The 57,671-nt window shown below is 65.3% G+C and carries 51 protein-coding genes (2 of these 51 cut by a window edge); 22 read left to right on the top strand and 29 right to left on the bottom strand.

Annotation, left to right across the window (positions count from 1 at the left end; translation table 11 throughout):
- A protein-coding gene (locus tag NQJ30_RS01825; RefSeq protein ID WP_255768027.1) for a sensor histidine kinase crosses the window boundary here: on the bottom strand, positions 1-1,461 show its 5' portion. 207 nt of this gene lie to the left of the window's left edge; 1,461 of the gene's 1,668 nt are visible here — the first part of the coding sequence; the start codon lies at positions 1,459-1,461; its stop codon lies beyond the left edge, outside the window.
- Between the two features lie 254 nt (positions 1,462-1,715).
- On the opposite strand from NQJ30_RS01825, the gene NQJ30_RS01820 reads away from it, so the two are divergent.
- Positions 1,716-2,561: a response regulator transcription factor gene (locus tag NQJ30_RS01820; protein WP_255768026.1), complete on the top strand. Its 846-nt coding sequence runs from the start codon at positions 1,716-1,718 to the stop codon at positions 2,559-2,561.
- A gap of 6 nt (positions 2,562-2,567) precedes the next feature.
- Here the strand turns inward: NQJ30_RS01820 and NQJ30_RS01815 are convergent, their stop codons facing one another.
- The 18 genes from NQJ30_RS01815 to NQJ30_RS01730 form a co-directional block, all read right to left on the bottom strand.
- On the bottom strand, positions 2,568-3,035 hold the full coding sequence (locus tag NQJ30_RS01815) for an Hpt domain-containing protein (protein WP_255768025.1): 468 nt from the start codon (positions 3,033-3,035) through the stop codon (positions 2,568-2,570).
- 95 nt (positions 3,036-3,130) lie between these two features.
- Positions 3,131-4,015, bottom strand: coding sequence for a type II secretion system F family protein (locus NQJ30_RS01810; protein WP_255768024.1), 885 nt, complete (start codon positions 4,013-4,015; stop codon positions 3,131-3,133).
- 6 nt (positions 4,016-4,021) lie between these two features.
- Complete coding sequence (locus tag NQJ30_RS01805; RefSeq protein ID WP_255768023.1) at positions 4,022-4,957, bottom strand: type II secretion system F family protein; 936 nt, start codon at positions 4,955-4,957, stop codon at positions 4,022-4,024.
- Entirely contained in the window at positions 4,954-6,222 is a 1,269-nt protein-coding gene (locus tag NQJ30_RS01800; protein ID WP_304663753.1) for a CpaF family protein, read from the bottom strand. Before NQJ30_RS01800 ends, NQJ30_RS01805 begins: the two co-directional genes overlap by 4 nt.
- Before the next feature lie 248 nt (positions 6,223-6,470).
- On the bottom strand, positions 6,471-7,664 hold the full coding sequence (locus NQJ30_RS01795; protein WP_255768021.1) for an AAA family ATPase: 1,194 nt from the start codon (positions 7,662-7,664) through the stop codon (positions 6,471-6,473).
- A complete protein-coding gene (gene cpaB / locus NQJ30_RS01790; RefSeq protein WP_255768020.1) occupies positions 7,661-8,413 on the bottom strand; it encodes a Flp pilus assembly protein CpaB in 753 nt (250 codons plus the stop codon). Before cpaB (NQJ30_RS01790) ends, NQJ30_RS01795 begins: the two co-directional genes overlap by 4 nt.
- Positions 8,414-8,433: 20 nt before the next feature.
- Positions 8,434-9,387 carry a pilus assembly protein TadG-related protein gene (locus NQJ30_RS01785; RefSeq protein ID WP_255768019.1) on the bottom strand — a complete coding sequence of 318 codons (954 nt, stop codon included), beginning with the start codon at positions 9,385-9,387 and terminating at the stop codon, positions 8,434-8,436.
- On the bottom strand, positions 9,375-9,779 hold the full coding sequence (locus NQJ30_RS01780; RefSeq protein WP_255768018.1) for a TadE/TadG family type IV pilus assembly protein: 405 nt from the start codon (positions 9,777-9,779) through the stop codon (positions 9,375-9,377). The genes NQJ30_RS01785 and NQJ30_RS01780 overlap by 13 nt, the downstream gene beginning before the upstream one ends.
- 91 nt (positions 9,780-9,870) lie before the next feature.
- Positions 9,871-10,077, bottom strand: a complete 207-nt coding sequence (locus NQJ30_RS01775; RefSeq protein WP_255768017.1) for a Flp family type IVb pilin — start codon at positions 10,075-10,077, stop codon at positions 9,871-9,873.
- Between the two features lie 268 nt (positions 10,078-10,345).
- Positions 10,346-11,230 (bottom strand): type II secretion system F family protein, encoded by an 885-nt coding sequence (locus tag NQJ30_RS01770; protein ID WP_255768016.1) that lies wholly within the window; start codon positions 11,228-11,230, stop codon positions 10,346-10,348.
- A gap of 11 nt (positions 11,231-11,241) precedes the next feature.
- The gene (locus NQJ30_RS01765; RefSeq protein ID WP_255768015.1) at positions 11,242-12,189 is read right to left on the bottom strand and encodes a type II secretion system F family protein; all 948 of its coding nucleotides are present in this window, start codon (positions 12,187-12,189) and stop codon (positions 11,242-11,244) included.
- Positions 12,186-13,622, bottom strand: a complete 1,437-nt coding sequence (locus NQJ30_RS01760) for a CpaF family protein (RefSeq protein ID WP_255768014.1) — start codon at positions 13,620-13,622, stop codon at positions 12,186-12,188. Before NQJ30_RS01760 ends, NQJ30_RS01765 begins: the two co-directional genes overlap by 4 nt.
- On the bottom strand, positions 13,619-14,815 hold the full coding sequence (locus tag NQJ30_RS01755; RefSeq protein WP_255768013.1) for an AAA family ATPase: 1,197 nt from the start codon (positions 14,813-14,815) through the stop codon (positions 13,619-13,621). The genes NQJ30_RS01760 and NQJ30_RS01755 overlap by 4 nt, the downstream gene beginning before the upstream one ends.
- On the bottom strand, positions 14,812-15,573 hold the full coding sequence (cpaB, locus tag NQJ30_RS01750) for a Flp pilus assembly protein CpaB (RefSeq protein ID WP_255768012.1): 762 nt from the start codon (positions 15,571-15,573) through the stop codon (positions 14,812-14,814). The genes NQJ30_RS01755 and cpaB (NQJ30_RS01750) overlap by 4 nt, the downstream gene beginning before the upstream one ends.
- Before the next feature lie 50 nt (positions 15,574-15,623).
- Positions 15,624-16,649 (bottom strand): pilus assembly protein TadG-related protein, encoded by a 1,026-nt coding sequence (locus NQJ30_RS01745; RefSeq protein ID WP_255768011.1) that lies wholly within the window; start codon positions 16,647-16,649, stop codon positions 15,624-15,626.
- Positions 16,650-16,696: 47 nt separating this feature from the next.
- Entirely contained in the window at positions 16,697-17,122 is a 426-nt protein-coding gene (locus NQJ30_RS01740; RefSeq protein ID WP_255768010.1) for a TadE family protein, read from the bottom strand.
- Positions 17,123-17,379: 257 nt separating this feature from the next.
- A complete protein-coding gene (locus tag NQJ30_RS01735; RefSeq protein WP_255768009.1) occupies positions 17,380-17,583 on the bottom strand; it encodes a Flp family type IVb pilin in 204 nt (67 codons plus the stop codon).
- A gap of 269 nt (positions 17,584-17,852) precedes the next feature.
- A complete protein-coding gene (locus NQJ30_RS01730) occupies positions 17,853-18,476 on the bottom strand; it encodes a prepilin peptidase (protein ID WP_308215141.1) in 624 nt (207 codons plus the stop codon).
- Between the two features lie 339 nt (positions 18,477-18,815).
- On the opposite strand from NQJ30_RS01730, the gene rplM reads away from it, so the two are divergent.
- The 3 genes from rplM (at position 18,816) to glmM (ending at position 21,306) form a co-directional block, all read left to right on the top strand.
- Positions 18,816-19,259, top strand: coding sequence for a 50S ribosomal protein L13 (rplM, locus tag NQJ30_RS01725; protein WP_015937805.1), 444 nt, complete (start codon positions 18,816-18,818; stop codon positions 19,257-19,259).
- A gap of 38 nt (positions 19,260-19,297) precedes the next feature.
- Positions 19,298-19,804 carry a 30S ribosomal protein S9 gene (rpsI, locus tag NQJ30_RS01720; protein ID WP_255768007.1) on the top strand — a complete coding sequence of 169 codons (507 nt, stop codon included), beginning with the start codon at positions 19,298-19,300 and terminating at the stop codon, positions 19,802-19,804.
- 140 nt (positions 19,805-19,944) lie between these two features.
- Complete coding sequence (gene glmM, locus NQJ30_RS01715; RefSeq protein WP_255768006.1) at positions 19,945-21,306, top strand: phosphoglucosamine mutase; 1,362 nt, start codon at positions 19,945-19,947, stop codon at positions 21,304-21,306.
- Between the two features lie 66 nt (positions 21,307-21,372).
- Here glmM and mscL read toward each other — a convergent pair whose 3' ends face one another.
- The 4 genes from mscL to coaA all read right to left on the bottom strand — a co-directional run bounded on the left by mscL (position 21,373) and on the right by coaA (position 25,250).
- A complete protein-coding gene (gene mscL, locus NQJ30_RS01710) occupies positions 21,373-21,762 on the bottom strand; it encodes a large conductance mechanosensitive channel protein MscL (RefSeq protein ID WP_255768005.1) in 390 nt (129 codons plus the stop codon).
- Between the two features lie 127 nt (positions 21,763-21,889).
- The gene (locus tag NQJ30_RS01705) at positions 21,890-23,194 is read right to left on the bottom strand and encodes a glycosyltransferase family 87 protein (RefSeq protein ID WP_255768004.1); all 1,305 of its coding nucleotides are present in this window, start codon (positions 23,192-23,194) and stop codon (positions 21,890-21,892) included.
- 212 nt (positions 23,195-23,406) lie between these two features.
- Positions 23,407-24,279, bottom strand: coding sequence for a M15 family metallopeptidase (locus NQJ30_RS01700; RefSeq protein WP_255768003.1), 873 nt, complete (start codon positions 24,277-24,279; stop codon positions 23,407-23,409).
- Positions 24,280-24,284: 5 nt separating this feature from the next.
- Positions 24,285-25,250 carry a type I pantothenate kinase gene (gene coaA / locus NQJ30_RS01695; RefSeq protein WP_255768002.1) on the bottom strand — a complete coding sequence of 322 codons (966 nt, stop codon included), beginning with the start codon at positions 25,248-25,250 and terminating at the stop codon, positions 24,285-24,287.
- 88 nt (positions 25,251-25,338) lie between these two features.
- Here coaA and glmS point away from each other — a divergent pair, with 88 nt between their 5' ends.
- The 9 genes from glmS (at position 25,339) to NQJ30_RS01650 (ending at position 41,050) form a co-directional block, all read left to right on the top strand.
- On the top strand, positions 25,339-27,231 hold the full coding sequence (gene glmS, locus NQJ30_RS01690; protein ID WP_255768001.1) for a glutamine--fructose-6-phosphate transaminase (isomerizing): 1,893 nt from the start codon (positions 25,339-25,341) through the stop codon (positions 27,229-27,231).
- Between the two features lie 117 nt (positions 27,232-27,348).
- On the top strand, positions 27,349-27,696 hold the full coding sequence (locus NQJ30_RS01685; protein ID WP_255768000.1) for a holo-ACP synthase: 348 nt from the start codon (positions 27,349-27,351) through the stop codon (positions 27,694-27,696).
- Between the two features lie 36 nt (positions 27,697-27,732).
- Positions 27,733-29,283, top strand: a complete 1,551-nt coding sequence (locus tag NQJ30_RS01680; protein WP_255767999.1) for an NAD(P)H-hydrate epimerase — start codon at positions 27,733-27,735, stop codon at positions 29,281-29,283.
- A gap of 61 nt (positions 29,284-29,344) precedes the next feature.
- Positions 29,345-32,206, top strand: a complete 2,862-nt coding sequence (locus tag NQJ30_RS01675) for a hypothetical protein (RefSeq protein ID WP_255767998.1) — start codon at positions 29,345-29,347, stop codon at positions 32,204-32,206.
- Between the two features lie 157 nt (positions 32,207-32,363).
- Positions 32,364-34,622 carry a glycogen debranching protein GlgX gene (glgX, locus tag NQJ30_RS01670; RefSeq protein ID WP_255767997.1) on the top strand — a complete coding sequence of 753 codons (2,259 nt, stop codon included), beginning with the start codon at positions 32,364-32,366 and terminating at the stop codon, positions 34,620-34,622.
- On the top strand, positions 34,619-36,937 hold the full coding sequence (treY, locus tag NQJ30_RS01665) for a malto-oligosyltrehalose synthase (RefSeq protein WP_255767996.1): 2,319 nt from the start codon (positions 34,619-34,621) through the stop codon (positions 36,935-36,937). Before glgX ends, treY begins: the two co-directional genes overlap by 4 nt.
- Positions 36,934-38,709, top strand: coding sequence for a malto-oligosyltrehalose trehalohydrolase (gene treZ / locus NQJ30_RS01660; protein ID WP_255767995.1), 1,776 nt, complete (start codon positions 36,934-36,936; stop codon positions 38,707-38,709). The genes treY and treZ overlap by 4 nt, the downstream gene beginning before the upstream one ends.
- A gap of 49 nt (positions 38,710-38,758) precedes the next feature.
- Entirely contained in the window at positions 38,759-39,796 is a 1,038-nt protein-coding gene (gene mgrA / locus NQJ30_RS01655; protein ID WP_255767994.1) for an L-glyceraldehyde 3-phosphate reductase, read from the top strand.
- A gap of 168 nt (positions 39,797-39,964) precedes the next feature.
- Entirely contained in the window at positions 39,965-41,050 is a 1,086-nt protein-coding gene (locus NQJ30_RS01650) for an inositol-3-phosphate synthase (protein WP_255767993.1), read from the top strand.
- 84 nt (positions 41,051-41,134) lie between these two features.
- On the opposite strand, the gene NQJ30_RS01645 is transcribed toward NQJ30_RS01650, so the two are convergent.
- From NQJ30_RS01645 to NQJ30_RS01630, 4 genes are all read right to left on the bottom strand, one after another.
- The gene (locus tag NQJ30_RS01645; protein WP_255767992.1) at positions 41,135-42,052 is read right to left on the bottom strand and encodes a DUF559 domain-containing protein; all 918 of its coding nucleotides are present in this window, start codon (positions 42,050-42,052) and stop codon (positions 41,135-41,137) included.
- A 129-nt stretch (positions 42,053-42,181) separates the two neighbouring features.
- Positions 42,182-43,864 carry a formate--tetrahydrofolate ligase gene (locus NQJ30_RS01640; protein WP_255767991.1) on the bottom strand — a complete coding sequence of 561 codons (1,683 nt, stop codon included), beginning with the start codon at positions 43,862-43,864 and terminating at the stop codon, positions 42,182-42,184.
- Positions 43,865-43,884: 20 nt separating this feature from the next.
- Positions 43,885-45,150, bottom strand: coding sequence for a D-inositol-3-phosphate glycosyltransferase (gene mshA / locus NQJ30_RS01635; RefSeq protein WP_255767990.1), 1,266 nt, complete (start codon positions 45,148-45,150; stop codon positions 43,885-43,887).
- A 61-nt stretch (positions 45,151-45,211) separates the two neighbouring features.
- A complete protein-coding gene (locus NQJ30_RS01630; RefSeq protein WP_255767989.1) occupies positions 45,212-46,714 on the bottom strand; it encodes a family 4 glycosyl hydrolase in 1,503 nt (500 codons plus the stop codon).
- A gap of 69 nt (positions 46,715-46,783) precedes the next feature.
- On the opposite strand from NQJ30_RS01630, the gene NQJ30_RS01625 reads away from it, so the two are divergent.
- The 6 genes from NQJ30_RS01625 to NQJ30_RS01600 all read left to right on the top strand — a co-directional run bounded on the left by NQJ30_RS01625 (position 46,784) and on the right by NQJ30_RS01600 (position 52,245).
- Entirely contained in the window at positions 46,784-47,875 is a 1,092-nt protein-coding gene (locus NQJ30_RS01625; protein ID WP_255767988.1) for a carbohydrate kinase family protein, read from the top strand.
- A gap of 99 nt (positions 47,876-47,974) precedes the next feature.
- Entirely contained in the window at positions 47,975-49,213 is a 1,239-nt protein-coding gene (gene alr / locus NQJ30_RS01620) for an alanine racemase (protein ID WP_255767987.1), read from the top strand.
- Positions 49,210-49,812: a tRNA (adenosine(37)-N6)-threonylcarbamoyltransferase complex ATPase subunit type 1 TsaE gene (tsaE, locus tag NQJ30_RS01615; protein WP_255767986.1), complete on the top strand. Its 603-nt coding sequence runs from the start codon at positions 49,210-49,212 to the stop codon at positions 49,810-49,812. The genes alr and tsaE overlap by 4 nt, the downstream gene beginning before the upstream one ends.
- Positions 49,812-50,483: a tRNA (adenosine(37)-N6)-threonylcarbamoyltransferase complex dimerization subunit type 1 TsaB gene (gene tsaB / locus NQJ30_RS01610; RefSeq protein WP_255767985.1), complete on the top strand. Its 672-nt coding sequence runs from the start codon at positions 49,812-49,814 to the stop codon at positions 50,481-50,483. The genes tsaE and tsaB overlap by 1 nt, the downstream gene beginning before the upstream one ends.
- A 98-nt stretch (positions 50,484-50,581) precedes the next feature.
- Positions 50,582-51,088 (top strand): ribosomal protein S18-alanine N-acetyltransferase, encoded by a 507-nt coding sequence (gene rimI, locus NQJ30_RS01605; protein WP_255768194.1) that lies wholly within the window; start codon positions 50,582-50,584, stop codon positions 51,086-51,088.
- The gene (locus tag NQJ30_RS01600; RefSeq protein WP_255767984.1) at positions 51,085-52,245 is read left to right on the top strand and encodes a tRNA (adenosine(37)-N6)-threonylcarbamoyltransferase complex transferase subunit TsaD; all 1,161 of its coding nucleotides are present in this window, start codon (positions 51,085-51,087) and stop codon (positions 52,243-52,245) included. The genes rimI and NQJ30_RS01600 overlap by 4 nt, the downstream gene beginning before the upstream one ends.
- A 206-nt stretch (positions 52,246-52,451) precedes the next feature.
- Here the strand turns inward: NQJ30_RS01600 and NQJ30_RS01595 are convergent, their stop codons facing one another.
- Entirely contained in the window at positions 52,452-53,603 is a 1,152-nt protein-coding gene (locus NQJ30_RS01595) for a glutamate--cysteine ligase (RefSeq protein WP_255767983.1), read from the bottom strand.
- 397 nt (positions 53,604-54,000) lie between these two features.
- Between NQJ30_RS01595 and NQJ30_RS01590 the strand changes: the two genes are divergently transcribed.
- Positions 54,001-55,446 (top strand): glycoside hydrolase family 3 N-terminal domain-containing protein, encoded by a 1,446-nt coding sequence (locus tag NQJ30_RS01590; protein WP_255768193.1) that lies wholly within the window; start codon positions 54,001-54,003, stop codon positions 55,444-55,446.
- Positions 55,447-55,558: 112 nt separating this feature from the next.
- The gene (locus NQJ30_RS01585; RefSeq protein ID WP_255768192.1) at positions 55,559-56,356 is read left to right on the top strand and encodes a shikimate 5-dehydrogenase; all 798 of its coding nucleotides are present in this window, start codon (positions 55,559-55,561) and stop codon (positions 56,354-56,356) included.
- On the opposite strand, the gene NQJ30_RS01580 is transcribed toward NQJ30_RS01585, so the two are convergent.
- On the bottom strand, positions 56,340-57,584 hold the full coding sequence (locus NQJ30_RS01580) for a class I SAM-dependent methyltransferase (RefSeq protein WP_255767982.1): 1,245 nt from the start codon (positions 57,582-57,584) through the stop codon (positions 56,340-56,342). The genes NQJ30_RS01585 and NQJ30_RS01580 overlap by 17 nt on opposite strands.
- 55 nt (positions 57,585-57,639) lie before the next feature.
- Between NQJ30_RS01580 and NQJ30_RS01575 the strand changes: the two genes are divergently transcribed.
- A protein-coding gene (locus NQJ30_RS01575; RefSeq protein WP_255767981.1) for a hypothetical protein crosses the window boundary here: on the top strand, positions 57,640-57,671 show its beginning. The gene runs 349 nt beyond the window's last position; 32 of the gene's 381 nt are visible here — the first part of the coding sequence; the start codon lies at positions 57,640-57,642; its stop codon lies off the right edge, out of view.

Below are 57,671 nucleotides of genomic sequence, written 5' to 3'. Positions count from 1 at the left end.
ACGCATCCCCATTCCGGTATCGCGGACGCGCAGTTGAACCCAGTTCCCGCTGGTACCCGCGCTGATGTCCACCACGCCGCCGTCGGGGGAGTACTTGATGGCATTCGACACGAGGTTGTCCAGCGCCTGCCCGATCCGTAGCGGATCTGCGTAAGCCCACAGGGGTGAAGGGATGTCGGCCGCGAGCCGCACCCCGGAACGGTCTGCTTCGGCCCGTGCAGAGTTCAGGGTGCTTTCCACCAGGCTGGCGAGGTCGGTGCGTTTCGGGTGGACTTTCAGGGCCGCCGACGCCGTGGCTGACAGGTCGGCCAGCAGTGCCAGCAGGCGTTCCGAATTGCGCTGCACCACGGTGAGCCGCTGGGTGGCATCGGGAGGCAGCCCGGCGGTGTCTTCCAGGACGAGGTCCACGTTTCCGAGGATCGCGTTCAGCGGTGTCCTGAACTCGTGCGAGACCGTGGAGATCAGCTCTTCGGTTGCGGCCAGTGTCTCCACCCAGCCGGTAACGTCGTTGTACACCACCACGGCGCCGGTGAGTTGCCCGTCCTCGCCCACCAGCGGCCGGGCGGCGGTGGAGTAGGCCCGCTGAGCCGGCTCCTCGCCAGCCCACACCAGATAGTCAGCGAAGGATTCTCCGGCAATGGCCCGGTTGATGGGGCGTTTGTCGGGCGGCAGCATGGTCTGCCTGTCCTGCCCGAAGATGAGCTGGTGCCCCTGGCCCGGCATCTCATCCACCACGCCCGTGGCCTGCCGGAAAGTGCGCTGCCGGTTGTTCGTGACCAGGTACCGGCCGGAGCGGTCGACGGCGGCAATCGCCACGTCGGTGGCGTCCAGGATGGTGATCAGGAGTTTTTCGCGGTCCCGGCTTTCGGCGAGCAGCTCCCGCAGCTCCTCACCCAGGGCCTGCAGTTCCCGTTGTTGGACGCGCATGTTGGCGCTGGCGAAGCGGATGGCGAGGAAGACGGCAAGCATCATGAGCGGAAAGAGCACCAGCGTAGTGAGGTCCGCGGCAGTGAGGTGGGGAAAGTGGACGGCTGAGGCGGGGACCATGATCAGCAGCGGTCCGACCGTACTGAGGACAACGTTGGCGCGGACCAGGATTCCTGAAGCGGCGAGCCAAATGACGGGAAAGACAACCAGGATTGCCAGGCCCGGAAGCAGCGGGGCGGCACCGTTTCGCAGGAGGCCGATGGCCAGCAGGTCCAGCACCGGGATGACGAGGTAGGCACTGCTGCGCAACCGCTCCCAGGGCGTGACGAAACACGCCACGAAGAGGAGGAGGTGAAGCATGATTCCGGCCAGATAGACAGGACTTGAGAGCAGGGACGGCCACGTCAGCGGTGTCATCAATCCCAGGATGCTGACAACGAGGGACAACGGAAGCTGGCACAGAGCCACCTGTGAACGTGGTCCCAGCTTCCGGAAATAGGTCGCGGCTCCCCGCAGCGAGGGGCGTACAGCCATAGGGTCTCCCAGTCTTTGGCGGCCCCCAACCGTTCCCAATGATTTCCGCAGCAGCCGGACCGTTGTCAGGCGTTGCTGAACAAACCTTCTAAATCCTATTGTTCATGTGCTGTCATGGTAATTGACTCTCGAAAAGTAAAGGCATCCATAGGTGTCATCTGCAGTTAATACTTGTAGCGTATAGAGAGTTGGAGTGGATAAGGGATTGGCGCTGGGCTGATGGGGGCCTTTTCCACCTGGCATCAGGGATTGCAATGGAAGAGCTTGGGGTAGCAGTAGTAATTGAAGACGACGCGGATATCCGCAATCTCCTGGAGGGAGTGCTGCGTCAGGCCGGATTCGAGGTCCATACGGCCGCCGACGGACGGGACGGCGTGGAGGTGGTCCGGAACAACGGGGCCCACGTGGTCACGCTGGACATCGGCCTTCCGGATATCGACGGGTTTGAGGTGCTTCGGCGGATCAGGAATTTCAGTGACGCCTATGTGGTGATGCTGACCGGCAGGACGGAGGAGCCGGACCTGCTCTCGGCGCTGAACGCCGGTGCGGACGACTACATTGCGAAGCCGTTCCGGCCGCGCGAACTGCGTGCCAGGGTGGCAGCAATGATGCGCCGTCCCCGCCACGAGATCAACCGGCCGCAGCAGGCTCCGCGGTCCTGGGCGGCGGCTCCGGCGGCACCCGCATCATTCGGGCAGTCCCTGGGCCACGCACCGTCCGGAGCTGCGGCACCGGTTCACGCCGGAGTCCTGCAGCACAACGGCCTGGTCCTGAACTACCGGACACGCACCGTGGCCGTTGACGAGGCGCCCCTGGGGCTCACCCGCAGCGAGTTTGACCTGTTGCATACCCTGCTTCGGGGCGAAGGAGCCGTGTGCACGCGGTCCGATCTGGTCCGTGCGGTGCGCGGAGACCTGTACGAGCCCGATGCGTACATCAGCGAGGCTGACGAGCGGGCCGTGGAAGTCCATATCGGGAATCTTCGGCGCAAGCTCAAGGAAGATCCGAACGCACCGCGCTGGCTGCAGACCGTCCGGGGGGTGGGCTACCGGCTGGCCCCGCAGCGGACGGATGCGCCGGCCTGGCCGGGGCAGGGCTGACCCCGGCTAGTTCTTCAGGATGTAGGTGGCCTGGAGCTCTGCGACGGTGCCGACTCCGTGCTCGGCCACACCTGCCAGCAGGTCCTGTCCCCGGGCGAAGTCGTCCGTGCGGATGGCGTCCTCCAGGGCTTGGGCCAGCCCGGCCAGCCGCACCCCGCCCACCATGGCGGAGGCGATCCGCAGGCTGATGACGGCGTCCAGGGCGGCCTTGCGGTCGTGGGACTGGACGGCTGCGGCAAGGCGGCTGAAACGCTGGTCCCACATGCCGGCATAGTCGCGGGCGAAGCCGCGGGCGAGTTCCGGGCCGTCCAGTTCGGCTTCCAGCTCGGCCAGAACTTCGGGTTCAACCCAGCGGGGAGGGTCCGCACCCGCCGTCGGAATGCCTTGCGCGCCACCATTCACGTCCGCGGCGGGTCCCGCAGCCGGCGGTCCGGCGGGAACACCCCCGCCGGAGGCAAATGATGGACTATCCATGCTGCAAGGCTACTTCCTGCAAATAGATGAGGGCACATCCTCAATGGATCCTGTGGAAACCTTGAGTCATCCTTGCCCTGCTTGATCCGCCGCCGTTACTGGCCGCTGAACGTGACAACCGTGTTGATAACGGCCGGGCCCAAAATGGCAATGAAAAGCACGGGGAAGATAAAGAACAAAAGAGGGAAAAGGATCATCACGGGCAGTTTCATGGCCTTTTCCTCGGCCCGCTGCCGGCGTTTCACCCGCATGACCTTGGCCTGGATCCGCAGCACACGGCTGATGGCGATGCCGTAAGTGTCTGCCTGCACCACGGCCTGGACGAAGCTCCGCAGTTCGGGGATGTTGGTCCGCTCGGCAAGGGCCTGATAGGACTCGCGGCGGCTGCGGCCCACCTGCATGTCCTGCAGGGTGCGGACCAGCTCTTCGGCGAGCGGTCCCTTGCCGTTTTCGCCGGCGCGGGCCATGGCCCCTTCGAAGCCGAGACCGGCCTCCACGGAGATCAGCATCTGGTCCAGGGTGTTGGCCAGTTCGAGCTGCATGGCCTTCTGCCGCTCCATGCCCTTGCTGTACAGGAGGAGGTCGGGGATGAAGTAGCCGAGGAAGAGGAGGAAGAGGCCCGCCAACTTCATGATGGGAGTGCCGCCGACGGCGGTCATATAGAGCCCGAGCGACGCCCCGGCCAGTCCGAGGGCGAGCTTAGAGCCCATCACTTTTCCGAGCGGCATGGACGGCGGCCGGCCTGCCAGGGCAAGCAGCCGATCGAGGAACGCGACGTAGGATGGCGGGGTCAGGCGGCGTCCGACAGACTCCAGCAGGCTCGGTCTGGGCGGAGCCGCCTCGCCGTTGAGAGCGGCCCCGCGGCTAAGGAGTTCGGCCGCTGCTACGCGGCCCTTCTGGTCGGCGGTGAGGAGTGACCAGGTCAACGCTCCCACGGGAACGCAGACCAGGACCATTGCGAGTAAGATCACGGGGTTCATCAGGCCTCAGAACTTGAGATCGATGATCTTGCGCATCCACAGCGCGCCGATGGTCATCATGACAAATGATGCGCCGATCATGCCCCAGCCCAGCGGATGGCTGAACATGGGATTCATGTAGTTCGGGCTGATCGCGAGCAGCATGCCCACGATACCGAAGGGCATTGCAATGAGGATGTAGGCGGAGAACTTGCCTTCAGCCGCAAGTGCCTTGATGTGGCCCTTGATCTCGCCGCGCTCGCGGATGGTCTCGTTTACCTGGTCCAGGACCTCAGCCAGGTTTCCGCCGACTTCCCGGTTGATCTGGATTGCTTGGGAAACCCACACGAAGTCTTCATTCTTCATCCGGAGGGCTGTGTCATTGAGGGCGGCCAGGAGATCACGTCCAAGACTAGTCTCTGTGATTACCCGCCGCATTTCCTCTGAGGTGGGCTTCTGCGACTCGGCCGCGGCCGCGTCAATCGCGCGCAGAATACTGTGGCCGGCACGCAGGCCTCCAGAGAGAAGCTGCAGAGTATCGCCAAGCTGGGTATCAAATTTGGTGCGGCGTTTTCCGGCGAGATACCTGAGGACCAGGTGACCCACAAAGGTCGAAAAGATTGCAAGGAGTAGCCCCATCAAAGGCCCGATGGCGACCATGCCTACTAGGAATCCCACGCATGCTCCGGCGGCAACCAAGATAAAGAACTCCGCCTGGCTCAGCCGGAGGCCGGCGTTCTCAAGCTGCACACGCGAAAAGAGCCGGACATTGCGACCCGAAAGCAACCGTTCGAACGACACGACAGCGGACGCTGCGAGGCGGGTCAGGGTCGTGGGCGGGTTCGCTTCGAACGGGCGGCGCCGGTCCATCGGCACCTCGGGTGTGCCGGGGGCCAGCACTGCGATACCCAACAGGCCGACGGCTGCCAGTAGGACTACGATCCCAATTGAAAGCCCTGTCATTTGATCACCGGTGACAACGAGCCGGCAAAGACGGCCGGTGAGACGTGGATGCCCAGGTCCTCGAAGCGGTCGATGAACCGTGGCCGGATGCCGGTGGCCACGGGCTTGCCGAGGAATCGGCCCTGGGCATCAACGCCGGCGGAGTAATCGAAAACGAACGCGTCTTGTAGCGTCACGATATCCCCTTCCATGCCTTGCACTTCGGTCACGTGCGTGATGCGGCGGGAGCCGTCACGCAGGCGCGAGATCTGCACGATGAGGTTCACAGCCGACGCAATCTGTTCGCGGATGGCCCGCAGGGGGAGATCCATACCAGCCATCAGCACCAACGTTTCCAGCCGTGCCACCGCATCGCGGGGCGAGTTGGAGTGCACGGTGGAGAGCGACCCGTCGTGACCGGTGTTCATTGCCTGGAGCATGTCCAGGGATTCGCCACCGCGGACCTCGCCCACCACGATGCGGTCCGGCCGCATACGCAGGGAGTTGCGCAACAGTTCGCGGATGGTCACTGCGCCCTTGCCTTCAGTGTTGGGGGGACGGCTTTCGAGCCGGACCACGTGCTGCTGCTGGATCTGCAGCTCCACCGCGTCCTCGATGGTGACGATCCGCTCGTCGGCGGGGAGGAACGAGGATAGGACATTGAGCAGCGTGGTTTTTCCGGTGCCGGTGCCGCCGGAGACGATGATGTTCAGTTTGGCCTTCACACAGGCGTCCAGCAGCTCAGCCATCTCCGGGGTGAGGGTGCCGAAATCGATCAGGTTGCGCACCGTCAGGGGCACCTTGCTGAACTTTCGAATCGTCAGAGATGAGCCGCCCACCGCGAGGGGAGGGATCACGGCATTGACACGGGAACCGTCCTCAAGGCGCGCGTCAACCAGCGGTGAGGATTCATCGATCCGGCGCCCCACCTTGGAAACGATCCGCTCAATGACTTTTCGCAGGTGCTCTTCGGAGCTGAACCGGGACTCGGTAAGGGTGAGCTTGCCCTTGCGTTCCACATAGATCTGGTCCATGCGGTTAACCATGATTTCCGTGACGGCAGGATCATCCAGCAAACGCTGCAGCGGGCCGTAACCCAGCACGTCGTCGGCGACATCGCGCACCAGCCGGGTGCGCTCGTCGGCAGAAAGTGGAACCTGTTCGGCGTCGATGATCTTGGTGAGCTCCTCCTTCGCCGTGCTCCGAAGCTCCTGCTCAGTCACAGAGGCGTCGTTGAACCGTGCACCCATCCGTTCGAACAGGGCGCTCGCGGCCCGGAGTTTCATCGCCGCAAAGACGTCCACCGGTTGAGCAACGGGTGCCTGCGCCGGTGGTTCCGGCAGAGCGGCGGGAGAAAGTACGACGGCGGCAGGTTGCGTCCGGCGCGTCTGCTCGACGGCGGCGATGCCCGCCGCATGCTGCGGCCCCGCGGTGCGTACCGCCGTCGTACTTTTTGCTGGAAGGTTGAGGGCAACGGCGGGGTGGACAGCCTGGTTCCGGTCCTGGACGGATTGGATCCGTTCGGAGAGTTTCACTAGATAACCACCCTTCGGTGAAGCTTGCGCTGTGCCTGGGTTCGCCAGACAGGGTTGAACCGTTCCACCAGCTGTTTGAGGCTCTTGACGGCGGGATCCTTCTTGGATTCCTGCAGGACGGGGATGCCCCGGTTCGTGGACAGGGCCACGGCGCGGGATCGAGGGATGCTGACGTCCACGGGTGCGCCGATGGTGGACTCGACGTCCTGAACGGTCAGGCCTGCTTTGGAATCGGCCATGTTCAGGACCACGTGCCGGGACTCGGGGGTGATCTCGAGTTGCCGGAGGACCTCCAGTCCGGACCGGAGGCCGCGAAGGCTGGGGATGTCCATGGCGCTGACCCACACCACGTCGGTGCACTGTTCCAGGGCCGCGAGCCCGATCTCCGGCAGGCCGGGGGCGGTGTCAAGCACCACGTACTGGAATTCGCGGGCCAACTGTTCCAGCAGGTGGGTGATCTGCTCGGGCGTGATGTGGTCCGCGTCCACCGGCGTCGGCGGCGCGCACAGGGCGTAGATCCCGGCCGGATGGACCGTGAGGAATGCTTTGAGCACCAGGGAGTCCTGTGCCGCGGCCGGGGTCACAGCGTCGGTGACGGTGTGCTCGGGGTTGAGATAGAGGCCGGATGCGACGTCGCCGAACTGCAGGTCAAGATCTACGATGACCACGCTCATGGGGGCCATCTGGCCCAGTCCGATGGCGATGTTGGTGGCGAGGGTGGTCTTGCCGACGCCACCTTTAGGCGAAAAGACACCGACCACGAGTCCGTTGCCGGCGTTGCCGGGCTGGGCGTTAAATGTCCGGTTGCGCGTGGCAAAGGATTGGCAGGCACGTTCCAGCAGCACCCGGATTTCTGCAAGATCGGCCTGCGGGCTGACAATGTCGCGGATGCCGGCGCGCATGGCGTGCAGCAGAAAAATGGGATCGGTATCGCTGACCAGGACAATGCTGAGGCCGGGAAGCTGGACGTCGAAGACCTTAGCGAAGCGAAGTGCCTCTTCCGGCTGAACGTCCGGGCCGATGATGAGGACTTCGGGTTGCTCCTGGTCAAGGAGGGCGAAAAGCTCGTGAGGACCGGCCGGAAGAATGTCCGAAGCGATGGTCTGGACGCTTCCGCGGAGTCCGTACGCCACGGCTTGGCGGAGACGCAGGTCGAAGTCAGCGCTGGCGGAGAGGAGTACGAAGCGGCTCACTTGTACACCACATCCTTACGGGCAATATAGGAGCCGTTGTCCTTTGCGTCGAGGGGTTCCTTGGTTAGCCACAGGGTGCCGAACTCGGAGCCGAAAATGATCTTGTTGGCATCGATGTCGTTAACCGCGACCGTAAGCATCAGGGACCCTTCCGGCAAAGTGGTGTTCTTCGGATCTGCGTTGTCCGCAGACTTGGTTGCGGTGGGCTGAGGTGCCCTCTGTACTGCGGTGATCAGGACCTTCCGCAGCGTGAGTTGGGTCGTTGCTCCCGCAGGATTGGGCTTGTAAGCGCCGTCCTTGAAGCTCATTGCGATGCCCACGTGATCGCCGACCTCGATGCGGCCGCCGGCCATTCGTTGCGGTTCCAACTGGAAGGAGACTTCCTGGAATCCGGCCGGTACTTTGGCTGCACCTTCGGACGCAGCATCGGCCGGGGCCACCAGCCGCTCGGCGAGGAGCTGTTCGCCGGGGACGAGGTCCACGGCGCTGACCGTGCCGGCCTTGCTGTCGAGGTTGCCGAGTGCCGTTTTTGAGACTCCGGCGGCCGGAATCCGTTGAACCACCAAGGAAGCCGCCATTGCATCGACAGGGGTGCCGGCTGGGATGGCGTTCTTCACGATGAGGACGTCAACTGGCTGCGTGGTTGCGATTGCGCGCTGGTCGGCGCCTTGGGCATAGAAGATGATGAGGAGCGCGCCCACAAGCGCCAAGGCAACCGCGGCCGTGCCGGCGAGCATGCGAGACTTCACTTCTACTCCTGGTGGTGGTGCTAAAGGATGGGGCGCACAACTGAAGCGCCGAAGTAAGGGGAGGACCCTAGCTCGAAGGCTTGGTCTAACGAAACGAACTTCTCAAAGTAGCCGGTGATGCTTTTGTTGTCCACCGTTGGCCCCGCGGTCCAGCCGATATTCGCAAATTGGTATCCCGTGACGTGGAAAGCTGCGAACCCCTTGATGTAGTAAGCGGCGTTCTTGCCGGTGCCGCTGGCAAGGTCGTAGACCGGCAGCAGAACCGTCTTGTTGTTTACCTTGCTAAAGTCGGCGGCCGAGCATGAAGTCGGAGCACTGGCACCAGTGTTGACGCCGAACCATTCGCTGGAAGTGCCGACGACGATGGTACATGTGCCGGGGTTAGGGGGAAGCCAGCCGAACCCTCCAGGAACAGAACCGCAACCTTTCCCCTGCTCCAGTACCTGAAGGGTGCCCCGTAAGCCGTCGTGCGGAATGTCGAATTTGCATGCGGCAACGGCCAGCGGCAAGATAGCGGGCCCCTTGGTCGGCGTTCCCCATTGCGCGGATGATCGCGTCATTGGCTTGGCGGAGTTGATGCCCAAGGCTCGTGCAAAGTAGAGAGACACGGAGTCCGCCGGCGCACCGTCTTCTTTCGAGACCGTGGTTACGGTGACTTTGCCGGGCGTGGACAGGTCCGTGGAGCGAACAGTGCTTTTACCATCCAAGGCGTTGCGGTTGGCGAGGTCAGTCGCCAGTGTCGACGTCGTCGAACACAAGGGACTAGGGACGGTGCTGGTCGTTGAACGGGCACATTCCTGGGCGATGCCGATTGCCGCGGCGTCGGCGCCGTTCTGCAGCTGGGCCCGTTCGGAGGAGATGACGCCCACGTCTACGGCGAGCGCCACGAAGCCGAGCAGGACGACCAAGAGGATGGCCACAATAACGGCAACGGCGCCGGTTTCGTTCTTGTTATCCGCCGTCACCCTCCACATAGCATCACGCCCAACCCTTTCATCTTGAACGGGCCTGCGATGCCGGTAATTGTAGATAGCGTGTAACTGATGGTGAGTGTCACTTGGTCTTTGGGATTGCAGGCGGTTACCGGCGCGCAGCTTGACGCGCTAGTACACACCTCCACAGTGACATTTGACGGTGTAATGCTGGAACTGACGGACGCGGCCGCGTTCGCAGCTGCCGTTTTTGCGGCAACCACATTATTAGTCGTGATAGCCATCACCCGAACGCCGTCGCGGGCTGCGTTCGTCAATGTAACTCGCGCGTTGTAGGCGCGCCCGAATTCGATCGTTCCGAGAACAAGCATCAAGAGAAGAGGCAGGAGGATAGCAAATTCGACGGCGACTGCGCCTCGCTCGTCGTGCTTCACGGTGTACCTCTCCGCTCGTTTATTACGACTGCTTCTAAATAGTAAGTGCGGTGCAGGCATGTCGCCCGCACCGCACAATTAGCCAGCGCTTCTAGCCAGCGCCGCCAGCGGCCCCAGCCGGAACAGGAATCTTGCCCGACACGCCGGTGAACAAATCACTGAGAGTAGTACCCAAGGTAGTGATGGCAATGATGATGGCAACAGCAATGAGGGCGACCATGATGCCGTATTCGACAGCGGTAGCGCCTTTCTCTTCGCTTCGAAGGCGGATCATAAAGTTTGTGTATAGAGAAAGCATGTCGTACTCCTGGCGAGTCGGATGGCTGGCCCAGCACCAGCACAACCACGAAGTTAGCAATCGGGGGCGCCACTCACGTGCAATCTCGTAATATCCTGCGTTAACTCTGCGCGCATACGGCGTACCCTGCGCGTGAGTTGGGATAAACATGCGGAAATCCTTGGAAACCCAGGCCTTCGGGCACGCAGGCGGACCCCCTCGGTTCTGGGTGCCGAGGGGGTCCGGTTCTTGGGGCGCCGGGCGGCGCGATAAATAGGGCGTTGCTTTCTTACATGTGGGAGAATGCCGCGATGATGTTGATGACGGCTGGCCCGAGGATGACGATGAACAGTACGGGCAGAATGCATAGCATCAGCGGAAACAGCACCTTGATGGGAAGCTTCATTGCTTTCTCCTCGGCCCGCTGCCGCCTCTCGATGCGCATCTGTTTGGCCTGCGTCCTCAGCACGTTTGCGATTGCGATGCCGTATACGTCTGCTTGAACAACAGCACGCACGAAGCTTCGAAGGTCCGCTGCCCCTGTGCGTTGTCCCATGGCTAGGTACGCTTCTCGTCGGCTCCTGCCCACTTGCATATCCTGAAGAGTCCTGAGGAGTTCCGCGGCGAGTGGTCCCGTACCGTTCTGGCCCGCCCGCGCCATGGCTGATTCAAAGCCCAACCCTGCCTCCACGGAGATCAGCATCTGGTCCAAAGTGCTGGGCAACTCCAGTTCGATCGCTTCCTGGCGCTTTGCACCCTGGCTGTGCAGGAGGAGGTCTGGAACGAAATATGCGAGCACCGTCACGAACAAAGCCAAGAGAATAACCGTGCTCGTTGGGGTTTTCAGAATCAACAAAATCCCGATGAGACCGGCTACCAAGGCGAGCCCGGGTTTGACCACCAGAAGACGCTCCAGTGGCATGGCCGCAGGTCTCCCCGCCTTCGCAAGCAACTTGTCCAGCCAGGCCGGGTACCCCTTCGGAGTCAGTCGCTGGCCCAATTGCGCTAGCCATGGGGCTTCGACGCCCTGGGAATCGGTCGTCTTACCCTTGCCTCGTCCCAGGTTGCTTCGGACAGCAGCCAAGCCTGGGCGGTCCACCGAAATGACGGCCCACAGCATAGCCGAACACGGTACGACAATTATTGCCACTATGAACCAAGCCATTGCGCTCATGTTTAGACTCCCTAGAACTTGATCTTGACAACGCGGCTCAGCCAGAAGGAGCCGAGAGCCAGCAGAACAACTCCGAATCCGAGCATGATCCATCCCAATACGTTGGTGTATAACACGCCGAGGTAGCCGGGGTTAGAGAAACTTAGGAATAGAAAGATTCCGACAGGCAGAGCTATAAGGATGTAGGCCGACAGCTTGCCCTCGGCACTGAGGGATCGGACCTGCCCTTTGATTTGCATCCGTTCGCGGATTGTCTCTCCCACATGGTCGAGTACTTCGGCCAGATCTCCGCCGACTTCCCGGTGGATCTCGATGGCCTGAGCCATCCAGTCAAAATCCTCGCTTCGCATGCGTCGCGCCGAGTCGGCCATGGAGTCCTTGAGGTCTCGACCAAGCCTGGTCTCGTTGACCAGCCGTGAGAATTCCTCAGAGGTTGGCGCGTCTGACTCCTGGGCAACAGCGTCCACTGCCCGCAGCAAACTGTGGCCCGCTCTAAGTCCACCCGACAGCATCTGCAACGTGTCGCCAAGCTGCGATTCGAACTTGGCACGGCGCTTGCTCGCCATAACGCTCAGGAACACGATGCCGCCGAGCGGAGTCAGCACGGCGAAAAGCAGCGCCAGTCCCAGTCCGCCAAGAACATAACCAACGACCGCGGTTGTAACCGTGATGCATACGAGCAGGAGGATAAAGTCTGCCTGGCGGAGACGCAGCCCGGCTTCCTCCAATGATGCGGTGGATCCGAACTTGGAATTGCGGCTGACGTTGCGTTCGACAAACGACGTTGCGGATGTCGCAAACCGCGTGAGGGCGGAAGTTTGCTCAGCGACGCCGGGCCGCCTGCGCGACAATTCGATATTTGCTTCGCGGCCACGGAGAGTCACGACGAAGAGGAAGACCAGCGATGCCAGGCACAGAACGACACCTAGAATCAGCAGGATCGGGCTGGTGGCGCTCACCGGTAACCACCCCCGACAGGCGTCGTGCCGAAGACCGCGGGGGAAAGGCCAATCCCCAGGTCCGCGAAGTGATCTACGAAACGAGGTCTGACACCGGTGGGGACTGGCTTTCCGAGGAACCGGCCGTTGCCATCAACTCCGGCGTTGTAGTCGAAAGTGAAGGCGTCCTGAAGCGTAACGACGTCGCCTTCCATGCCTTGAACTTCAGTTACGTGAGTAACCCGCCTGGTACCGTCCCGGAGGCGCGAAATGTGCACGATGAGGTTGACCGCCGACGCGATCTGTTCGCGGATGGCACGAAGCGGCAGGTCCATACCTGCCATGAGCACCAAGGTCTCCAGTCGTGCGATGGCGTCACGTGGTGAGTTGGCGTGCACAGTAGAGATCGACCCGTCATGGCCTGTGTTCATGGCCTGAAGCATGTCCAGTGACTCGCCCCCACGGACTTCGCCGATAACAATTCTGTCCGGTCGCATGCGCAGGGAGTTCCGAACGAGGTCGCGGATGCTGATCTCGCCCTTGCCCTCGATGTTTCTCGGCCGGCTTTCGAGCCGCACAACGTGTTCTTGCTGGAGTTGCAGCTCCACGGCGTCCTCGATGGTGACTATCCGCTCGTCCGGTGGAATGAAAGACGATAAGACGTTGAGCAGAGTCGTCTTGCCCGTGCCGGTGCCTCCCGAGACGATGATGTTCAGCCGGGCGTGGACGCAGGCCTTCAGGAGTTCGGCAATTTCCGGAGAGATCGTACCAAAGGTGATGAGATCGCTGACGGTGAGCGGCACCTGACCGAATTTGCGAATCGTTAGCGACGAGCCGTTGACGGCCAACGGCGGAATGATGGCGTTGACACGCGACCCGTCGCTCAGACGGGCATCTACCAGCGGAGACGACTCGTCGATGCGCCTGCCGACTTTGGTGACGATCCGTTCGATGATTCGCCGCAGATGATCTTCTGACTTGAAACGGGAACCCGTTAGGAAGAGTTTGCCACCCCGTTCGATGTAGATTTTGTCCGGGCCGTTAACCATGACTTCGGTCACTGCGTCGTCCGCCAGAAACTTTTGCAGCGGGCCGAGACCAATGACGTCATCAAGGATCTCTTGGACCAGGCGCTGCCGTTCCCCGGAGGATAGAGGGATCTCATCCTCTTCGATGATGGTGCGCAGCTCGCCTTTGGCGTACTCGTGCAACTCAGCCTCGTCCAAGGACGAGTCTGAAATCCGGCTTCCCATGCGCTCATAAAGGGCCGCGCCGGCGCGTTCCTTGACCGCGGTTAAGGCATCGTTGGCTTCGGCGCTGTGATCGTTTGAGACAGGTTCAATCCATCCGGACTCATTCTGACTTTTCCCTGCCCACGGAATCTCGGCCCGGGTTTCAGTTGCCTGCTGGCTCGTCTGGTTACGGACAGATTGAAAGCGATCTGCGAGTGTCATTGGACTACCGCCCTTCGGTGAAGTTTCTTGTGGGTGCGCTGCTCCCACGCAGGATCGAACCGCTGGACGAGCTGACGCAAGCCCTTCGCGACGGCATCCCTGGACGTCTCTTGTAGCAGAGGGACGCCCTTATTTGTGGAATACGGCACTGCGTGTGAACGTGGAAGCACCACGTCCACAGGGCATCCGATAGTTGCCTCGACGTCCTTCAGCGTCAGTCCGCTTCGGCGGTCTCCGAAGTTGAGCACCACGTGCCGGTTCGGGGGCAATAGGCCGAGCTCTGTCAGGATCGAGAATCCTGTCCGCAGACCCTTGATGCTCGGTATGTCCATACCGCAGACCCAGACCCCGTCGGAGGCTTGTTCGAGACTAGCGAGTACGTGTTCCCCGAGCCCGGGGGCGGTGTCCACGACAACATATTTAAATTCACCCGCCAGCTGCACAAGCAACCGGGCCACCTGCTCCCCTGTTATTTGATCCGCCTCTACGGGGTTAAGTGGCGCGCAGAGTGCGTACATGCCTGAAGGATGCAGCGTGAGGTACGACTTGAGTACGAGGCTGTCGCCCGCGGCCGCGCCTTTGACAGCGTCGGCGATGGTCTTCTCGGGTTCAAGCCTGAGACCGGAGGCTACATCGCCGAACTGTAAGTCCAGATCAACCACCACAACGCCCATGGGGACCAGCTTTGCGAGGCCGACGGCGAGGTTTGTCGTTACCGTCGTCTTTCCCACACCTCCCTTGGGAGACATGACTGCAATGATGCGTCCGTTGCCGCTCGGCGGTTCAACGCTGTTTCCGAGGCCGCGGCGGCGTCCGGCGGCCGCGAGGCTGGCTCGTTCGAGCATGACGTGTATGGCTTCGACGTCTGCCCTGGGGTCCAGGAGGTCTCTTATGCCGGCCCGCATGGCGGGCAATGCGATGTCGGACTCATCTCCGGTGACCAGCACCACGCTGATCTCCGGAAATTGGAGGTCGAAGAGACTGGCCAGCCGGATGGAGTCATCGACTGGAAGGCCCGGTCCGAGCAGAATGACTTCCACCGGTTCGCCCGAGAGAGTCCGCAGTACGTCGTCCGGACCCGGCGGCAGGAAGTTGGCCACGATCCCGTGAAACGTTCCGCGGAGGCGGGAAGCAGCCTGCCTTGCCCGTGCTTCAAATCCGGGGTCTGCCGTGATGGCTACGAACCTGCTCACCGGTACAGCTCCGGCTTCTTGACGACCAACGGTGTTCCTTCGTTGGCGGAAGACGGCTCCTTGGTCAGCCACAGGGAGCCGAAGTTGGCCCCGAATGCGATCTTTGCGGCATCCGCGTCATTACGGGCAAACGTGACGAGCAACTGTCCGGTAGGCAGTTCGGTGTTGGCCTGCTCCTCGGCACTGGTGCCCCCCGCGGCCGAGCCCGATGTCTTCGCCACAGAACGCTGAACACTCGTGACCAGGACCTTATGGAAAATCTGCTGTCCGGATTCCACATCAGGCGCATCCTTGACGGCCCCCTTGTCGAAGAGGACCACGATGCCAACAGTGTCGCCTGCCGCAATGCGCCCGCCCACAACCCGCTGGGCCTCCAATTGAACCGAGATCTCCTGCATTCCGTCAGGAACCGGGACCGAGCCCGGTGCGGAGAGACTTTCAGGATCAGCCAAGCGGGCACCCAGGAGAGCTTCGCCCGGCATCAGATCGACTGCGGCGACTTTTCCGCTGAGGCCGTCCAGGCTCTTCAAGGCGCCGTTCGGCACGGAGGCCGATGGCAGGGAAGTTAGCTTGACTGAAGCCCTTAGTTTTTCAAGGTCAGTACCCTTGGCCACCTGCTGCTGAACGACGAGTACGTCGACCGGCTGCAGATCCTTTTGGGCCCGCGCCTCGGATGCTGAAACGTACGAGACAAGTAGGACAGTGCCGGCGATCGCCAGCACAAATGCGACTATGCCTCCCAGTAGGCGTGTTTTCAATTTTCAGTCTCCTTTCGACATTGGAGCTAATTTTGGTTCTTATGGAATATCTAGTTAGAGAGCTTCACGCCCGTAGAGCCATAAATGGTAGATCCGCCGAGTTTCGCGGCCTCATCAAGAGAAACCGTCCGGACAAATCGCCCGAATAGTCCTAGGTCGGAGTTTTTCAGTCCGAGCTTGGTGGAGAGAGCTTTGGCGCTTGCCGTCAGATACGTTTCCGGTGGATGGTTTGTGGTGCTTGTCCCACTCAGATGCCAACTGTCGATGCTCAGCTCAGCAAAGGCTTGAATGTGGAATTGACCATGCTTCCCGCGTTTGGGGTCGTTGTCATCAAAAATCGGGACAAGAATCTTGACCTCGTCAGAGGGGGTTTTGTTCTTCGCCGCGTACCAATCCAACATTGTGTTGGTACATGGAGATTCATACGATGCTCCGGGTCGAGAGTCTACCCAGGGATCGTTAATGTCAACGTGGACAGAGCATTTGGCGAGCGGGTCCACGAGCCATCCGAATCCCCCTGGCATTTCTTGCCCAGATGAATTACCTGGACATGCGTAGGGTTCGTTCTTGTCCCGGCTAGCGCTTCCATGCGCCGGGAAAAAACGGAAATCTCCGTCTTTCAGTAATGTTGAGTCAGCCTCACACTTAGAAAAGGCCATCGGCAGACTGTCGTAGGCAGAAACTCCTCCAAAGATTGCCTGGGCGGATGCCTGTATTTCAACGGAGTTTATGCCGAGCGCCCGCGCCAGGAACAGGGAGAAGTGCTCGCCACCGGCGCCAGCAGGTGTCGCCGTGGTGACGTTGGCCGTTCCTGCGTTGACGGTGGCTGAAACAACGTCACTAGAACCATCAAGGGCGTTGGCGTTAGCGTATGCCGTTGCCTTGACCTTTTGGTCTAAAGCGCAGGGAGACGTTGTCATGGCGGCTTTGGCACATGCCTGAGCGACGGCCAGTGCGGCCGCGTCGGCACCGTTCTGTAGCTGGGCCTTTTCCGAGTAAATGGCGCCGACATCTACGGCGAGGGCGCCGAATCCCAGCAGAACGACCATGAGAAGTGCCGCGAGCGGTGCAACCACGCCCCGCTCCTTACCATCCCCATCCGCCGCCCCCGAAAGTGGTTGGGCTAACCGCCGCATCGCATGGCCCCCGTAGCTGAAATGTTCATGATGTCGGGCAGAAAGGGAACCAGCGTCGGAAGACCAGTGAGGTATTTTGTCGCTGCGCTAATGGTGACAATCGAATCCTTATCCGGACCGCATGCACTGATGCTGATGTCGGTGAGTTTCAAGTTTGCGATCGGCGCTGCGTCGATGGCCTTTTGCTGTGCGTCGGCAGGCTTGTACTTGGCATCTGCGTAGTGGATCGCAGAATACCGTGCTGCTTCTCGGGCGCCTTCGGCCATCGACACCTGAATACTGAAGGCCCGACCGTACTCGACAATGCCTAGGATTAGGGCCAGAAAAATAGGAAGAATAAGTGCTAACTCGACGGCGACAGCCCCCAACTCTTTCGAATTAGATGCGCTGTGCGGCTTGACTAGACGATTCATTAAATACCGCCCTTTTTGGAGTCGTGCCGCAGCCGTCGGATATTCACGGCGAATCGCAGATCGCAAACCGCATCGAATCGGGACAATTTGTCTTTTGCTTCGGATTTGTGAGCGTCCACGACTCCTCCTGAACTCCGTTGACCTGGGCGACTTACGAATATTCGGACGTTGGAAGCCCAAAAGTGGGGACGGTGGCAGCGGAACTCGCGCCCCTGCTGCCACCGTCCCGCCCCTGAGCTTCGACGATTGTGCTGGACTTACGGGACTGCTGGGATCTTGCCGGCGACGTCGTTGAACAATGTCTGCAGGTTCGTTCCGAGAAGGGAGACGCCAGCGATGATGGCTACTGCAATCAGGGCGACCATCAGGCCGTATTCAACGGCGGTCGCGCCCTTTTCAGAAGAGAGACGATCCTTGACGCCGGCAACAAAGGCCATCATGGAGACCACAAGAGAAGTCATTGTATTTTCCTTAATTCGGTGAAATGGATTTGAATTGATTTCAACGAATTTCCAGCTCCCCCCATATTTCCTAGCGGTTGCTGGACTTCGCTAAGAAGAGATTGTCATTGCGCTGTTTCGGCAACAATGCGTAGTGGTACCCGACTTTTCTTGGGTCATTTCAATGGCGTACTCGAAACGCAATCGTGAGTACTCGCATTGGCGGTGTATGTACGCGCGCCACTACTTGGACGCGGTGGCCTAAGTGATCACTAGCGGCGTTGGGTGGCCTAGGTCAAAAGGAGCGCAACGCCGGTCGCGGCAAGAAGCATCGACGGTCCGTGGGGCACCTCAGCGGCACGTTCTGCGCGGTTTCGGCGAACCACAACGAGCGTTGCCACTCCGTTTAGGATGAATCCCAGGAGGCCGCCATACAGCAGATGGCTCCAGCCTAGGTAGCCCAAGTAAAGGCCGATGGGCGCCGCGAACTTGACGTCACCCATTCCCATGCCCGCGGGAGAAATAATCGCCAGAATCAGGTAGATAATGAAGAGAATTGCCGCGCCTGCCACTGCCCGAAGCGAGTCTGGCCACTCTGATCCGGCCGCAATCGCTACCAGGAAGCAAAAGAGTCCGCCTAGTAAGAGGGACAAAACCAGGGGATTCGGCAGCAAATGCAGCGCGATGTCGATTCTGGCGAGCTGCACACCGAGAAGTGCAAGTAGCAGGAAGGCCGGCAGTCCTGGATCGGCCCCAAACCGGAATGCAAACGCAGCGCAAAGGAGGCCAGTGACCATCGCGGTGGTCACCCGGACGCGCGGGGCGGGCACTCCGCCGACGCGGGGAAGGAGCTTCGCGATGAGCAGTTCGGTGATGGGTGAAAGAATAAGTCCCAGGATTCCGATGCTGGCCACAACTAGCGGCGCCACTGAACCGGCGTTGCCCAACGAAGTCATCGAGTCCCCCTGCACGCATCAGGCCGGCGGGCTGCGGATAGCGTCCGGCTCACCTATTTTGACCCCGGCGCCCGGTTCAAGCTAACATGGGTAGTCGTTGTGCGTGTCCTTTCTCGATGATGCGTGCCCGCTTGAGGATCCGGTTGCAGGATAACTACTCAACGAGCACATTCGAGACCTCTGGATGACTGGTTACATAGAGCCCTCACCTCTGTTCCGGTAGCGCATAGATAGTAGGTGCACATCGTTTGAGTGACACCTAAACAAGAACGCCAGAACAAGAACGAGGCAAAAACCGTGCGTACGTACACCCCGAAGCCCGGCGATATCAACCGCCAGTGGCACGTCATTGACGCCACAGACGTTGTCCTTGGTCGTCTTGCCAGCCAGACCGCAATCCTGCTGCGCGGCAAGCACAAGGCCACCTTTGCATCCCACATGGACATGGGCGACTTCGTCATCATCATCAACGCTGAAAAGGTAGCCCTGACCGGCGCCAAGCTGGAGCAGAAGCGCGCATACCGCCACTCCGGCTACCCGGGCGGCCTGACCTCCGTCAACTACGCGGAACTCTTGGAATCCAACCCGGTCCGCGCCGTTGAGAAGGCCATCAAGGGCATGCTCCCCAAGAACTCCCTCGCTGCACAGCAGCTGGGCAAGCTGAAGGTGTACCGCGGTGCAGAGCACCCCCACGCCGCCCAGCAGCCCAAGACTTTCGAAATTACCCAGGTCGCCCAGTAGTCCTGGCCACCAAACAACTTATCTATACAAGGAGAATCGTGGCTCAGAACGAAGAGACCACCGAAGCCGTTGAGGCTGAGGAAAACCTGACCAGCTACACCTCTGAAAGCGGAGCATCGGAAGCTGCTGCGCCCAAGAAGGAGCGCCCGGCCCTGACCGTTGCCGGTGCAGCTGTTGGCCGCCGCAAGGAAGCCGTTGCCCGCGTCCGCGTTGTACCGGGCTCCGGCAAGTGGACCATCAACGGCCGCGCGCTGGACAACTACTTCCCGAACAAGCTGCACCAGCAGGACGTCAACGAGCCCTTCAAGATCCTTGATCTCGAAGGCGCCTACGACGTCATCGCCCGCATCCACGGCGGCGGCATCTCCGGCCAGGCCGGCGCCCTGCGCCTCGGCATCGCCCGTTCGCTGAACGAGATCGACGTCGAGAACAACCGCGCCACCCTGAAGAAGGCCGGTTACCTGCGCCGCGACGCTCGCATCATCGAGCGTAAGAAGGCTGGTCTCAAGAAGGCCCGCAAGGCTCAGCAGTACTCCAAGCGCTAAATCTGCTTGCTCAGAAGCCCGCTCCGCCGTTTGGCGGGGCGGGCTTCTGCCGTTAACGTTCCGTCTTTCTAGGGCAAGCTGGCACGTCGCTGACCAGTCGTTTCAAGCCCTCCAGCACTGATCCCCTAGACTTGACCCCGATGTCTAGATTATTTGGAACAGATGGAGTCCGGGGCCTGGCGAACGGCCTGTTGACGGCGGAGCTCGCCATGCAGCTCGCCCAAGCTGCGGCCGTGGTGCTCGGGCACGACCGCAACACCAGCGGCACCCGGCCCCGCGCCGTGGTGGCACGCGACCCCCGCGCCAGCGGCGAGTTCATCGCCGCGGCCGTTGAGGCCGGGCTCTCCAGCTCCGGCATTGACGTCTACGACGCCGGCGTCCTCCCGACCCCTGCCGCGGCCTACCTCGTGGCCGATCTCGACGCCGACTTCGGCGTGATGATCTCCGCGTCGCACAACCCGGCGCCGGACAACGGCATCAAGTTCTTCGCCCGCGGTGGCCAGAAGCTCCCCGATGAGGTTGAAGACGCCATCGAGGAACAGATGAGTAAGGAGCCGACCCGTCCCGTCGGCGCCGACGTGGGGCGCATCCAGCGCTTCTCAGACGCCGAGGACCGCTACGTCGTCCATCTCCTGGGCACCCTGCCGCACCGCCTCGACGGCCTCAAGGTGGTGCTGGACTGCGCCCACGGCGCCGCCAGCGGCTGCTCACCCCAGGTCTTCAAGGACGCCGGGGCCGATGTCATCGTCATCGGCGCGGACCCGGACGGCCACAACATCAACGACGGTGTCGGCTCCACCCACCTGGGCCAGCTCAAGGCTGCGGTGGTGGAGCGCGGCGCAGACCTTGGTATCGCCCACGACGGCGACGCCGACCGCTGCCTCGCCGTGGACCACGAAGGCAACGACGTGGACGGCGACCAGATCATGGCGATCCTGGCCGTTGCCCTCAAGGCCTCGGGCAAGCTAGTGGACGACGTCCTGGTCGCCACCGTCATGAGCAACCTCGGTCTCAAAATCGCGCTTCGCGACGCCGGCATTAGCATCCGCGAAACGGCGGTGGGGGACCGGTATGTGCTCGAAAGCATGCGCGACGGCGGCTACAACCTCGGCGGTGAACAGTCCGGACACGTCATCTTCTCCGACTACGCCACCACCGGCGACGGCGTCCTCACGGGCCTGCAGCTGGCCGCACAGATCGCACTGACCGGGAAACCGCTCAAGGAGCTGGCCGCAGTGATGACCAAGCTCCCGCAGGTCCTCATCAACGTCAAGGGCGTTGACCGCAGCCGAGTGGGCAGCTCCGAGGTCCTGCAGCAAGCCGTGGCCGTGGCTGAAGCCGGACTCGGGGACACCGGACGCGTCCTGCTCCGCCCATCCGGCACGGAACCCGTTGTCCGCGTCATGGTGGAGGCCGGGGACGAAGCCACTGCCCAGTCCATCGCCGAGCGCCTCGCCCAGGTGGTCCGCACGGAACTCGCGCTCGAGCTCGTCACCGAGTAAACACGTCTTAAACAGCTGTGGCCCGCCTCCGTCAGGAAACGGGCCACAGCTGTTAGGTGGCGGAAGCTACAGGGTCCGTTCGCGAAGCGAGTCGCGGATTTCGGTGAGCAGGGCGATCTGCGGGTCTTCCGCTGATTCTTCCTTGACGTTGGGGTCGATGCCGAGCCGGCGGTTGCGGCGTTCGATCATGTGGTTCATCGGGACGATGACAATGAAGTAGATAGCGGCGGCGATCAGCAGGAACGAAATGATGGAGGAGATGACCCGCCCATACAGGAAGCCCTGCCACTGCATCTCCTCGATGCCTTTCGCCTGGAAGAGAAGGCCGATCAGCGGTGTGAGCAGGCCCTCGACAATTGAGGTCACGACGGCGCCGAAAGCGGCACCCATCACGACGGCGACGGCAAGGTCTACGACGTTGCCCTTCATGATGAAATTCTTGAATCCTGTCAACATAAAAACCAAGCTAGCGCACTAAAACGATGCGGCACATGACGGGAAAGTAAATTCTTCGCCCGTGTCGGGAACTATGTACTTTGTGCATTCGTTGGGGCGTGTCCAGCGATTCACTTTGATGTCCTATTTAGTGGTTACCGGAGACGCTGTGTTGGCCTGGTCCGCTCGCGGGTATCCCTTCGGCGACGAGCGCCGTTCCGGTTGCTTTTCCGGGATCGTGAGGCTGCAGCGTACGGAGCGATTCAAGCCAGATAACGGTGAGTGGGATGGCCGACCATGGGGCATCGATCAGTCCCATTGGCCATGACAGTGGGGCTGCTGCAACGTGCAATACAGGAACCGCCCAGAGTAATCCAAAAGCAGCGACCGTTGACACGCGGATTCGTCGGGACGGCCGTCGCTCAAGGAGGAAGACAATAATCGGGATGAAGAGCACGGCATCGTAAGTCGCCAGATGAGGTGAAAAAATGGCAGTTGTTGCCAACGTTGCTATCCACACTGCGTTCGTATCCAACAGTTGTTTGCTAGCTCTATGAAGCCGGAATAGCAGGACACCCGCTCCGACGGGCAGCGATATTGACATCAACGTGGAAGCTACCCAGCCGCCGAGGTACTCGGGAATGAGGCCTTGAATGAGCGATGGAAGACCAACCATCTTCCAAGACTGTCCCTGTTGAACTTCCTCCATATAGAGCGGGCTGGAAAGTGCAGACACCCATCGGAAAATACCATCGACTCCTATCAGTCCTACTTGGATTCCCAGGAGCAGGCCACAGACAGCGACAAATGAAGTCAGCGCGCGAAAGTTTCTCGTGGCGAGAAGGACGAGGGGAACCAGCACCACCAGTTGCGGTTTCGCGATACCCAACGCAAGAACTACGCCTGCCCAAACATTGTGCTGGCCGTTCAACAATTGAATCCCTGCCAGCCAAACTGCCAGGATGAACGCAGAATCCTGCCCGCCGCCCAGGAGTTCGAAGACGGGAGGTGAGGCTAAAACCGCTATCACCACAACAGTGCGCTTCCGCAGCATCAGTCCTGGTGCTAAGGACTTCAAGCTCAGAGTGCAGCACACGAGCAGGGAAGCGCTCACTATCAGCCACAAAATACCGCTTAGGTTATAAGGCAGCATCCCCAGAGGCGCATACAGGGCGGCCACGATCGGAGGGGAGACGAACCACGACAATGCGGTCACTGCCCCGAGCTCGCGCTGCTCAAACGCAAATTGCCGTTCGGGATCGTATAGATTGCTCGGATCGGCGAACAGTAGGCCGCCGCCTGTCCAGTGAGCGAGGTAGTCAGGCAAAAATGCCCCTTGCACTGTCGGATCGGCTATTCGCGATAGAGAGGTTATCGCCACACCAAGCACAGTCGCCACCGCGAAAACGATTGGATAAATTCGTAGCCGCTCTTCGGTAATGAGACTGTCCACTCGCACAGCAATCCGCGTCGACCCATGTCGCATCAATTTGACGATGCGCGCTACGGCGCGCTTCCGACCGCTACTCCCCATGAAATGTGAGATTACATTACGCGGTGAAAGATTGGAGCTGTTTTACCGCAACTTCAGGGCAGGAAACTGGTGGTCAGAGGTCAGATGGAGCAGATCCGTCACTTCGCTCTTCCACGTTCCACGCAAGCGGTTCACGCGTACCCCGGCGCCGCTTCCACCCCGAAGTACTCCTCCACAGTGTTGATGCTGCGGGCCGACATGTCCGCGGCGGCCTCCACGCCGATGAAACGCAGGTGCCACGGCTCGTAGTAATAGCCCGTGATGGTGTGGAACATCAACGGGTACCGCACCACAAAGCCGAAGCGGTGCCCGTTCGCCTTCGCCCACACCGCGGCGGGCTGGTCCGCGAAGCACGGCTCGAAGCTGCACGCCCCGCCGCCGTCGCCGATGTCGAAGGCCCACCCCGTCTGGTGCTCCGAGTAGCCGGGCCGGGCGCTGGCCGTATCGGCATCCGCCTGGCCACGCGCCGCCACATAGCCGCCATAGGTGGCCACCTGCGTCGCGTACGAGCGGTAGCCGCTCGCCAGCGTCAACACCACCCCGTCCCGCGCCGCCGCGGCGAACATCGCTTCCGCGGCAGCCGCCGTAGTGCTGTTCAGGAGGGCCGCCTCGCCGGTCGCCACCACACGCACCCTGGGCTGCACCAAATCCGCCGGCGCATAGTCCGCAGGCTGCAGCGGCCGGTGCTTGTTCACCACCACCCAGCGGCTCGCCGGATCCGTCAGCGAGAACTGCCCCGGCAGGGACGCAGCGGCCGACGGCGGAACGGGAGCCTGGGCAGGCGGCTCAGCTGCCGCCGTCGTACTTTCCGCAGCGGTGGGGGTGACGTAGTCGGAGGTCACCGTTGGAGTGGGAACGGGAACAGTCGGGGACGACGACGGCGCCACCGCCACGGGTGCCTCCGGTGTGCACGCTGTCAAAACAGTCAGTCCGGCTCCCGCGGCAAGGAAGCGGGCGAAGGAGCGGCGGCTCGCTCCCGAAGAAGAGGCACAGTCCTGGCACACCTGGGTTAAACCTTCCGCAGGAGCATGCGGCGGATGGAATGGTCCGCGTCCTTGGTCAGCACCAGTTGGGCCCGGCCGCGGGTGGGGAGGACGTTCTCCTCCAGGTTGGGCTCGTTGATCCGCTTCCAGATGTCCCGCGCGGTGCTTTCCGCCTCGCTGGCGGACAACGAGGCGTAGCGGTGGAAGTACGATTCCGGCTGCGCGAAGGCCGTGCTCTGGAGCCGGCGGAACCGCTCCACGTACCACTCCTCGATATAGGAGGTCTTGGCGTCCACATAAATCGAGAAGTCGAAGAAGTCGCTCACAGCCAGGCCTTGCCTGCCGTCCTGCCGCGGCCGGGCCGGGGCCAGCACGTTCAGGCCCTCCACAATGAGCACATCCGGGCGGCGGACCACCACTTCCTTCTCCGGCACGATGTCGTACGTGACGTGGGAGTACCAGGGCGCCCGGACCTCCTCCGCACCGCCCTTGACCTCACTCACAAAACGCAGCAGCGCACGCCGGTCGTAGGACTCGGGGAAACCCTTGCGTTCCAGCAGTTGCCGCCGCTGGAGTTCAGCCAGGGGATAGAGGAAGCCGTCCGTGGTGATCAGCTCAACGTTCGGGGTGCCGGGCCAGCGCCGCAGCATCTCCCGAAGCACACGCGCAATGGTGGACTTCCCCACCGCCACGGACCCTGCCACGCCAATAACAAACGGCGTGCGCTGCGTCTTCTCACCCAGGAAGGTGGTGGTGGCCGAATGCAGCTGGCCGGCCGCCTCGACATACAGGTGCAGGAGCCGGGACAGCGGCAGGTAGACCTCGCGGATCTCCTTCATGTCCAGGGGATCGCCGAGGCCACGCAGACGGACAATGTCCTCTTCGTTAAGGGGCTGCTCCATCTGGGCGGCGAGCCGGGACCAGGTCTGCCGGTCCAGCTCAACGAACGGGGAGACACCCTCGCCGTTCGCTTCGTTGCGTTGCAAAGTCACTTTAGAGATTCTGCCCCGCCCGCGGCTGAGAGCGAAATGCGGCCCACCAAGTTTAAGTCTGATCCCGGCTGCCGATAAGCTGTACCGCATGTGTGGAATCGTGGGATATGTGGGTCATGCTGCCGGCCGAGTGAATGTTGGCCACAGTGCGTTGGATGTGGTCCTGGAAGGACTGCGCCGCCTGGAGTACCGGGGTTACGACTCCGCAGGCGTTGCCGTGGTCTCAGACGGGGCCATCGAGTCCCGGAAGAAGTCCGGCAAGCTGAGCAACCTCCGGGCCGAGCTGGAAGAGCACCCGCTGCCGGATTCCCTGACCGGTATCGGCCACACCCGCTGGGCCACGCACGGCGGACCCACGGACCAGAACGCGCACCCGCACCTGGCCGACGGCGGGAAGCTGGCCCTGATCCACAACGGCATCATCGAAAACTTCGCCGAGCTCAAGCTGGACCTGGTGGACAAGGGCTACAAGTTCGCGTCCGAGACGGACACCGAGGTCGCGGCCGTGCTCCTCGGCGACATCTTCCGCAACCAGCTGAACGGTGACAGCGCCGACGGCGGCCTCGCCAAGGCCATGCAGCTCGCCTGCCAGCAGCTCGAGGGTGCGTTCACCCTCCTCGCCGTCCACGCTGACCAGCCCGACGTTGTGGTGGCTGCCCGCCGCAACTCCCCGCTGGTGGTTGGCCTGGGCAAGGGCGAGAACTTCCTGGGCTCGGACGTCTCCGGGTTCATTGACTACACCCGCCGCGCCGTGGAGCTGGGACAGGACCAGATTGTCACCATCACCGCCGACTCCGTGGACATCACCGACTTCTTCGGCGCCCCGGCCCACGGCAAGGAATACCACGTTGACTGGGATCCGGAAGCGGCCACCAAGGGCGGCTTCAGCTCCTTCATGGAGAAGGAAATCAACGATCAGCCCGACGCTGTCCGCCAGACGCTGCTGGGCCGCTCGGACCTGAACGGAAACCTGACGCTGGATGAGCTCCGCATCGATCCGGAGGAGCTCAAGAAGGTCAACAAGATCATTGTGCTGGCCTGCGGTACCGCCGCCTACGCCGGGACTGTGGCGAAGTACGCCATCGAGAACTGGTGCCGGATCCCCACCGAGGTGGAGCTCGCCCACGAGTTCCGCTACCGCGATCCGATCCTGGACGAGAACACCCTGGTGGTCTCCATCAGCCAGTCCGGTGAAACCATGGACACCCTGATGGCGGTCCGGTATGCCCGGGAGCAGGGCGCCAAGGCCATCTCCATCTGCAACACCAACGGGTCCACCATTCCCCGTGAATCCGACGCGGTGCTGTACACCCACGCCGGCCCGGAAATCGCCGTTGCCTCCACGAAGGCGTTCCTGGCCCAGATCACCGCCGCCTACCTGCTGGGCCTGTACCTGGCGCAGCTGCGCGGAAACATGTTCTCCGGTCAGATCAAGGACGTCCTGGCGGACCTGGGCAAGATCCCGGACAAGATCCAGACCATCCTGGACGGCGCCGGCCCCCTCCGCGAGCTGGCCCGCAGCATGGCCAACGAGCAGTCCGTCCTGTTCCTGGGCCGGCACGTGGGTTACCCCGTGGCCCTGGAAGGCGCGCTGAAGCTCAAGGAAATCGCGTACATCCACGCCGAGGGTTTCGCCGCCGGCGAGCTCAAGCACGGCCCCATCGCGCTGGTCGAGGAAGGCAAGCCGGTGTTCGTGGTGGTCCCGTCCCCGCGCGGCCGCGACTCGCTGCACGCCAAGGTGGTCTCCAACATCCAGGAAGTCCGCGCCCGCGGCGCCCGCACCCTGGTGATCGCCGAGGAAGGCGACGAAGCCGTGAAGGCCTACGCCGAATACGTCTTCTACGTCCCGGAAACGCCCACGCTGCTGATGCCGCTGCTGACCACCGTCCCGCTGCAGATCTTCGCCGCCGAACTCGCCGCGGCCAAGGGCTACGACGTGGACCAGCCGCGCAACCTCGCCAAGAGCGTCACCGTAGAGTAACCGCAGGCTGACCGGCCCGCGCCGGTTGCTGCCGCGAACGAAAGCCCCGCCCCTCACAAAGGGACGGGGCTTCCGTCATATGGCCCGCCGCCGTCCGGGGTCACCTAGAGTAGAGCCATGATTGTTGGCATTGGGGTAGACGTTGTAGACATCGAGCGGTTCGGCCGCCAGCTTGAACGGACGCCGGGGCTCCGCGACCGCCTGTTCGTCCCGGCGGAACGCGAGCTGAACACCCGGTCCCTGGCGGCGCGGTTCGCGGCCAAGGAAGCCGTGGCCAAGGTGCTCGGCGCACCTGCCGGCATGAACTGGCAGGACTGCTGGATCGGCCTGGACCAGCACGGCCCCACCATCCAGGTGAAGGACACCGTCATGGCCGTGGCCGAGTCCAAGGGCGTCAAGCGCTGGCACGTGTCCATCAGCCACGACGGCGGAATCGCCACCGCCACGGTCATCGCCGAAGGCTAAGCGACCCGCCGCCGGGACGCCCAGGAACCTGACACCATGATCAGCGCCTACACCGGAACCCAGATCAGGGCAGCCGAAGAGCCGCTCCTGGCCACCGGGATGGGCTCCGTCCTGATGCAGCGCGCCTCCCACGGGCTCGCCAGCGCCATCGTGCACGAACTGCGGGCCCGCGGCCGGCGGCTCTACGGCACCAGCGTGGCCGTCCTCGCCGGGAAGGGCAACAACGGGGGAGACGGCCTCTTCGCGGCCTCCTTCCTGGCCGCACGGGGAATGCGTACGACGGCGGTCCTCACCGGCGGTGCGGCGCACCCCGAGGCCCTGGCTGCTTTCGAACGCGCCGGCGGCAGGGTGCATCTGCTCACCGACGCCAATGCCGGCGAGCTCGCCGCACACGCGGCGAGTGTCGACGTCGTGATTGACGCGGTCCTGGGGACGGGTGCCCAAGGCGGGCTGCGGGGTGCTGCCGCCGCCCTGGTGGCCGCATTCTCCGACGTTCCGCGGGGGCCGGGCCGGCTCGTGGTGGCCTGCGACATCCCCAGCGGCGTGGACGCCGATACCGGTGAAGCCCACGCGCCCGTGCTCTCCGCCGACCTGACCGTGACCTTCGGCGGCGCCAAAGCGGGTCTGCTCGCCGACCCAGGCGCCGACCACACCGGCCGCGTCCACGTGGTCCCCATCGGCATCGAAGAGCACCTTCCGTGGCCCGCCCTGCGCCGCCTCGAACCGGAGGACCTCGCCCGGCTGCTGCCCCGGCCGGGGAGGCGTGCCCACAAATACACCCGCGGGGTGCTGGGCGTCGTCGCCGGATCCGACGACTATCCCGGCGCCGCCGTGCTGGCCTGCCGCGGGGCGCTGGCCGCCGGCGCCGGCATGGTCCGCTACCTCGGCCCGCCCGCGGTGGCAGACCTGGTGCGCCAGTCCTGCCCTGAGGTAGTCTGCAGCACCGGCAGCGTGGCGGACACCCGCGTGCAGGCCTGGCTGGTGGGTTCCGGCATGGGACCCGGCGACTCGGAGCAGCTGCAGCGGGCCTACGACGCCGTCGAATCCGGCCTGCCGGTGATCGCCGACGCCGGCGTGCTGCCGGCCCTTCCCGAGGTCATGGCGCCGCAGGTGGTGCTGACCCCGCACGCTGGCGAGCTGGCGTCGCTCCTGGACCGGCTCGGCGTGGACTCCGAACGCTCCGCGGTGGAGGCGCACACCCTGGGCGCCGTCCGGCAGGCGGCCGTCCTCACCGAGGCCACCGTCCTGCTCAAGGGCGCCACCACCCTGGTCGCCTCGCCCTTCCAGGACTTCTACAGCCAGGCCGACGGCACGCCGTGGCTCGCCACCGCCGGGAGCGGCGACGTCCTGGCCGGGATCATCGGTGCGCTGCTCGCCCAGGTGGGGGCCGACGTCGGGCGCTTCCGGAACGCGGGCATCGATCCGGACGAGCGGTGGGCGGCGATCGCGGCGCTGGGTGCCAGCCTCCACGGCCTCGCGGGGACCGCCGCGGCCGGCGGCGGGCCGCTGACCGCCGGGCGGATTGCCGACGCCGTGCCCTCGGTTTGGGGACGGCTCGCGGACCGAGCTGACCTGTGGACCCGCTGATTCCCCCGGCGTAACATGTGGCTACCAGCCGCTGCTGGCCGCCGAATGTGGGGGAGACGCCGTGGTCGAATCATCAGCGCAGAACGTGGTGAGCGGGGCACCGCGGGCGGGCGGTCCCCGAGTGCTGGAACTCCGCATCCACGGCATCAAAAACACCGCGCCGTACGATCTCATCGGCTGCAAACCCGACCAGATTCAGCCCGTTGGCGACGCCGATGCACTCAGCGGCTTCTGGACGGAAACGAATCCACCGGCCGGCTCGCCCACCCGGGTGGAGGCCTATAGCTGGGGCAACCTGGCCCGAAGTTCGCCGTCGTCATCATTTTTGAAGGGCATGGGACGCGTCGTCGGACAAGCCTTCTGGTTCCTCGTGGTCCCCTTCGCCCTTGCCAACGCCGCCTACTGGGCCCGGAAACTCCCGGCACCGGGCACGGGCAGCCGCCCCCTGGCAGCCGGGCCCGGCGCCGGCACGGTCAGGCTCTTCGCGCTACTGCTCAGCCTCGTATTCACCACCACCTTCTGCGCCGTGGCGTTTGGTCTGTTCGCCGTGGAATGCTTCCCTCCGACCGGGACCGGCCAGCCAACCGCCATGTGCAAACAGCTGCCCGAAGCCTTGGATTTCATGACCGGCTGGCCCCGGGGCCGGCGCCTGGCCCTGGCCGCCGTGATACCGGTGGCCGCCATCCTTGCCGTGTTCGTCACGGCCAGGCTCGCCACCGTGCGGAACCTTGCGCCGGTCCGCGTCAGCTGGAACGAGGAGACGCCTGAAGGGGCCGCCGAGGGGTCTGAAGGCCGTCCCTTCCTTGCCTCACCCGGGCTGTGGACCCGGCCCCATGTGTCCACCGTGACCGGAAAGGCCCACATCGCCGCCTGCCTAGCCTTGATCTGCATTCTGCTGCTATCCGACAGCATTGGATCCCTCTGGCGGCACGACTGCCAGGCCGCGCGTCAGATGCTTTCCGCCGACTGTGTCCGCGATCTGGGGACGGCGATCGGCCGGGACGGCTTTGCGGCATTGTTGCTGGCCCTGGCGGTGGTGGTCCTGCTGGCGGCCATGGTCACGGTGGCGTTCAGGTCCCCGGAGGTCCGCGCGCCCGAGGACGATGCCGCCGGCGTTAGGCGGTCCAATGTCCTGTGGACGGCCGGGGCAGGCCTGGTGCTTCTGACAGCCGGCCAGTTGGTCATCTTTCCCACACCTGACGTGGTTCCGAGCCTGCCGTTCGCCGGGACCTCGGTGGCCTCCCTTCTTTTGCTGACGGCGCTGGTGGTCCTGGCCGTGGCAGGCCTGTTCATGCGCAGCGGGCGCGGCTTCCAGCTCGCTACCGCCGGAGCCTCGGTCAGCTCTGCGGTGCTGATCCTGTGGGCAGCCGGCCTGTGGGACGACTGGGTGCTCGCGGTCCCGGTCGGCATCACGGGTCTCTTCATCGCTTGCTACGTCGGCGTGCTTCGACGTGAGGGCGCCGCCGATGAAGGCTGGCGCGGACAGGGGCCCGGCGTCTTTATGTTCGCCGCGATCCTCACGGCCCACTTTCTGTCCAGCGCGCTGGTCCTGGGACTGCGGAAACTCCTGGAGTTGCCCATGGACAAGGAACTCCCCGCCCGGACGGAGGAACTGTGGCGGGGCGCCGGCGGGTCCGCAGTTAATCTTTCTGATGTCCTGGACGTTCCTGCCGTCTACGCGCTGACGGGTGGGCTGCTGCTCGTTGGCATTGCGCTGGCCGTGGCGGGGTTCGTGCCCGCCTGCTCCTGGCTGATCCGCGACCGCGGCCTCACGCCCATGCAGCCACCCCCACACGCCGGAACCGGACCGCTGCCTGCACAGCCGCCGTCGTACTTCAGCGACATCGACGTGGACCCCCGCTCAGGGGCGGCGGACCCCGGCGACGAACGTCGGAACCTGACCTACCGCCGTCGCCGGCTCTCGGCGCTGACGCAGCGCGGCGAGGCGGCGTTCGGACTTCTCACCCTGCTGATCTGGGCTGCCGCGGTCCTGGCGATCGCCGCCAGCGCCCTCCGGAACGGCACCGACGCCACGGGCTACCGCGCGCTGTTAGGAGGCCCCGTGGAGGTCATCCAGAAGGATTTTGCCGGCTGGGGCATCGTCCTGGCAGCCACCGTGATCCTCGCCTTTATGGTGCTGAACGCGGCCACGTCCAAGGAAGAACGGCCCCTTGCCATCCTCTGGGACGTGATGTGCTTCCTGCCCAACGCCGCCCATCCGTTCGGTGCCCCCAGCTACTCCAACCGCGTGGTCCCTGAACTTGCGCGGCGCATCAACGACTGGCTGGAAGCGCCGGCGCCGGTGTCGGCTTCGGTGTCCTGGAATTCGGGGCAGGAAGAGGCTGCCGGCGCCTCCCGGCCGAGCCATACCGTCCTGGTGTCCGCGCACAGCCTTGGCGCCGTGGTGGCGATCGCCGCCCTGTTCCATCTCAAGGCGTGCCGGCCGGACCTGGATTTCAAGCGCATCCGGCTCCTCACCTACGGCGTGCAGCTGCGCCCTTATTTCGGCCGGTTCTTCCCGGAGTTGTTCGGTCCTGCCGTGCTGGGCACCTGGCCCACCCAGGGACCGGGGCTCTTCTCCGCTGACCCCTGGAAGGCGGCGCGGGAGGCTGAGGCTGCCGCGCGGGGCTCGCGCGGTCTGGGTGGTTCGGAGGGGCTGACCCTAGTGACACTCCTGCAGGGCGGGCAGCCGGCCACCTCCCCGGTGTGGCGCAACATCTGGCGCCGGTCCGACTTCCTGGGATTTCCTGCCTGCGCCCACACTCAACAGGGCAATGACCTTGACGTTTACGCCGTGGAGACGGAGCCCAAGCATTCCCAATTTGTGGTGGCCACCCACGGAAATTACCCTGCGACCACTACCTACGCCAAGGTCCGCGGGGAAATGCTGACGGAGTGGTTTGACGGCGGATTGCTGCCATAGCAGAGGTGTGCGGTAAAGTCAGCCTGCTTAGTAAGCGCGGGGGTCAGAAACGTAATAGTCACACCCACCCGCTACCGTAGGCATAGGTTCTGCACCGGCTGGGTGGCGCGGCGATCAGTTCGCCCGCCCCGATGTCGAACAACAATGAGGAGCACGCATGGAAATCTGGCCCGGAACGGCTTATCCGCTTGGCGCCACTTTTGACGGTACTGGCACAAACTTCGCGCTGTTCAGCGAACGCGCCGAAAAGGTGGAGCTGTGCCTGTTCGACGACGACGGCGTCGAAACGCGATTCCCGCTCGATGAAGTGGATGGCTACGTGTGGCACGGCTACATCCCGCAGGTTCAGCCCGGCCAGAAGTACGGCTACCGCGTCCACGGCCCGTACGACCCTGCCTCCGGGAACCGGTTCAACCCGAACAAGCTGCTCCTGGACCCGTACGCCAAGGCCGTCCACGGCCAGATCGACTGGGATCCCGCACTGTTTACCTACAACCTGGGCGAAGAGCCGGACACCATCAACAACGATGACTCGGCGCCGCACATGATGATGGGTGTGGTCATCAACCCGTTCTTCGATTGGGACGGTGACCGGAACCTGCGGGTGCCGTATCACAAGTCGGTCATTTACGAGGCCCATGTCAAGGGCCTCACGCAGCTGCACCCCGAGATCCCCGAGGAGCAGCGCGGCACCTACGCCGGCGTGGCGCACCCGTCCGTGATCTCGCACCTCCAGAAGCTGGGCGTCACTGCCATCGAACTGATGCCCGTGCACCAGTTCGTCAATGACGGGACGCTGCAGGACAAAGGCCTGAACAACTACTGGGGCTACAACACCATCGGCTTCTTCGCCCCGCAGAACACGTACAGCTCCACCGGCGATACCGGCCAACAGGTCCAGGACTTCAAGGCCATGGTCCGCACGCTGCACCAGGCCGGCATCGAAGTGATCCTGGACGTGGTGTATAACCACACCGCCGAAGGCAACCACCTGGGCCCTACCCTGTCCTTCAAGGGCATCGACAACCAGTCCTATTACCGCCTGATGGAGGGCGACGAGCAGCACTACATGGACTACACGGGCACGGGCAACTCGCTCAACGTCCGCCAGCCCCACTCCCTGCAGCTCCTCATGGATTCGCTGCGCTACTGGGTCACCGAGATGCACGTGGACGGCTTCCGGTTCGACCTCGCCTCCACCTTGGCCCGCGAATTCTATGACGTGGACAAGCTCTCCACCTTCTTCGAACTCATTCAGCAGGACCCGGTGGTTTCGCAGGTCAAGCTGATCGCCGAGCCGTGGGACGTCGGCCCGGGCGGCTACCAGGTGGGCAACTTCCCACCGCAGTGGACGGAATGGAACGGCAAGTACCGCGACACCGTCCGGGACTTCTGGCGCGGCGAGCCCGCCACGCTCGGCGAGTTCGCCTCCCGCATCACCGGCTCCGCGGACCTGTACGAACATTCCGGCCGCCGCCCGGTTGCGTCCATCAACTTCGTCACCGCGCACGACGGCTTCACCCTCGCGGACCTGGTCTCCTACAACGAGAAGCACAACGACGCCAACGGCGAGGACAACAACGACGGCGAATCCCACAACCGGTCCTGGAACTGCGGCGCCGAAGGCCCCACCGACGACCCCGCGGTCCTCGGCATGCGCGCCCGCCAGCAGCGGAACTTCATCGCATCGCTGCTCCTGTCCCAGGGCGTGCCCATGCTGCTGCACGGCGACGAACTGGGCCGCACCCAGCAGGGCAACAACAACGGCTACTGCCAGGACTCTGAACTGACCTGGATCAACTGGGAAAGCATCGACCAGCCCCTCATCGAGTTCACCGCCGCCGTCAACGCACTTCGCGCCAAGCACCCCACGTTCCGCCGGAGCCGGTTCTTCGACGGACGCCCCGTGCTGCGAGGCGAAGGCGAACGGCTGCCGGACATCGTATGGCTGGACCCTTCCGGCGAGACCATGAAGCCGGAAGCCTGGGACAGTGGCTTTGGCCGTTCGGTGGGTGTGTTCCTCAACGGCGACGGCATCCAGGGTAAGGACGACCGCGGCCGCCGGATTACGGACGTGAACTTCGTCCTGTACTTCAACGCCCACGATGACATTGTGAACTTCACGCTCCCGAGCGACGAATACGCGCCGGCCTGGGACATCATCATCGACACCGCCGGCCACAACGCCGACACCCAGCCTGTGAAGGCAGGGGAGGGCCTGCCCGTGGATGCGAAGTCCTTGGTGGTGCTCCGCGCCCACACGGTCGAGGAGGCCGAACCGGATCATTCCGTCGCCGCCTCACTCGCCGCACTGTCGCAGACAGCCACCGCCGAGACCGCCGCTTTGAGCACGCCCGCCGTGCCTGAGCCCGCAAAAACGAAGAAGGTCAGCGCGCCGAAGGGTCCCGCTCAGTGAAGGCTCCGGCGTCCACCTACCGGCTCCAGATCCGCCGCGGCTTCACGCTCTTTGACGCCGCCGCAACGGTTCCCTACCTGAAGTCCCTGGGCGTCGACTGGGTCTACCTCTCGCCGATCCTGACCGCCGAGAGCGGATCCGATCACGGCTATGACGTGACGGATCCGTCGGCGGTGGATCCGGACCGGGGCGGTCCCGAAGGGCTGCTGGCGCTGTCCAAGGCGGCCCGAGCCCACGGCCTGGGCGTGCTGGTGGACATTGTCCCCAACCACGTGGGGGTGGCCTCGCCGGCGCAGAACCCCTGGTGGTGGTCGCTGCTGCGGGAGGGCCAGGGCTCGCCGTACGCGGCAGCGTTCGACGTCGACTGGGACCTGGGGGGCGGCAAGGTCCGGCTGCCGATGCTGGGCGCGGACGCGGACCTGGACAAGCTCGAAATCAAGGACGGGGAGCTCCGCTATTACGATCACCGGTTCCCGCTCGCGGCGGGCTCATATTCCGACGGTGACTCGCCGCAGGAGGTCCACGGCCGCCAGCACTACGAGCTGATGGACTGGCGCCGTGCGGACGCCGAGCTGAACTACCGGCGGTTTTTCGCCGTCACCACGCTGGCGGGTATCCGGGTGGAGGACCGCTGGGTCTTCGACCAGGCCCACGCCGAGGTGCAACGCTGGTTCTCCGAAGGCCTCGTGGACGGGCTCCGGGTGGACCATCCGGACGGCCTGGCCGATCCTGCCGGGTACTTGCGCTGGCTGAAGGAAATCAGCGGCGGCGCCTACGTCCTGGTGGAGAAGATCCTGGAGCCGGGGGAGGAGCTTCCCGGCGACTTTGCCTGCGAGGGCACCACCGGCTACGACGCCCTGGCGGACGTGGACAGGGTCCTCGTGGATCCGTCGGGCCGGCAAGTGCTCGATGAGTTGGACGCTGCCCTGCGGGGTACCGGCGCTCCGGCTGACTACGCGGAGATGATCCGCGGCACCAAACGGATGGTCGCGGACGGCATCCTGCGGTCCGAGGTGCTGCGCCTGGCCCGTCTGGTCCCCGCCTCAGCCGGGCTCGCGCTGGAGCCGGCGGCGGACGCCCTTGCCGAGATCATTGCTTCCTTCCCGGTCTACCGCACGTATCTGCCGGCGGGCGCGGAGATCCTGAAGGAAGCCTGCGGCTCGGCGTCCGAACATCGTCCCGACCTCGCAGCTGCCGTGGGCACGCTCCTGCCGCTGCTGCTGGATCCCGCCAACCCCATCGCCGTGCGCTTCCAGCAGACCTCGGGGATGGTCATGGCCAAGGGAGTGGAGGACACTGCCTTCTACCGTTACACCCGGCTGGGCACGCTGACCGAGGTGGGGGCCGAGCCCACCGAGTTCGCTGTATCGGCGGAGGAATTCCACCACCGGATGCGGCGCCGTCAGGAGGAACTGCCGCTCTCCATGACCACGCTGTCCACGCACGACACCAAGCGCAGCGAGGACGCCCGGGCCCGGATCTCGGTCATCGCCGAAGTTCCGGATGAGTGGGCGGCCACGCTGAACACCCTCCGCGGACTCGCCCCGGTGCCGGACGGACCTTTCGAGAACCTGCTGTGGCAGGCAGTCGTCGGTGCGTGGCCGGCGTCGCGGGAACGACTCCAGGGCTATGCGGAGAAGGCTGCCCGCGAGGCTGGCAACTCCACCACCTGGACCAACCCGGACGAAAAGTTTGAAGCCGCGGTCAGGGCTGCCGTGGACGCTGCGTTCGACGACGCCCGGGTCACCGAAGCGGTGGAGGGCTTCGTCGCGAAGATCGACGCGGCCGCCGCGTCCAACGCAGTGGCGGCCAAGCTCATCCAGCTGACCATGCCCGGCGTACCGGACGTGTACCAGGGGTCTGAGTTCTGGGAGCGGTCGCTGACCGACCCGGACAACCGGCGGCCGGTTGACTTTACCAGGCGGGTGGAGGAACTGGCAGCGATCGACGCCGGCACCCTCCCGGCAGCCGGGACGGAGCCCAGCAAACTGCTGGTGACCTCCCGGGCATTGCGGCTTCGCCGCGACCGGCCCGAACTCTTCCAGGGGTACCGTCCGCTGACCGCAACCGGCCCGGCAGCGCAGCATCTGCTGGCCTTCCAACGCGGCGCCTCCGGAACCATCACCCTCGCCACCCGGCTCCCCATGGGACTGGAGCGCGACGGCGGGTGGCGGGACACCGCCGTCGAACTTTCCACGGCGACGAAGGACGAACTCACCGGCGCGCGTTACCCGGCCGGAACCGTTTCGGTGTCCGCGGTCCTGGGTACCTACCCGGTGGCGTTGCTGGTACCGGCGGAGGGAGAAAACAAATGACTTTGGTGAATGCAGGATCCGAACGGTTTGATGTCTGGGCGCCGGACGCCGCCGCGGTGGTCCTGCTCGCCAACGGGCAGCACTACCCGATGAAGCAGGTGGCTGCGGCTCCCGGCGCGGAAGGCTGGTGGTCCGCGCCGGACGCCCCTGCAGATGCCGAGGTGGATTATGGCTACTTGCTCGACGGCGACACCCAGCCGCTGCCGGACCCCCGGTCGCGGCGGGTTCCGGACGGCGTCCACGCCTTGTCCCGGACCTACGACCCCGCCGCCCACGGCTGGCAGGACTCCGCATGGCCGGGGAAGGAACTGCGCGGCTCAGTCATCTATGAGCTCCACGTGGGAACCTTCACGCCCGAAGGGACCCTGGACGCGGCGGCCGGCAAGCTCGGCTACCTCGCGGACCTCGGCGTCGATTTTGTGGAGCTGCTGCCGGTCAACGGGTTCAACGGCACCCACAACTGGGGCTACGACGGCGTGCAGTGGTTCGCCGTCCACGAGCTCTACGGTGGCCCCGCGGCCTACCAGCGGTTTGTGGACGCCGCCCACGCCGCCGGCTTGGGCGTCATCCAGGACGTGGTCTACAACCATCTGGGCCCCAGCGGAAACTACCTGCCGCGGTTCGGGCCGTATCTGAAGCAGGGCGACGCCAACACCTGGGGCGACTCCGTCAACCTCGACGGCCCGGGCTCGGACGTCGTGCGTGAATACATCCTGGACAACGCGGCCCTCTGGCTCCGCGACTACCACGTGGACGGCCTGCGGCTGGACGCTGTCCATGCGTTCCGTGACGAGCGTGCCGTGCACCTGTTGGAGGATCTGGGTGCGCTGGGGGACACCATCTCGGCCGCGACCGGCCTGCCCAAGACCCTGATTGCCGAGTCGGACCTGAACGATCCCCGGCTGATCTACCCCCGCAATGCCAACGGCTACGGGCTCGCCGCTCAGTGGAGCGACGACTTCCACCACGCCGTGCACGTCAACGTCACCGGCGAGACTACCGGGTACTACGCCGATTTCGCGTCCCTCGGCGTGCTGGCCAAGGTCCTCAAGGACGGCTTCCTGCACGATGGCACCTACTCCAGCTTCCGCGGCCGCCACCACGGCCGGCCTATCAACTCCTCGCTGGTCCACCCCGCAGCACTGGTGGTATGCAGCCAGAACCACGATCAAATCGGCAACCGCGCGGTGGGGGACCGGCTGTCCCAGACGTTGAGGTACGGCCCGTTGGCCGTGACGGCCGTCCTGACGCTGACCGCGCCGTTCACGCCGATGCTGTTCATGGGCGAGGAATACGGGGCCACCACTCCCTGGCAGTTCTTCACCTCGCACCCCGAACCTGAACTGGGCAAGGCGACGGCGGAAGGCCGCATCCGCGAGTTCGAACGCATGGGGTGGGATCCCGCCGTCGTACCTGATCCGCAGGATCCCGAAACTTTCCGGCGCTCCAAGCTCAACTGGGCCGAGGCTTCGCAGGGCGACCACGCGCGCCTCCTCTCGCTGTACCGGTCGCTGACCGCACTTCGGCGCGAGCACCCGGAACTCGCCGGGCTCGGGTTCGGGGCGACAGATGTAGCGTTCGACGACGACGCCGGCTGGTTGCGTTTCCGGCGCGGGTCCGTGCAGGTGCTGGTTAACTTCTCCGCGGTTCCCGTCCGGCTGGACGCAGTGCGGGGATCCGTGCTGCTCTCCACCGATGACGCGTCGGCTGCGGATGGCGATGGATTCCGGCTGGCGGCGCACAGCGGAGCGGTTTTGGCCGACGCGGCCTAAGTTCGGGGCGCGTTCTGTTGCGTCCACCACAGATGACAGGATGGAACGTATGACTTATTCAGCCGCGGACAACCGTTATGACTCCATGCCCTACCGCCGCGTCGGACGCAGCGGCCTGAGGCTTCCGGCCATCTCGCTGGGACTCTGGCACAACTTCGGCGACGACAAGCCGTTCGAGACGCAGCGCGCCATCCTGCGCCGCGCCTTCGACCTGGGCGTCACCCACTTCGACCTCGCCAACAACTACGGCCCGCCCTACGGCAGCGCCGAGACCAACTTCGGGCGCCACTTCCAGGACGACTTCAAGCCGTACCGGGACGAACTCATCATCTCCAGCAAAGCCGGCTACGACATGTGGCCCGGGCCGTACGGCAACTGGGGGTCACGGAAATATTTGCTGGCCAGCCTGGATCAGTCGCTGGGACGCATGGGCCTGGACTACGTGGACATCTTCTACAGCCACCGCCCGGACCCGCAGACGCCCCTGGAAGAGACCATGGGTGCCCTGGACCAGGCTGTCCGCTCCGGCAAGGCACTCTATGCCGGGATCTCCTCCTACACCCCGGAACAGACCCTCGAAGCGGCCCGGATCCTGAAGGACCTGGGCACGCCGTTGCTGATCCACCAGCCGAGCTACTCCATGCTGAACCGCTGGACCGAGAACGGATCGCCCAATCTGTACGAGGCCCTCGACCAGGCAGGCGCGGGCTCCATCGCCTTCTCGCCGCTGGCCCAGGGCATGCTCACCGACCGCTACCTGAACGGTGTGCCCGCCGATTCGCGGGCCGCGCAGCACAAGTCCCTGGACCAAGGCATGATCTCGGACGAGAACCTGGGCCGCATCCGCGGGCTCAACGCCATCGCCGGGGGCCGGGGCCAAACGCTCGCGCAGATGGCGATCGCCTGGATCCTCCGCGAGCAGGGCAAGGGCTCTTCAGTGACGTCCGCTCTGGTTGGCGCGTCCAGCGTCCGGCAGCTCGAAGACAGCCTCGCCGCCATCAAAAACCTTGAGTTCACCAACGACGAACTGCAGGCCATCGACGAATTCGCGGTGGAATCGGACATCAACCTTTGGAAGCAGAAGTAACGTAGCTGCACTTTGACGTTGCGGGGGCCGGGAACAAACCCGGCCCCCGCTTGGTTGGGTAAGATGATAAAGCGCCGTTTGGCGCACTGCCAGCGCGCCGCCGTCGTACTTCCGGTACTTTCCGGTATGGACCGTCCTGGCGGCTGAGGTTGTCTTCAAAGGAGTTCCGTGTCTGCAAATCCGATTCGTGTTGCCATTGTTGGTGTGGGTAACTGCGCCGCCTCGCTCGTTCAGGGTGTGCACTACTACCGCGACGCCGATCCCCAGGCCACGATCCCGGGTCTGATGCACGTTGAGTTCGGCAAGTACCACGTCAATGACGTCCAGTTTGTTGCCGCTTTTGATGTCGACGGCAAGAAGGTCGGTGTTGACCTCGCCGACGCCATCCTGGCCAGCGAAAACAACACCATCAAGATCGCCGACGTTCCCCCCACCGGCGTGACCGTCCAGCGCGGCCACACCCTGGACGGCCTCGGCAAGTACTACCTCGAGACCATCGAGCAGTCCACCGAAGAGCCCGTTGACATGGTTGCTGCCCTTCGCGAAGCCAAGGCTGACGTCATGGTCTGCTACCTGCCCGTCGGGTCCCAGGAAGCAGCCGAGTTCTACGCACAGGCTGCCATCGACGCCGGCGTGGCGTTCGTGAACGCCCTCCCCGTCTTCATCGCCGGCACCAAGGCCTGGGCTGACAAGTTCACCGCCGCCGGTGTGCCGATCGTGGGCGACGACATCAAGAGCCAGATCGGTGCCACCATCACGCACCGTGTCATGGCCAAGCTGTTCGAAGACCGCGGCGTCACCCTGGACCGCACGTACCAGCTCAACGTCGGCGGCAACATGGACTTCAAGAACATGCTGGAGCGCGACCGCCTCGAGTCCAAGAAGATCTCCAAGACCCAGGCTGTGACCTCCAACGTCGAAGCCGAGATCGCCCCCCGCGACGTCCACATCGGCCCGTCCGACTACGTCCAGTGGCTCGACGACCGCAAGTGGGCCTTCGTCCGCCTCGAAGGCCGCAACTTCGGCGACGCCCCCGTGTCCCTCGAATACAAGCTCGAAGTCTGGGACTCACCCAACTCCGCCGGCGTGATCATCGACGCCATCCGCGCCGCCAAGATCGGCCTGGACCGCGGCGTCGGCGGCCCGCTGCTCTCCGCCTCCAGCTACTTCATGAAGTCCCCGCCGGAGCAGTTCAACGACGACCTCGCCCGTGAAAAGGTGGAGGCCTTCATCCGCGGCGACCTGGAGCGCTAACACCCCCACCCCCGCCTGTTGCTCTATCACTTTTGGTCCCCAAAACCCGATTTTGGCGACCGAAAGTGATAGAGCAACAGGTTTTTAAGGCGAGTTGAGCGCAAGCCGGATTTTCTGGACAGCGCGGCGAAAGTCCTGTGCCAGGTCGTCTGCGTTGAATTTGAAGTACCTCCAGCCGGCGGAGTTGAACGATTCGTCGCGGCGATTGTCCCTTGACTGCTGCTCGCGGGTCAGGTGATGGCCGCCGTCGTACTGGATGGCGATGCGCTGCTTGCGGTATCCCATGTCCGCCGCCGGCGAATACGGGTCGTCCGGCACCAAGCGCAACTGTAGTTCCGGCTCCGGCAGACCGGCTGCAGTGAGGGCCAGTCGCAGGAAGGTCTCCGGGGCCGAGTCAGAGCCGTGGCGGATGAGCTCCGCCGCTTCCCTCGCTTTCACGATGCCCTTGAGCTTAGGGTGCCTCATCAGCATTTCGCGCAGTTCCGGGAGCGTTGCCCACGGCTCCGTTCGCTCGTCGAGGCCAGGCCGGGGCTGGCGGACCAGCTGGTCACCCGCAGCCACCAGGTCCTCCAGAGTGAGGATGCCGGCCAGGTCCAGCCAGGTACGTGCCGGCGTGGAGATACGCATTCCGTCCAGCGTCATAACCTCGTGGGTGAAGGCCAGGACGGTGTGGCCCACCACGCCCTTTCGCCTGACGGGCGGCAGCGTCCTGGGCTTGCTCAAATGGAGTTCGCGGCAGTCGCGGAACCAGGTCGGAAGCCAGAGTCCGAGCAAAACCGCAGCCGTGAGGTGCGAAATCCAGGCACCAGGAGTGGCCGCTGAAAGCGCTCTGGCCAAACCACGGATTTCGAAGTCCCATCCAGCCGGCAGGTAGAGCAATCGCCCCTCCGAGGCGATGTCCGACGAACGGAGCCTGCCGTTGCTCAGTCCGGCGGCGCGGGCCTCATGGACAGTGAACGGAACGGAGGAAAACGGGGCCGGCAGGGGCGGGGACGGGCGCATGAGCACCATTGTTGCCCGAAGCCGCCGGCTCCCGCAGAAGTTATCCACAGCCCCGCTTGCTCTATCAGGTTTGGTCGTCAAACCCCCGGAATAGGGACCAAAAGTGATAGAGCAACGCGAGGGGGCGGGTCAGGAGAGGCCTACGGGGTTGCCGGCTTCGTCCACGTCCATGCGCATGGCCGCCGGGTTGGCGGGGAGGCCGGGCATGGTCATGACTGCGCCGGTGAGGGCCACGATGAAGCCGGCCCCGGTCTTGGGGATGAGGTCGCGCACGTGGATGGTGAAGCCCTTCGGTGCGCCCAGCCGGGACGCGTCGTCGGTGAAGGAGTACTGGGTCTTGGCCATGCAGACGGGGAGTGCGGACCAGCCGTTCTTTTCAATGTCCGCAAGTCGTTTCAGCGCCGGGACGGAGAAGTCGACGCCGTCGGCACCGTAAATCTCCTGAGCGATAGTCCGGATCTTCTCCTCCACAGGCAGTTCCAGCGGGTAGAGGTGCCGGAAGCTGCTCGGGGCCGAGACCGCAGCCGCCACCTTCGCGGCCAGTTCGTCACCGCCGTCGCCGCCACCGCCCCGCCCCCACACATCGGCGACGGCGGCCTGCACACCTTCCGCCGCGCACCACTCCAGGAGCCAGCCGAGTTCCTCCGCAGTGTCGGACGAGAACCTGTTGATGGCCACCACCGGCACCACGCCGAACTTCTCCACGTTGTGCACGTGCCGCCGGAGGTTGACGACGCCGGCCTGCAGCGCCTCGAGGTCGGGCTCTGTCAGCCGGTCCTTGGACACGCCGCCGTGCATTTTGAGCGCACGGACAGTCGCCACCACCACGACGGCGGACGGGGCTACGTCGCCAATCCGCGACTTGATGTCCATGTACTTCTCCGCGCCCAGGTCGGCTCCGAAGCCGGCCTCGGTGACCACGATGTCCGCGAGCCGCCGGGCGGTCTGGGTGGCGATCAGCGAGTTGCAGCCGTGCGCGATGTTGGCGAACGGGCCGCCGTGCACCAGGGCGGGCGTGCCGGCGATGGTCTGGACCAGGTTGGGCTTGACGGCTTCCTTGAGCAGCAGTGTCAGCGCTCCCTGGACGCCGAGGTCCGCCACCGTGACCGGCTCCCGGGAGTAGGTGTAGCCGAACGTGATCCGGCCCAGGCGCTCCCGGAGGTCGGCCAGGTCCGTGGCCAGGCAGAACACGGCCATGATCTCCGAGGCCACGGTAATGTCGAACCCGTCCTGGCGGGGCACACCCTGCGCAGGCCCGCCGAGGCCGATGACCACTTCGCGGAGGGAACGGTCGTTCATGTCCAGGACCCGCTTAAACGTCATCCGGCGGGGGTCGATGTTCAGTTCGTTGCCCTGGAAGATGTGGTTGTCCACGAGGGCCATCAGGGCGTTGTTCGCCGAGGTCACGGCGTGGAAATCACCCGTGAAGTGCAGGTTGATCTCGTCCATGGGCAGCACCTGGGAATAGCCGCCCCCGGTGGCACCGCCCTTCATGCCGAGGATGGGGCCCAGCGACGGCTCCCGCAGCGCGATCATCACCTTATGCCCCGCCCGGGCCAGCGAATCGGCCAGCCCTACCGTGGTGGTGGACTTCCCCTCCCCGGCCGGAGTGGGCGACATGGCGGACACGAGGACAACCCGACCATGCGGCGCAGGTGCCGTCAGAAGCGACGGATCAACTTTGGCTTTGTACCGGCCGTAAAGTTCCAATGCGCCGGCATTGATGCCCGCCTCGGCAGCAATGTCCTCGATCGGCCGGATGACGGCCCGCCTGGCGATCTCCAGGTCACTCAGGGAATTCCGTTCAGACATCGTTGTCCTTCGGTTGGGGGTTAGGGAACCGGCACTGCCGGGGTCAGAAGGCTTGCGGGTTGCTCTTCGACGGCGGCGTGATAAGTCTCCAGCGTGATCGCGGCGGTGCGGTTCCAGCCAAGGTCCTCCGCCCGGATGGACGCGGCCCGCCCCATGTCGGCCCGCGTGTCCGGATCGTCGTACAGTGCCTCCAGCGCGTCAGCCCAGTCCTTGGCATGGTGCCCGTCCACCAGCAGCCCGGTCCGGCCGTGGTGGATGGCCCGCGAAAGACCTCCGACCCGGGTGCCCACCACCGGGGTTCCGCATGCCTGCGCCTCGATGGCCACCAGCCCGAACGACTCGCTGTAGGACGGCATCACCACAACGTCGGCGGCCCTGAACCAGGACGCCAGCTCAGCCGCGCTGACCGGGGGAAGGTGCGTGACGACGTCGTCCAGTCCGGACTCCGCGATCAGCTGCCGAAGGTTGAAATCCTTGCTGCCGCTAAGCGCCCCCAGGATGGTGACCCGGAGGTCCATCGCCGGGCGCCGGGCACGCAGCAGGGCCGCCGCCTTGAGCAGGACCTGAGGGCCTTTCAGGCGCTGGATGCGGCCGGCGAAGACCAGATGGAACGTCTCCGGCGGGACGCCCCGCTCCGACCGGGACCGCGCCCGGAAGGCGGGCGTGAACGTGCTGAGGTCCACGCCCGGCGGCGCCACGTCAATCCGGCCGGGATCGGCATCGTAGTGGGAGACGAGCTCCGCGGCCTCCGCGCTGGTGTTGGCGATCAGGCGGGTTGCGCGGTCCACGATCCGGTGTTCGCCCTCTTCGCGGCGCCGCGGCTCGGGCTGTTCGCCGGACTCCAGGAGGAGGTTCTTGACCTTGGCCATGGTGTGCATGGTGTGGACCAGCGGCACGCCCCAGAGCCCGGCCAGTTCCAGGCCCGCGATTCCGGACACCCAGTAGTGCGAATGGATGACGTCGTACCGGCCGTGTGGCTGGCGCTGGCGGATCTGCTCGATTTCGGCCACCATGCTGTGAAGCAGCGCCGGCAGTTCCTCTTTGGGGATTTTCCGCGGCGGCCCGGCCAGCACGTTGTGGACGCAGACACCGGGGCTGGGATGCTCGACGGCGGGCTGCTCGGCTGAGGTGGACCGGGTAAAGATCTCCACATCGACGCCCGTCTCCGCCATCGCCGCGGCCAGCTCCCGGATGTAGACGTTCATCCCGCCGGCGTCCCCGGAACCCGGCTGCTCCATGGGGGAGGTGTGGAGGGAGAGTAATGCGACCCTGCGGATCAGTGTCATGGCATCTCCTTCCCGCGGCCGGTGCGGCATCCGCGCCGGCTATGGTCCACTCGGTAAAACACTACTCCTGCCGCCACATTGCACCCAGCGCGGGGAAGGCACGCTCGTACCCGGCCAGCAGTTCCTCACCCAGGCGGTGTGCGTCGAGGCCGGGTGTGTCCACGAGCGGATGCCGGCTGAAGGCTTCGACGGCGGCCGCCCGGTCGCCGTGTGTAGCGGCCCGGATGGTGAGCCGCTCCACCTCCTTGACCCGGCGCAGCAAGGCAAGTTTCTCCGCAGGTGGCGCCGACTGGGGAAGCGGCACCGCGCCGTCGGGCGTTACCGTGCAGGGAACCTCGACGACGGCGTCCGCCGGCAGTCCCGGAATGGCAGGTTCCGGAGGGGTGTCCGCCGCGGCGGCCGTCTGGGCGGGAGCGGCGGGAAGCGTGTTGGGGGTGTTGAGGATCAGTTGGGTTGCGCCGGCACCTGCAGAGGAACCGCCCGCAGTGCCGCCATCCGCACCGCCGGCCAGTGCGCGCATCACGGCCAGGGCCACCCGTTCGTAGCCGCCGCCGGCGAGATCGGCCTCGTCCCGCTGCTCGCCATGGGTCCGGGCTTCGGCGAGGTAGCCTTCCTCGCGGGAGCGGCGGGCAGCGTCCCACAACCGGTATGCGTCTGCTCCGGACGAGGCGAGGCGCGGGTACAGGTCGGCCTGCTGGTGGTGGATGGACTCGCCGCGGGTCACCGCCATGGCCCGCATGGCCTCGGCGGCGCCGGCCCGCTGGTAGTAGTAGTAGAGGTATTCGTTGGGCAGGGCGCCGAGGTCCGCGAGGAAGGGCTGGGGAAAGAGCCGGCCTTCCTCGAAGGAGGCCAGCGCGGCCGGATCGGCGAGCAGCCCGGGCAGCAGGTCCCGGCCGCCGGACTCCAGCCGGTACAGCCAGCCGAGGTGGTTCAGCCCGTAGTAGCCCACGCCGTCGAGCCTTCCGTCGGGCAACGACACGCCGGCGGCGCGGGCCGCGCGGTGCACCAGGCCGCCGGCGGAATCGCAGATCCCGATGACCTTGCGGCCCAGGACCGGCACTAGCGCCTCGGTGACCATGCCGGCCGGGTTGGTGAAGTTGATCAGCCAGGCGTCGGGGCAGAGCTCCCGCATCTGCCGTGCCAGGTGCAGCATTTCCGGGATGGTCCGCAGGGCGTAGGAAATGCCGCCGGCGCCGGTGGTTTCCTGGCCGAGCAGACCCAGATCCTGCGCCACCCGCTCGTCGGCAACCCGGCCGGCCGTGCCGCCGGGGCGGATGGCGGCGAACACGAGGTCCGTCCCGCGCAGGGCGTCCGGCAGGGACGTGGTGGTGCGGACGGCGGGCGGCCGCGCACTGCGGTGAGTGCCGCCGTCGGACATGGCACCGCCCGCAGCAGTCCCGCCGTCGGGCATGGCCCGCAGGACAGCGGCGATGGCGTCGAGGCGGCCGGGGTCGACGTCGAACAGCACCAGTTCGCTGACCAGCCCGGCGAACGGACCCGAGGACAGCGCCCGGTAGACAAGGGGCACGCGGAACCCGCCGCCGCCGGCAATCAAGAGCCGCATAGTCAGCAGTGTATGCGTCGCGCGGGCGTGCCCCTATCGCCGCGCGGCGATAGGGGCTAGTCTGCGGGCATGGACGCCAACCCGGACCGCCGATTTGATCCGCTGTGTTCCGTCCGAACACCGGACGACGGCGGGCTGGACCTTCTCCTCGCAGGCACCGTTTTCCAGGACATCATCTTTACCGGCCTGCCCCACGCGCCGGAGCCGGGCACGGAAATCTGGAGCGAGGGCATGGGCAGTTGCCCCGGCGGCGTGGCGAACCAGGCCATCGCCGCATCGAGGCTGGGCCTTCGGACGGGGCTCGCCGCCGCCTTCGGGGATGACGGCTACGGCGACTACAACTGGAAGATCCTGGCCGGGCAGGAGCATGTGGACCTCAGCCTGTCGCGCCGCGTCCAGGGGTGGCATTCCCCGGTCACCGTCTCGCTCAGTGTCCAGCACGACCGTTCCCTGGTGACGCACGGCCACCCTGCCCCGGTGACAGCGACCGAGCTGATCGGCTCGCCGCCCAAAGCGCTCGCCGGCATTGCGGAGCTCGGCGTCGACATTGAACCGTGGGCCAAGGCCGCGCACCAGGCCGGGGTCAAACTGTTCGGGGACGTCGGCTGGGACCCCAGCGGGGAATGGGCGCCGGTGCGGCTGGAGAACCTGCAGTACTTCCACGCGTTCCTGCCCAACCAGCGCGAGGCGATGGCCTTCACGGGGAAGGACAACCCGTGGTCCGCCCTGTACGCGCTCGCCGACCGGGTGCCGGTGGCCGTGGTGACGCTCGGCGCGCAGGGTGCCATGGCCGTCGATTCCGAAACGGGGGAGGAGGAGTGGGTGCCGTCGTTGCCGGTCACGGCCTTTGACCCCACGGGCGCCGGCGACTGCTTCGACGCGGCGTTCATTGTCGGCAGCCTCGCGGGCTGGCCACTGGGAAACCGGCTCCGGTTCGCCAACCTCTGCGCCTCCCTGGCAGTGCAGGAGGTGGGCGGGTCACTGGCGGCCCCGGGCTGGGGCGACATCGCCGACTGGTGGAAGCGCGCCAACTCCCGGCCCGAACGCCAGAGCAGCCAGTGGCTCCGCCGCTTCGGCTTCCTCGCCGAGATTGTGGACGGCGTGCCCCAGGCCGCCCAGCGCCGGGCCAGCGCCACCATCGCGCACCTCTCCGACGCGTAAGGCCCGACGGCGGTGCGGCGCCCCGGGTACCACGGGCGTGGGTAGGTGCCATCAGCGGCTGTGGTTTGCGGCGGCGCGGCGCGCACTAGAATCACTAGGGTGACTTACCCTGCAGCAACCGGTGACTTCAGCGCGTCCTCAGGAACGGATCCCTTATACGAGCGGTCCGCCGTGATCGACTTGGACGCCATCCGCCACAACGTCCGCCGGCTCGCCGGCGCGGCTTCACCCGCCAAGGTGATGGCCGTGGTGAAGGCCGACGCCTACGGGCATGGCGCGGTTCCGGTGGCCCGGGCCGCCCTCGAGGCCGGGGCCTCCTGGCTGGGCGTGGCGCACATCTCCGAGGCCCTGGCGCTGCGGGCGGCCGGCATCGACGCGCCGCTGCTGGCCTGGCTGCACACCACGGAAAGCAACTTCGCCGCGGCCGTGGCCGCCGGAATCGACATTGGCTGCTCCGGTTGGGAACTGGAGCGCATTGTGGCCGCCGCGCGCGACCAGGAACGGCCGGCACGGATCCACCTGAAAGTGGACACGGGCCTGGGCCGGAACGGCGCCACCCTGGAATCCTGGGACCAGCTGGTGGGTGAGGCGATGGAGTACCAGGACCAGGGCCTCCTGCGCGTGGTGGGCATCTTCTCGCACCTCTCCGTGGCCGATGAGCCTGAACGGCCCGAAACCGACGAGCAGCTGGCCGTCTTCCGCGAAGTGCTCGCCGTAGCGGAGGACGCCGGCGTGGACCCCGAAGTCCGGCACCTGGCCAACACCCCGGCCACCCTGTCCCGCCCCGACACGCATTTCGACCTGGTCCGCGTGGGCCTGGGCATCTACGGCCTCTCGCCGTTCGAAGGCCAGAGCTCCGCCGAGCTGGGCCTCCGGCCGGCCATGACCCTACGCACCCTCGTCTCCCAGTGCAAGGAAGTCCCGGACGGGCAGGGTGTTTCCTACGGGCTCCGGTACCGCACCAGCGGCCCCAGCAGCCTGGCCCTGATCCCGCTGGGCTACGCGGACGGCGTTCCCCGCGTGGCTACCGGCGGGCCCGTCCGCGTGGCCGGGAAGACGTACCCTGTGGTGGGCAGGATCGCGATGGACCAGATGGTCATCGACGTCGGCAACATCGGCCCCGCGGGCACCGACCTCTTCGGCGCCGAGGCCGTGCTGTTCGGTAGCGGGGACGGCGACGGGCCCACGGCCGATGACTGGGCGGTCGCCGCCGGGACAAACAACTACGAGATCGTCACCCGGATCAGCCCCCGGGTGCCGCGCCGGTTCGTCAACGAAAGTCCCGCCGTCGGGCGCTCTGCCGCTGAGGCTCCGGACGCCGCAAAGGTCATGCCGTGAGCGTGCCCGCGCAGGCGGAGCTGCCCAACTGGGAACAGACACTCAGGGTCACGACGGCGGACCAGACCCATGCGCTTGGTGCGGCTTTGGGCGGGGTGCTGCAGGCGGGGGACCTGCTGGTGCTCACCGGCGAGCTCGGCGCCGGGAAGACCACGTTCACCCAGGGGCTCGGTGAGGGCCTGGGCGTTCGCGCCGGCATCATCTCACCCACCTTTGTCCTGGTCCGCATCCACCCCAACCTGCCCGACGGTCCGCGGCCCGGCGGACCGGACCTGGTGCACGTGGACGCCTACCGGCTGGGGTCGGCGTCGGAAATTGACGACATCGACCTCGAAAACACGATGGACTCGTCCGTGACGGTGGTGGAGTGGGGCCGCGGCCGCGTAGAGCACCTGAGCGAAAGCCGCCTGGAAGTGGACCTGCACCGCGCCATCGGGCTGGATGCCGTGGGCGCGTCGGAACCCATCCCCGGCCACACCGACATCCTGGATTTCGACACCGAGGACGACGATGAGCCGCGCACCATTGTGATGCGCGGCTTTGGTCCGCGCTGGAGCGCCGGGCCCGTCCTGGGCGGCGCCTTCGAAGGGAGACCCTGATGCTCATTCTTGCCATCGACACCTCGGCCGTGGCCAGCGCCGCCCTCGTCTCCGACGACGCCCTCGAGGGCGAGGTGGCCAGCTTCGCCACGGAAGACACCCGCAGCCACGCCGAAGTCCTGGCCCCCGGTATCGAGGACCTGCTTTCCTCGGCCGGCGTCACGGGCCCGGACCTTGACGCGATCGTCGTGGGGGTGGGGCCGGGGCCGTTCACCGGCCTGCGCTCGGGGATCGCGACTGCCCGGACGCTTGCATTTGTGTGGGACAAACCGCTGCACGGGGTGATGAGCCTCGACGCCGTCGCGCTGGAGGTGGCCGAGTCCACCGATGCCGCGGCCGAGTTCCTCGTGGTCACCGACGCCCGCCGCAAAGAGGTCTATTGGGCCCGGTACAGCCTCGAAGAAGCGCAGCTGCCCCGCCTGGAGGACGGCCCGCACGTCAGCTTCGCCACGGACCTCCCGGACCTCCCGGCGTACGGGGCCGGCGCCGGACTGTACGGCGACGTGCTGCGCGCCGACCCCGGCTTCAGCAAGGAGCAGCCGGACGCACTGTACCTGGGCCAGTTCGCCCTGGCCCGGCTCGCCTCGGGCGCGCAGTTGCTCGACTCCACGCCGCTCTACCTGCGGGAGTCCGACGCCCAGGTCCCCGGGCCGCGGAAGCGGGCGCTGTGAGCGCGGCCGCCGACGGTTCCAGCGGCGACGCTTACGCCACACCTCTTGCCACTCCGCCCGGCACTTCGCCCGGCAATGAGGGGGTGGTCTTCCGCGACATGACCTTCGAGGACGTAGCCGCCGTCCACGTCCTCGAGCAGCGGCTGTTCCCGGCCGACGCCTGGCCGCTGGAAATGTTCCTGGCCGAGCTGTCCCAGCCGGAAACGCGCCGCTACGTGGTGGCGGAAAGCGGCGGCGCCATTGTGGGCTACGCCGGCCTGATGTGCATCGAACCCATCGCGGACGTCCAGACCATCGCCGTCGTGCCCGAATCCGAAGGGAAGGGAATCGGGTCCGCGCTCCTGACCCGGCTGATAGACGAGGCACGCCGCCGCCGGGCAGCGGATGTCCTGCTGGAGGTCCGCGAGGACAATCCGCGGGCCCAGCAGCTGTACGTGCGTTTCGGCTTTGAACAGATCCACGTGCGGCGAAAATATTACCGGGACGGCATGGACGCCCTCATCATGCGGCTGCAGCTGGTGCCCGACGGCGCCATACCGGCAGGCCCCCTACCGGCAGGTCCGCTAACAGAAGCCAACCCGACGACGGAAGCAGGCCAGGCATGAACCGCTCGCAGCCGCTGGTGCTGGGCATCGAATCCTCGTGTGACGAGACCGGCGTCGGCATCGTGCGGGGCACCACCCTGCTCACCAACACCGTGTCCTCCTCGATGGACGAGCACGTCCGCTTTGGCGGCGTGATCCCGGAAATCGCCTCGCGCGCGCACCTTGACGCCTTTGTCCCCACCCTGCGCCAGGCACTGGCCGACGCCGGCGTGACCCTGGACGAAGTGGATGCCATCGCCGTCACCTCCGGCCCCGGGCTTGCCGGTGCACTGATGGTGGGAGTGTGCGCCGCGAAGGCGCTGGCCGTGGCCACCGGCAAACCGCTCTACGCCATCAACCATCTGGTGGCCCACGTGGGCGTCGGGCTGCTGGACGGAAGCGCCCGGGGCGGCGCAAAGCACCGGGGTGCAACAGCGCCCGACGGCGGGTCGCCGGCTTCGTCGCCTGAGGGAACCGCGGGTGCCCCGCGCCTTCCCGAAAACCTCGGTGCCCTGCTGGTATCCGGCGGCCACACCGAGATCCTGAAAATCAACAGCATCACCGACGACGTCACGCTCCTCGGTTCCACCATCGACGACGCCGCCGGCGAAGCGTACGACAAAGTGGCCCGCATCCTGGGCCTCGGCTACCCGGGCGGCCCGGCCATCGACAAGCTGGCACGCACCGGCAACCCCAAGGCCATCCGGTTCCCGCGCGGGCTCAGCCAGCCGAAGTACATGGGCACCGCCGAGGAACCCGGCCCGCACCGCTACGACTGGTCTTTCAGCGGACTGAAGACCGCCGTCGCGCGTTGCGTGGAGCAGTTCGAAGCCCGCGGCGAGGAGCTTCCGGTGGCAGATATTGCCGCGGCCTTCCAGGAAGCGGTGGTGGACGTCATTACGTCCAAGGCGGTGCTGGCCTGCCGTGAGCACGGCATCAAGGACGTGTTGCTGGGCGGGGGAGTGGCCGCCAACTCCCGGCTGCGCGAGCTCACGGGCCAACGCTGCGCGTCCGCCGGCATCAGGCTGCATGTGCCGCCGCTGGATCTGTGCACGGACAACGGTGCCATGGTGGCGGCCTTGGGCGCGCAATTGGTGATGGCGGGAATCGGGCCGAGCGGCATCCGCTTCGCCCCGGACTCTTCCATGCCGGTCACAGCGGTGTCGCTGCCCGCCTGACGCCTCTGCGGGTCCAACGGCCCTACCTCAACGCCGCAGCGCGCGAAAGATTGGAGCCATGAAGCGCGTGATTGTCGAGCGGTTCGGTGGCCCGGAGGTTCTGCGGGTCGTGGAAGCCGACAGTCCTCGGCCCGCTTTTGCTCTATCATTTTTGGTCCCTAAACCAGCGGTTTGACGACCAAAACTGATAGAGCAAGGGGAGGGGATTAGCCGGTCGGGCCGTTCCGCATCTGCTTGACCAGGTCCAGGACCACGGCCCGCAGGTCCCCGCCGTGCTCGGCGGCCACCCTGCGCTGGCGCTGGTACCCGGCCCCCCGGCGGATGATCTTCTCGACGTCGGCCAGTTCGTCAGGGCAACCGAGCTTCGCCGCGACCGGCTCCAACCGGTTCAGGGTTTCGATCAGATGGTCGGTAACCAGCATTTCATTTCCGGCAGCGTCGAGGATGATGATGGCTTCCATGCCGTAGCGGGCGGCACGCCACTTGTTCTCCTGGATGTGCCACGGCGGCATGGTGGGGATGGTCCCGCCGTCGTCCAGCGTGGTGGAGAATTCATCTACCAGGCACTGGGTGAGGGCGGCGATGGCGCCCACTTCCTCCAGGGTGGCCAGGCCATCGCAGATGCGCATCTCGATGGTGCCCAGGTTGGGGACCGGCCGGATGTCCCAGCGGATCTCGGACAGGGTGTCGATCACGCCGGTGGTGAACATGTCCTGGACATAGGATTCGTATTCCTCCCAGGACTTGAACTGGAAGGGCAGGCCCGCCGTCGGCAGTTGCTGGAACATCAGGGCGCGCTGTGAAGCGTACCCGGTATCCTCACCGCCCCAGTACGGGCTCGACGCCGAGAGCGCCTGGAAATGCGGGAAGTAGTTGACCAGCCCGTCAAGCACCGGCAGGGCCTTCTCGCGCCGGTCCAGGCCGACGTGGACGTGCACACCGTAAATCACCATCTGCCGGCCCCACCACTGGGTGCGGTCGATCAGCTTGGCGTAGCGGGCCTTGTCCGTGACCGGCTGCAGCTGCGGCGGGCTGAAGGGATGGCTGCCGGCGCAGAAGACCTCCACGCCCATGGGATCGGTGATTTCGCGGACGGCGGCCAGTGACCTGCTGAGGTCTTCCTTGGCTTCGCCGGCGGTCTGGCAGATCCCCGTCACCAGTTCCACCGTGTTCAGGAGGAGCTCCTGCTTGATGTGGGGGTGTTCGTCGTCTTCGTTGAGTTCGGGGTGTTTGGCTACAACGCCGCGCAGCACCTCGTTGGCTACCGATGCCAGTTCGCCGGTCTGGCCGTTCACCAGCGCCAGTTCCCATTCCACACCAAGAGTTGATTGCTTCGATGAAGCGAAATCAATCTTCAAATGCGTTCCTAACTGTTCGGTTGTCCGTTGGCGCGCGCCGCGTTCAGTCTAGTGCAGGGGTAGCATCGAGTTGATGGCTTTGTTCGTGCGGACCCGTGACAGTATTCACAAAATTACCCTCTTCCTTACAGCTGCTGCCGCGGTAACAGCGCTGGCTGCCTGCACTGCCGGTCCGGCCGGCCCGGCCGCAGCGCCGGATCCTTCAGGCTCAGCGCCGGATCCTTCAGTCTCGGCGCCGGCCTCCGCGAGTGACGCAATGTCTGCGCCACCTTCAGAGTCAGAACGCCCGACGCCGGCGCCTCCTTCGGCGTCGCCCTCACCTGACCCGAAGCTGAGCCCGCTGGGCTGGGGCCCGGAACAGCAGGACCACGATGTTGCCGCCGCCGCGGTCGCGGCCATGACCGTGGAAGAGAAAGCAGGCCAGGTGCTGTTGCCCGCCTATGCGGGGACTGATCCGGCAGGCCAGGCCGCCACCATTGAACGGCTACACCTCGCCGGTTCCATCATCATGGGCGACAACATTCCGCTGGGCGCCAACGGCCAGGCGGACCCCGCAGCCATGACGGCGGTGAACCAACGGCTTTCGCAGGCCACCGGCGCCGACGGCAGGCCCTGGCGCGGGCTGATCGCCGTGGACCAGGAGGGCGGGATCGTGGCCCGGCTGGGCGCACCATTGACCGAATGGCCCACGCCCCTGAGCTACGGTGCAGCCGGCAAAGCGCCGCTGGCAAAGGATGCCGGCCGGGCCATGGCCTCCGAGCTCGCGCCGCTGGGCTTCAACCTTGACTTCGCGCCGGACGCGGACGTGACGATCGGTCCGGCGGATCCCACCATCGGGGCGCGGTCCCTGTCCGGGAACCCGGACCAGGCCGGGCAGCTGGCAGTGGAACTCGCCCGGGGGATGCAGGAGGCTGGCGTGCTGCCCGTCCTCAAACATTTCCCCGGCCACGGCTCGGTCACCGTGGACTCGCACCAGTCCCTGCCGGTCCAGCCCGCCTCCGTCGCCGACCTCGAAGCCCGCGACTGGAAGCCGTTCCATGCAGCGGTCGCCGCCGGCGTGCCCATGGTCATGACGGGGCACATCGCGGTGCCCGCGCTGGAACCCGGCGTCCCGGCGTCGTTATCAGCACCCACGTACGCAGCCCTGCGGGGCATGGGGTTCAAGGGCGTGGCGGTGACGGACGCCCTGAATATGGGTGCGGTCCAGAAGCAATATCCTGGCGGCTCTGCTGCTCCGGCCGCGCTCGCCGCCGGTGCGGACCTGCTGCTGATGCCGGCCGACGTTGCGCAGGCCCACGCCGCCATTGTGGCTGCCGTGGCCGCCGGGACCGTGCCGGCGGCGCGTTTGGATGAGGCAGCAACGCGGGTTGCCACGATGCTGACCTGGCGCGGCCGGACCGCCGCAGCCGCCGGCGCACCGCAGGGTGCCGCCCCGGGCAGCAGCGGCGACACATCAGCGCGGGTCTCCGCCGCGGCCGTGACGGTGTTGTCCGGACCCTGCGCCGGACCCATCGCCGCCGGGGGCGTCCGGATCGCCGGGGGTTCGGACCAGGACCGGGCACGGTTCGCCGCGGCGGCGGCCAAGGCCGGGCTCAGCATCGGGCAGGGCCCTTTGGTGACTCTCGTCGGCTACGGGGGACGCCCGGCCGGTGGTGACATTGCCGTGACCCTCGATGCGCCCTGGCCGCTGGCGGGCTCCAGCGCGCCGGTCAAGATTGCCCTCTACGGCAGGACCGCGGGCGCCTTCGACGCCCTGGTGGCTGTACTCACGGGCAAGGCGACCGCCCCCGGGAAGCTGCCCGCCGCCGTCGGAAGCTTCCCGGCAGGCACCGGCTGCCCCTGACCCGACCAACTGACTCGCACTTAACGTCGTCATTCGCGCATTTCAGTGCGTTATCTGCCAGTCAGTTGGGGGAGACGGGTTAAATGGGAGGGTGCCCATTCTGAATAAAGACATGACCCTCTGCATCTCGCTGTCGGCCCGGCCCAGCAACAACGGGACCCGGTTCCACAACCACCTCTACGACCAGCTGGACCTGAACTGGATCTACAAGGCGTTTGCCCCCACGGACCTGGCCCAGGCGATCGCCGGCGTGCGGGGCCTGGGGATCCGCGGCTGCGCCGTGTCCATGCCGTACAAGGAGGACGTCATGGCACTGGTGGACGAACTGGACCCGTCGGCCAAGGCCATCGATTCGGTCAACACCATCGTGAACACCGGCGGTCATCTCAAGGCCTACAACACCGACTACACGGCCATTGAACAGTTGCTCCAGTCCAATGCCGTGCCCACGGACTACTCCGTGCTGGTCCAGGGCGCCGGCGGGATGGCCAAGGCCACCGTCGCGGCCCTGCGCGATGCCGGCTTCAAGGACGTCACCGTGATTGCCCGGAACGAAAACACCGGCCGGGCGCTCGCCGAGCAGTACGGCTTCCAGTGGCGGTCAGCGCTCGACGGCGGCACGGCGGACTTGATCATTAACGTGACCCCTGTTGGGATGGCAGGAGGTCCCGAGGCCGACTCCCTGTCCTTCCCGGAGGACGCCATCGCCGCCGCGAAAGTGGTGTTCGACGTGGTCGCCCTGCCAGCTGAAACGCCCCTGATCAGGGCCGCCCGGGCCGCTGGTAAGCAGGTCATCACCGGCGCCGAGGTGGCCACCATCCAGGCGCTCGAGCAATTTGTCCTCTACACCGGAGTGCGCCCCACGGACGAGCAGGTCCGGGCCGCCGAGGACTTTATGCGGGCACAGTAACTGGCTCCACCGAGATGGCCACCCGGTCCTCGCCGATCCGCGTGAGGACCAGGGTGGCTGTTTTAGCGCCGCCTTTTTTGGCCCGGCCGCCCTTGCTGCCTGCCAGCAGCTGCTTCCGCAGTTCCTCGGGGGTAACGGACGTGCCGCGTTTTTTGATGTCCAGCACGGTGATGCCCTCGTCCTTGACCCAGGCCTTGAGCGCCTTGACGTTGTAGGGCATCACGTCCAGGACCTTATAGGCCCGGGCGAAGGGGGTGTCCACCAGATCCGGAGCGCAGATGTACGCGATGTGCTCGTCCAGCAGGTGCCCACCCAGTGCAAGCGCGACGTCGGCCACCAGGCCTGCGCGGATCACCGCACCATCGGGCTCGTACAGGTAGCCCTCTGCCGGACCCACCGGAGCCGTGGGACCGCCGTCGAAATCCTCAGTGCTGGTGAGCTCCGCGGCACCCTGCGGCCCGAGCAGCAAGGCAGCACGTCGGATTCCGGGCCGGCTGACCGCATTGAACCAGAGCGTCACCTCGGTGACGTCTCCGCCCACGGAGACCCACTGCGCCTCGCAACCGGCGGGGACTGACTCGTGCGGCATGCCGGGACCCATTTTGACGCCGACAGCCCGGCCGGTGGCTGCGAGCGATTCCACAAAGGACAGCGGCGGAGAGAACGCCTCTGGATCCCAGATGCGTTTGGTCCCCGAGGTGGAGGTGGTCCGGCGGGCCGGATCCAGCCAGACGCCGTCGATCCCGTCCAAGGAGACAGAGGCGGCATCGGAATGCACCACCGTGGCGTTGGGAAACGGGATGAGGTTGACGGTGGCGCACGCGGCGGTGGTTTCGTCCATCTCCACTGCCGTGACCGTGAGATCCATCGACGCCAGGGCCAGGGAGTCCGCACCCAGTCCGCAGCCAAGGTCCGCCACATGCTGGATGCCCGTCTGCGCGAAGCGTTCCGCGTGCCGGGCGGCAACGTTCAGGCGGGTGGCCTGTTCAAGGCCGGCCTGGGTGAACAGCATGCTCCGGGCGAACTCCCCGAACTTGGCCTCAGCCTTGGTGCGCAGCCTGGACTGGGTGAGTACGGCCGAGACGAGCTCGGGGGAGTGGCCGGCTTTGCGGAGCGTCGAATTCAGCTCGAATGACGAGTCCTCACGGTAGGGCCCCAGCGATGCCAGCAGCTCCCACCCCTCGCTTGTCAGCAGTGGGGCGATCTGGTCCTGCGGTGCTTGAGACATGCATTCAAGCCTAGTGGAGATGGTCCGGCGTCCTGTTCCGGCTAGGGTTGAAGATATGGAAGACAGCGCAGGCACCCAGCCGTCCGG

This window comes from Pseudarthrobacter sulfonivorans, assembly GCF_024391045.1.
Taxonomy (GTDB): domain Bacteria; phylum Actinomycetota; class Actinomycetes; order Actinomycetales; family Micrococcaceae; genus Arthrobacter; species Arthrobacter sulfonivorans_B.
This window is presented reverse-complemented; position numbering and strand designations above follow the sequence as displayed.

What these genes read in the sequence shown, in the direction of transcription:
- NQJ30_RS01820 (WP_255768026.1), top strand. Translation starts at nt 1,716, where the DNA reads ATGGAAGAGCTTGGGGTAGCAGTAGTAATTGAAGACGACGCGGATATC.
- NQJ30_RS01815 (WP_255768025.1), bottom strand. Translation starts at nt 3,035, where the DNA reads ATGGATAGTCCATCATTTGCCTCCGGCGGGGGTGTTCCCGCCGGACCG.
- NQJ30_RS01810 (WP_255768024.1), bottom strand. Translation starts at nt 4,015, where the DNA reads ATGAACCCCGTGATCTTACTCGCAATGGTCCTGGTCTGCGTTCCCGTG.
- NQJ30_RS01805 (WP_255768023.1), bottom strand. Translation starts at nt 4,957, where the DNA reads ATGACAGGGCTTTCAATTGGGATCGTAGTCCTACTGGCAGCCGTCGGC.
- NQJ30_RS01800 (WP_304663753.1), bottom strand. Translation starts at nt 6,222, where the DNA reads ATGAAACTCCGGGCCGCGAGCGCCCTGTTCGAACGGATGGGTGCACGG.
- NQJ30_RS01785 (WP_255768019.1), bottom strand. Translation starts at nt 9,387, where the DNA reads ATGTGGAGGGTGACGGCGGATAACAAGAACGAAACCGGCGCCGTTGCC.
- NQJ30_RS01775 (WP_255768017.1), bottom strand. Translation starts at nt 10,077, where the DNA reads ATGCTTTCTCTATACACAAACTTTATGATCCGCCTTCGAAGCGAAGAG.
- NQJ30_RS01770 (WP_255768016.1), bottom strand. Translation starts at nt 11,230, where the DNA reads ATGAGCGCAATGGCTTGGTTCATAGTGGCAATAATTGTCGTACCGTGT.
- NQJ30_RS01760 (WP_255768014.1), bottom strand. Translation starts at nt 13,622, where the DNA reads ATGACACTCGCAGATCGCTTTCAATCTGTCCGTAACCAGACGAGCCAG.
- NQJ30_RS01740 (WP_255768010.1), bottom strand. Translation starts at nt 17,122, where the DNA reads ATGAATCGTCTAGTCAAGCCGCACAGCGCATCTAATTCGAAAGAGTTG.
- NQJ30_RS01735 (WP_255768009.1), bottom strand. Translation starts at nt 17,583, where the DNA reads ATGACTTCTCTTGTGGTCTCCATGATGGCCTTTGTTGCCGGCGTCAAG.
- glmM (WP_255768006.1), top strand. Translation starts at nt 19,945, where the DNA reads ATGTCTAGATTATTTGGAACAGATGGAGTCCGGGGCCTGGCGAACGGC.
- mscL (WP_255768005.1), bottom strand. Translation starts at nt 21,762, where the DNA reads ATGTTGACAGGATTCAAGAATTTCATCATGAAGGGCAACGTCGTAGAC.
- glmS (WP_255768001.1), top strand. Translation starts at nt 25,339, where the DNA reads ATGTGTGGAATCGTGGGATATGTGGGTCATGCTGCCGGCCGAGTGAAT.
- NQJ30_RS01685 (WP_255768000.1), top strand. Translation starts at nt 27,349, where the DNA reads ATGATTGTTGGCATTGGGGTAGACGTTGTAGACATCGAGCGGTTCGGC.
- NQJ30_RS01680 (WP_255767999.1), top strand. Translation starts at nt 27,733, where the DNA reads ATGATCAGCGCCTACACCGGAACCCAGATCAGGGCAGCCGAAGAGCCG.
- glgX (WP_255767997.1), top strand. Translation starts at nt 32,364, where the DNA reads ATGGAAATCTGGCCCGGAACGGCTTATCCGCTTGGCGCCACTTTTGAC.
- treZ (WP_255767995.1), top strand. Translation starts at nt 36,934, where the DNA reads ATGACTTTGGTGAATGCAGGATCCGAACGGTTTGATGTCTGGGCGCCG.
- mgrA (WP_255767994.1), top strand. Translation starts at nt 38,759, where the DNA reads ATGACTTATTCAGCCGCGGACAACCGTTATGACTCCATGCCCTACCGC.
- NQJ30_RS01645 (WP_255767992.1), bottom strand. Translation starts at nt 42,052, where the DNA reads ATGCGCCCGTCCCCGCCCCTGCCGGCCCCGTTTTCCTCCGTTCCGTTC.
- NQJ30_RS01640 (WP_255767991.1), bottom strand. Translation starts at nt 43,864, where the DNA reads ATGTCTGAACGGAATTCCCTGAGTGACCTGGAGATCGCCAGGCGGGCC.
- mshA (WP_255767990.1), bottom strand. Translation starts at nt 45,150, where the DNA reads ATGACACTGATCCGCAGGGTCGCATTACTCTCCCTCCACACCTCCCCC.
- NQJ30_RS01630 (WP_255767989.1), bottom strand. Translation starts at nt 46,714, where the DNA reads ATGCGGCTCTTGATTGCCGGCGGCGGCGGGTTCCGCGTGCCCCTTGTC.
- NQJ30_RS01625 (WP_255767988.1), top strand. Translation starts at nt 46,784, where the DNA reads ATGGACGCCAACCCGGACCGCCGATTTGATCCGCTGTGTTCCGTCCGA.
- tsaB (WP_255767985.1), top strand. Translation starts at nt 49,812, where the DNA reads ATGCTCATTCTTGCCATCGACACCTCGGCCGTGGCCAGCGCCGCCCTC.
- rimI (WP_255768194.1), top strand. Translation starts at nt 50,582, where the DNA reads ATGACCTTCGAGGACGTAGCCGCCGTCCACGTCCTCGAGCAGCGGCTG.
- NQJ30_RS01600 (WP_255767984.1), top strand. Translation starts at nt 51,085, where the DNA reads ATGAACCGCTCGCAGCCGCTGGTGCTGGGCATCGAATCCTCGTGTGAC.
- NQJ30_RS01590 (WP_255768193.1), top strand. Translation starts at nt 54,001, where the DNA reads ATGACCGTGGAAGAGAAAGCAGGCCAGGTGCTGTTGCCCGCCTATGCG.
- NQJ30_RS01585 (WP_255768192.1), top strand. Translation starts at nt 55,559, where the DNA reads ATGACCCTCTGCATCTCGCTGTCGGCCCGGCCCAGCAACAACGGGACC.
- NQJ30_RS01580 (WP_255767982.1), bottom strand. Translation starts at nt 57,584, where the DNA reads ATGTCTCAAGCACCGCAGGACCAGATCGCCCCACTGCTGACAAGCGAG.